General features: G+C 72.6%; 50 protein-coding genes and 2 pseudogenes (1 of these 52 only partly in view). 27 read left to right on the forward strand and 25 right to left on the reverse strand.

Annotated features, from left to right (window positions below; translation table 11 throughout):
* Window positions 1-109 precede the first annotated feature (109 nt).
* From ABZ471_RS26770 to ABZ471_RS26785, 4 genes are all read right to left on the reverse strand, one after another.
* A complete protein-coding gene (locus ABZ471_RS26770; protein ID WP_359069659.1) occupies window positions 110-1,072 on the reverse strand; it encodes an electron transfer flavoprotein subunit alpha/FixB family protein in 963 nt (320 codons plus the stop codon).
* A 54-nt stretch (window positions 1,073-1,126) separates the two neighbouring features.
* Window positions 1,127-1,912: an electron transfer flavoprotein subunit beta/FixA family protein gene (locus tag ABZ471_RS26775; protein ID WP_359069661.1), complete on the reverse strand. Its 786-nt coding sequence runs from the start codon at window positions 1,910-1,912 to the stop codon at window positions 1,127-1,129.
* 217 nt (window positions 1,913-2,129) lie between these two features.
* On the reverse strand, window positions 2,130-2,639 hold the full coding sequence (locus ABZ471_RS26780) for a flavin reductase family protein (RefSeq protein WP_359069663.1): 510 nt from the start codon (window positions 2,637-2,639) through the stop codon (window positions 2,130-2,132).
* 208 nt (window positions 2,640-2,847) lie between these two features.
* Window positions 2,848-3,174, reverse strand: coding sequence for a thioredoxin family protein (locus ABZ471_RS26785; RefSeq protein ID WP_359069665.1), 327 nt, complete (start codon window positions 3,172-3,174; stop codon window positions 2,848-2,850).
* 255 nt (window positions 3,175-3,429) lie between these two features.
* Between ABZ471_RS26785 and ABZ471_RS26790 the strand changes: the two genes are divergently transcribed.
* A complete protein-coding gene (locus ABZ471_RS26790; RefSeq protein ID WP_359069667.1) occupies window positions 3,430-4,158 on the forward strand; it encodes a lysophospholipid acyltransferase family protein in 729 nt (242 codons plus the stop codon).
* 596 nt (window positions 4,159-4,754) lie between these two features.
* Here ABZ471_RS26790 and ABZ471_RS26795 read toward each other — a convergent pair.
* The 5 genes from ABZ471_RS26795 to ABZ471_RS26815 all read right to left on the reverse strand — a co-directional run bounded on the left by ABZ471_RS26795 (window position 4,755) and on the right by ABZ471_RS26815 (window position 9,394).
* Window positions 4,755-5,465, reverse strand: coding sequence for a phenylalanine--tRNA ligase beta subunit-related protein (locus ABZ471_RS26795; protein WP_359069669.1), 711 nt, complete (start codon window positions 5,463-5,465; stop codon window positions 4,755-4,757).
* Window positions 5,466-5,475: 10 nt separating this feature from the next.
* Window positions 5,476-6,066, reverse strand: a complete 591-nt coding sequence (locus tag ABZ471_RS26800; protein WP_359069671.1) for a transglutaminase family protein — start codon at window positions 6,064-6,066, stop codon at window positions 5,476-5,478.
* A 78-nt stretch (window positions 6,067-6,144) separates the two neighbouring features.
* A complete protein-coding gene (locus ABZ471_RS26805) occupies window positions 6,145-7,215 on the reverse strand; it encodes a low specificity L-threonine aldolase (protein ID WP_359069672.1) in 1,071 nt (356 codons plus the stop codon).
* Complete coding sequence (locus tag ABZ471_RS26810; RefSeq protein ID WP_359069674.1) at window positions 7,212-7,958, reverse strand: SDR family oxidoreductase; 747 nt, start codon at window positions 7,956-7,958, stop codon at window positions 7,212-7,214. Before ABZ471_RS26810 ends, ABZ471_RS26805 begins: the two co-directional genes overlap by 4 nt.
* A gap of 38 nt (window positions 7,959-7,996) precedes the next feature.
* On the reverse strand, window positions 7,997-9,394 hold the full coding sequence (locus tag ABZ471_RS26815; RefSeq protein ID WP_359069676.1) for a DUF6421 family protein: 1,398 nt from the start codon (window positions 9,392-9,394) through the stop codon (window positions 7,997-7,999).
* 405 nt (window positions 9,395-9,799) lie between these two features.
* Here ABZ471_RS26815 and ABZ471_RS26820 point away from each other — a divergent pair, with 405 nt between their 5' ends.
* Window positions 9,800-10,483, forward strand: coding sequence for a glycerophosphodiester phosphodiesterase family protein (locus ABZ471_RS26820; protein WP_359069678.1), 684 nt, complete (start codon window positions 9,800-9,802; stop codon window positions 10,481-10,483).
* Window positions 10,484-10,525: 42 nt separating this feature from the next.
* On the opposite strand, the gene ABZ471_RS26825 is transcribed toward ABZ471_RS26820, so the two are convergent.
* Window positions 10,526-11,065 carry a GNAT family N-acetyltransferase gene (locus ABZ471_RS26825; RefSeq protein ID WP_359069680.1) on the reverse strand — a complete coding sequence of 180 codons (540 nt, stop codon included), beginning with the start codon at window positions 11,063-11,065 and terminating at the stop codon, window positions 10,526-10,528.
* Between the two features lie 69 nt (window positions 11,066-11,134).
* Between ABZ471_RS26825 and ABZ471_RS26830 the strand changes: the two genes are divergently transcribed.
* The 3 genes and pseudogenes from ABZ471_RS26830 (at window position 11,135) to ABZ471_RS26840 (ending at window position 14,141) form a co-directional block, all read left to right on the forward strand.
* On the forward strand, window positions 11,135-11,527 hold the full coding sequence (locus ABZ471_RS26830) for a VOC family protein (RefSeq protein WP_359069682.1): 393 nt from the start codon (window positions 11,135-11,137) through the stop codon (window positions 11,525-11,527).
* Window positions 11,528-11,555: 28 nt separating this feature from the next.
* Window positions 11,556-12,997, forward strand: a pseudogene (locus ABZ471_RS26835) (FG-GAP repeat protein); the annotation flags it as partial.
* Between the two features lie 379 nt (window positions 12,998-13,376).
* Window positions 13,377-14,141 (forward strand): VOC family protein, encoded by a 765-nt coding sequence (locus ABZ471_RS26840; RefSeq protein WP_359069684.1) that lies wholly within the window; start codon window positions 13,377-13,379, stop codon window positions 14,139-14,141.
* 63 nt (window positions 14,142-14,204) lie between these two features.
* Here ABZ471_RS26840 and ABZ471_RS26845 read toward each other — a convergent pair whose 3' ends face one another.
* Both ABZ471_RS26845 and ABZ471_RS26850 read right to left on the reverse strand, forming a co-directional pair.
* Window positions 14,205-14,855, reverse strand: a complete 651-nt coding sequence (locus ABZ471_RS26845) for a MarR family transcriptional regulator (protein ID WP_359069685.1) — start codon at window positions 14,853-14,855, stop codon at window positions 14,205-14,207.
* Window positions 14,852-16,516, reverse strand: coding sequence for an FUSC family protein (locus ABZ471_RS26850; protein ID WP_359069687.1), 1,665 nt, complete (start codon window positions 16,514-16,516; stop codon window positions 14,852-14,854). The genes ABZ471_RS26845 and ABZ471_RS26850 overlap by 4 nt, the downstream gene beginning before the upstream one ends.
* A 163-nt stretch (window positions 16,517-16,679) precedes the next feature.
* Here ABZ471_RS26850 and ABZ471_RS26855 point away from each other — a divergent pair, with 163 nt between their 5' ends.
* The 5 genes from ABZ471_RS26855 (at window position 16,680) to ABZ471_RS26875 (ending at window position 20,538) form a co-directional block, all read left to right on the forward strand.
* The gene (locus tag ABZ471_RS26855; RefSeq protein ID WP_359069689.1) at window positions 16,680-17,231 is read left to right on the forward strand and encodes a DUF5134 domain-containing protein; all 552 of its coding nucleotides are present in this window, start codon (window positions 16,680-16,682) and stop codon (window positions 17,229-17,231) included.
* A 96-nt stretch (window positions 17,232-17,327) separates the two neighbouring features.
* The gene (locus ABZ471_RS26860; RefSeq protein WP_359069764.1) at window positions 17,328-18,263 is read left to right on the forward strand and encodes a M56 family metallopeptidase; all 936 of its coding nucleotides are present in this window, start codon (window positions 17,328-17,330) and stop codon (window positions 18,261-18,263) included.
* Between the two features lie 63 nt (window positions 18,264-18,326).
* Window positions 18,327-19,022: a phosphatase PAP2 family protein gene (locus ABZ471_RS26865; RefSeq protein WP_359069691.1), complete on the forward strand. Its 696-nt coding sequence runs from the start codon at window positions 18,327-18,329 to the stop codon at window positions 19,020-19,022.
* 10 nt (window positions 19,023-19,032) lie between these two features.
* Complete coding sequence (locus ABZ471_RS26870; protein ID WP_359069693.1) at window positions 19,033-19,722, forward strand: HAD-IA family hydrolase; 690 nt, start codon at window positions 19,033-19,035, stop codon at window positions 19,720-19,722.
* Window positions 19,723-19,872: 150 nt separating this feature from the next.
* Window positions 19,873-20,538 (forward strand): helix-turn-helix domain-containing protein, encoded by a 666-nt coding sequence (locus tag ABZ471_RS26875; RefSeq protein WP_359069695.1) that lies wholly within the window; start codon window positions 19,873-19,875, stop codon window positions 20,536-20,538.
* A gap of 33 nt (window positions 20,539-20,571) precedes the next feature.
* Here ABZ471_RS26875 and ABZ471_RS26880 read toward each other — a convergent pair whose 3' ends face one another.
* Window positions 20,572-21,075, reverse strand: a complete 504-nt coding sequence (locus tag ABZ471_RS26880) for a DUF6214 family protein (RefSeq protein ID WP_359069697.1) — start codon at window positions 21,073-21,075, stop codon at window positions 20,572-20,574.
* A gap of 195 nt (window positions 21,076-21,270) precedes the next feature.
* Here ABZ471_RS26880 and ABZ471_RS26885 point away from each other — a divergent pair, with 195 nt between their 5' ends.
* Both ABZ471_RS26885 and ABZ471_RS26890 read left to right on the forward strand, forming a co-directional pair.
* Complete coding sequence (locus ABZ471_RS26885; RefSeq protein WP_359069699.1) at window positions 21,271-22,611, forward strand: FAD-dependent oxidoreductase; 1,341 nt, start codon at window positions 21,271-21,273, stop codon at window positions 22,609-22,611.
* Window positions 22,612-22,739: 128 nt separating this feature from the next.
* Window positions 22,740-24,131, forward strand: coding sequence for a nucleobase:cation symporter-2 family protein (locus tag ABZ471_RS26890; protein WP_359069701.1), 1,392 nt, complete (start codon window positions 22,740-22,742; stop codon window positions 24,129-24,131).
* Between the two features lie 40 nt (window positions 24,132-24,171).
* Here the strand turns inward: ABZ471_RS26890 and ABZ471_RS26895 are convergent, their stop codons facing one another.
* A complete protein-coding gene (locus ABZ471_RS26895) occupies window positions 24,172-27,000 on the reverse strand; it encodes a hypothetical protein (RefSeq protein WP_359069703.1) in 2,829 nt (942 codons plus the stop codon).
* A 138-nt stretch (window positions 27,001-27,138) separates the two neighbouring features.
* Here ABZ471_RS26895 and ABZ471_RS26900 point away from each other — a divergent pair, with 138 nt between their 5' ends.
* A complete protein-coding gene (locus ABZ471_RS26900; protein WP_097256155.1) occupies window positions 27,139-27,324 on the forward strand; it encodes a hypothetical protein in 186 nt (61 codons plus the stop codon).
* Window positions 27,325-27,348: 24 nt separating this feature from the next.
* Entirely contained in the window at window positions 27,349-27,756 is a 408-nt protein-coding gene (locus tag ABZ471_RS26905) for an STAS domain-containing protein (protein ID WP_359069766.1), read from the forward strand.
* Between the two features lie 10 nt (window positions 27,757-27,766).
* Here the strand turns inward: ABZ471_RS26905 and ABZ471_RS26910 are convergent.
* A pseudogene (locus tag ABZ471_RS26910) lies at window positions 27,767-27,994 on the reverse strand (SGNH/GDSL hydrolase family protein); the annotation flags it as partial.
* A gap of 285 nt (window positions 27,995-28,279) precedes the next feature.
* Here ABZ471_RS26910 and ABZ471_RS26915 point away from each other — a divergent pair.
* Complete coding sequence (locus ABZ471_RS26915; protein WP_359069705.1) at window positions 28,280-29,236, forward strand: polysaccharide lyase family 1 protein; 957 nt, start codon at window positions 28,280-28,282, stop codon at window positions 29,234-29,236.
* A gap of 31 nt (window positions 29,237-29,267) precedes the next feature.
* Window positions 29,268-30,071 carry a pectate lyase gene (locus ABZ471_RS26920; RefSeq protein ID WP_359069706.1) on the forward strand — a complete coding sequence of 268 codons (804 nt, stop codon included), beginning with the start codon at window positions 29,268-29,270 and terminating at the stop codon, window positions 30,069-30,071.
* A gap of 60 nt (window positions 30,072-30,131) precedes the next feature.
* On the opposite strand, the gene ABZ471_RS26925 is transcribed toward ABZ471_RS26920, so the two are convergent.
* Together ABZ471_RS26925 and ABZ471_RS26930 are read right to left on the reverse strand one after the other, a co-directional pair.
* Entirely contained in the window at window positions 30,132-30,626 is a 495-nt protein-coding gene (locus ABZ471_RS26925) for a hypothetical protein (RefSeq protein WP_359069708.1), read from the reverse strand.
* Window positions 30,627-30,725: 99 nt separating this feature from the next.
* Window positions 30,726-31,478: a PaaX family transcriptional regulator C-terminal domain-containing protein gene (locus ABZ471_RS26930; protein ID WP_359069709.1), complete on the reverse strand. Its 753-nt coding sequence runs from the start codon at window positions 31,476-31,478 to the stop codon at window positions 30,726-30,728.
* A 71-nt stretch (window positions 31,479-31,549) separates the two neighbouring features.
* On the opposite strand from ABZ471_RS26930, the gene ABZ471_RS26935 reads away from it, so the two are divergent.
* Together ABZ471_RS26935 and ABZ471_RS26940 are read left to right on the forward strand one after the other, a co-directional pair.
* Window positions 31,550-33,217, forward strand: coding sequence for an acyl-CoA dehydrogenase family protein (locus ABZ471_RS26935; RefSeq protein ID WP_359069711.1), 1,668 nt, complete (start codon window positions 31,550-31,552; stop codon window positions 33,215-33,217).
* Between the two features lie 145 nt (window positions 33,218-33,362).
* Entirely contained in the window at window positions 33,363-35,339 is a 1,977-nt protein-coding gene (locus ABZ471_RS26940) for a HEAT repeat domain-containing protein (RefSeq protein ID WP_359069713.1), read from the forward strand.
* Window positions 35,340-35,363: 24 nt separating this feature from the next.
* Here ABZ471_RS26940 and ABZ471_RS26945 read toward each other — a convergent pair whose 3' ends face one another.
* The gene (locus ABZ471_RS26945; protein ID WP_359069715.1) at window positions 35,364-35,951 is read right to left on the reverse strand and encodes a hypothetical protein; all 588 of its coding nucleotides are present in this window, start codon (window positions 35,949-35,951) and stop codon (window positions 35,364-35,366) included.
* 272 nt (window positions 35,952-36,223) lie between these two features.
* Here ABZ471_RS26945 and ABZ471_RS26950 point away from each other — a divergent pair, with 272 nt between their 5' ends.
* From ABZ471_RS26950 to ABZ471_RS26965, 4 genes are all read left to right on the forward strand, one after another.
* Entirely contained in the window at window positions 36,224-37,309 is a 1,086-nt protein-coding gene (locus ABZ471_RS26950) for an exo-alpha-sialidase (RefSeq protein WP_359069717.1), read from the forward strand.
* Window positions 37,310-37,447: 138 nt separating this feature from the next.
* Entirely contained in the window at window positions 37,448-38,125 is a 678-nt protein-coding gene (locus tag ABZ471_RS26955; protein WP_359069719.1) for a uracil-DNA glycosylase, read from the forward strand.
* On the forward strand, window positions 38,122-39,096 hold the full coding sequence (locus ABZ471_RS26960) for a BadF/BadG/BcrA/BcrD ATPase family protein (protein ID WP_359069721.1): 975 nt from the start codon (window positions 38,122-38,124) through the stop codon (window positions 39,094-39,096). The genes ABZ471_RS26955 and ABZ471_RS26960 overlap by 4 nt, the downstream gene beginning before the upstream one ends.
* Before the next feature lie 142 nt (window positions 39,097-39,238).
* Window positions 39,239-40,162: a hypothetical protein gene (locus ABZ471_RS26965; RefSeq protein ID WP_359069723.1), complete on the forward strand. Its 924-nt coding sequence runs from the start codon at window positions 39,239-39,241 to the stop codon at window positions 40,160-40,162.
* 78 nt (window positions 40,163-40,240) lie between these two features.
* On the opposite strand, the gene ABZ471_RS26970 is transcribed toward ABZ471_RS26965, so the two are convergent.
* Entirely contained in the window at window positions 40,241-41,272 is a 1,032-nt protein-coding gene (locus tag ABZ471_RS26970) for a lactonase family protein (protein ID WP_359069725.1), read from the reverse strand.
* 97 nt (window positions 41,273-41,369) lie between these two features.
* Window positions 41,370-42,860, reverse strand: a complete 1,491-nt coding sequence (locus tag ABZ471_RS26975; RefSeq protein ID WP_359069726.1) for an FUSC family protein — start codon at window positions 42,858-42,860, stop codon at window positions 41,370-41,372.
* A gap of 225 nt (window positions 42,861-43,085) precedes the next feature.
* Between ABZ471_RS26975 and ABZ471_RS26980 the strand changes: the two genes are divergently transcribed.
* The 4 genes from ABZ471_RS26980 (at window position 43,086) to ABZ471_RS26995 (ending at window position 48,762) form a co-directional block, all read left to right on the forward strand.
* Window positions 43,086-43,562: an Lrp/AsnC family transcriptional regulator gene (locus ABZ471_RS26980; RefSeq protein WP_359069728.1), complete on the forward strand. Its 477-nt coding sequence runs from the start codon at window positions 43,086-43,088 to the stop codon at window positions 43,560-43,562.
* Window positions 43,563-43,582: 20 nt separating this feature from the next.
* Window positions 43,583-44,278 (forward strand): HAD family phosphatase, encoded by a 696-nt coding sequence (locus tag ABZ471_RS26985; RefSeq protein ID WP_359069730.1) that lies wholly within the window; start codon window positions 43,583-43,585, stop codon window positions 44,276-44,278.
* Between the two features lie 107 nt (window positions 44,279-44,385).
* Complete coding sequence (locus tag ABZ471_RS26990; RefSeq protein ID WP_359069731.1) at window positions 44,386-47,193, forward strand: beta-L-arabinofuranosidase domain-containing protein; 2,808 nt, start codon at window positions 44,386-44,388, stop codon at window positions 47,191-47,193.
* A 66-nt stretch (window positions 47,194-47,259) separates the two neighbouring features.
* Window positions 47,260-48,762, forward strand: a complete 1,503-nt coding sequence (locus ABZ471_RS26995; RefSeq protein ID WP_359069733.1) for an MFS transporter — start codon at window positions 47,260-47,262, stop codon at window positions 48,760-48,762.
* Window positions 48,763-48,765: 3 nt separating this feature from the next.
* On the opposite strand, the gene ABZ471_RS27000 is transcribed toward ABZ471_RS26995, so the two are convergent.
* Window positions 48,766-49,569 (reverse strand): LysR family substrate-binding domain-containing protein, encoded by an 804-nt coding sequence (locus tag ABZ471_RS27000; protein ID WP_359069735.1) that lies wholly within the window; start codon window positions 49,567-49,569, stop codon window positions 48,766-48,768.
* A gap of 58 nt (window positions 49,570-49,627) precedes the next feature.
* Between ABZ471_RS27000 and ABZ471_RS27005 the strand changes: the two genes are divergently transcribed.
* A complete protein-coding gene (locus ABZ471_RS27005) occupies window positions 49,628-50,029 on the forward strand; it encodes a DUF5997 family protein (protein WP_359069737.1) in 402 nt (133 codons plus the stop codon).
* Between the two features lie 15 nt (window positions 50,030-50,044).
* Here the strand turns inward: ABZ471_RS27005 and ABZ471_RS27010 are convergent, their stop codons facing one another.
* The 4 genes in view from ABZ471_RS27010 to ABZ471_RS27025 are tightly spaced (at most 54 nt apart) and all read right to left on the reverse strand, a layout consistent with a single transcriptional unit that may run on beyond the window.
* Entirely contained in the window at window positions 50,045-50,941 is an 897-nt protein-coding gene (locus ABZ471_RS27010; RefSeq protein ID WP_359069740.1) for a peptidoglycan-binding protein, read from the reverse strand.
* On the reverse strand, window positions 50,941-52,500 hold the full coding sequence (locus ABZ471_RS27015; RefSeq protein WP_359069742.1) for a DUF6519 domain-containing protein: 1,560 nt from the start codon (window positions 52,498-52,500) through the stop codon (window positions 50,941-50,943). Before ABZ471_RS27015 ends, ABZ471_RS27010 begins: the two co-directional genes overlap by 1 nt.
* 54 nt (window positions 52,501-52,554) lie before the next feature.
* Complete coding sequence (locus ABZ471_RS27020) at window positions 52,555-54,732, reverse strand: hypothetical protein (protein ID WP_359069744.1); 2,178 nt, start codon at window positions 54,730-54,732, stop codon at window positions 52,555-52,557.
* Window positions 54,732-56,262: the 3' portion of a putative baseplate assembly protein gene (locus tag ABZ471_RS27025; RefSeq protein WP_359069746.1), read on the reverse strand. The gene runs 2,216 nt beyond the window's last position; only the last 1,531 of its 3,747 coding nucleotides appear in the window; the start codon falls outside the window, past its right edge; the stop codon is at window positions 54,732-54,734. The genes ABZ471_RS27020 and ABZ471_RS27025 overlap by 1 nt, the downstream gene beginning before the upstream one ends.

Consider the following 56,262-nt stretch of genomic DNA (forward strand, 5'->3'; position numbering starts at 1 on the left):
GGAGATGGACGAAGGTCTCCTCGGGCGGGACGGCACCGGACAGAGCCCGGATCCCGGTGATCCACGGGCGCCGGCGCGGTCACGGGGGCCTCGTACAACCTGGCGGCGATCAGCCCTTGCGGGTCTTGATCTCCTCGGTCAGCTGCGGGACGACGTCGAAGAGGTCGCCGACCACGCCGTAGTCGACCAGGTCGAAGATCGGGGCCTCGGGGTCCTTGTTGACGGCCACGATGGTCTTCGAGGTCTGCATGCCGGCGCGGTGCTGGATGGCGCCGGAGATGCCGTTGGCGATGTACAGCTGCGGGGAGACGCTCTTGCCGGTCTGGCCGACCTGGTTGGTGTGCGGGTACCAGCCCGCGTCCACCGCGGCGCGCGAGGCACCGACGGCCGCACCGAGCTGGTCGGCGAGCGCCTCGATGATCGAGAAGTTCTCGGCCCCGTTCACGCCACGGCCGCCGGAGACGACGATCGCGGCCTCGGTCAGCTCCGGACGCCCGGTCGACTCACGCGGCGTACGGCCGGTGACCTTGGTGCCCGTGGCCTTCTCGGAGAAGGAGACGGACAGGGCCTCGACCGCACCGGCGGCCGGGGCGGCCTCGACGGCGGCCGAGTTCGGCTTGACCGTGATGACCGGGGTGCCCTTGGTGACACGGGACTTGGTGGTGAAGGACGCGGCGAACACCGACTGAGTGGCCACCGGACCCTCGTCGCCGGCCTCCAGGTCGATGGCGTCGGTGATGATGCCGGAGCCGATGCGCAGCGCCAGGCGGGCGGCGATCTCCTTGCCCTCGGCGGAGGACGGGACCAGCACGGCGGCCGGGGAGACGGCCTCGTGGGCGGCCTGCAGGGCGTCCACCTTCGGCACGACCAGGTAGTCGGCGTACTCGGCGGCGTCGTGGGTGAGGACCTTCACCGCGCCGTGCTCGGCGAGCGCGGCGGCGGTGTCGGCGGCGCCGTTGCCCAGCGCGACCGCGACGGGCTCGCCGATACGGCGGGCCAGGGTCAGCAGCTCCAGGGTGGGCTTGCGGACGGCACCGTCCACGTGGTCGACGTAGACGAGGACTTCAGCCATGGGATTGCTCTCCTGCGTAACGAAGTTGAGGGGCGGTCAGCGGGGGGCGAGCCCTTAGATGAACTTCTGGCTCGCGAGGAACTCAGCGAGCTGCTTGCCGCCCTCGCCCTCGTCCTTGACGATGGTGCCGGCCGTGCGGGCCGGACGCTCGGCCACGGCCTCGACCTTGGTGAACGCGCCGTCGAGACCGACCTCCTCGGCCTCGATGTCCAGGTCGGACAGGTCCCAGGACTCCACCGGCTTCTTCTTGGCCGCCATGATGCCCTTGAAGGACGGGTAGCGCGCCTCGCCCGACTGGTCGGTGACGGAGACGACGGCCGGCAGCGAGGCCTCCAGCTGCTCGCTGGCGGCGTCGCCGTCGCGGCGGCCCTTGACCGTGCCGTCCTCGACCGAGACCTCGGACAGCAGGGTGACCTGCGGGACACCGAGGCGCTCGGCGACCAGCGCGGGCACGACACCCATGGTGCCGTCGGTGGAGGCCATGCCGGAGATGACCAGGTCGTAACCGGCCTTCTCGATCGCCTTGGCCAGCACCAGGGAGGTGCCGATGGCGTCGGTGCCGTGCAGGTCGTCGTCCTCGACGTGAATGGCCTTGTCGGCACCCATGGACAGCGCCTTGCGGAGCGCGTCCTTGGCGTCCTCGGGGCCGATGGTCAGGACGGTGACCTCGGCGTCGTCCGCGTCCTCCGAGATCTGCAGCGCCTGCTCGACCGCGTACTCGTCCAGTTCGGAGAGCAGACCGTCCACGTCGTCGCGGTCGACGGTCAGGTCATCGGCGAAGTGCCGGTCGCCAGTGGCGTCGGGCACGTACTTCACAGTGACAACGATCCTCAAGCTCACGCCGGCTCTCCTACTGCATCGTCATTTCCGGGCTGCCTCTTGCAGGCAGCATAGGCGCCTCAAGCGGCCGATCCCGGTCGGGGCGTCCGCGCGCTCCGACCGAAATATTACTCGTCAGTACACCCAATTCGTGCCCGCTAAGCAAGCGCTTTGAACTGTGACCTTCGCAACGCAGCGTAACCGGAACTCGACGGCTTCGCAGGAGAGCCGGGCGTGATCAATCCCGCAGGCCGCTGAAGCGGCCCTGGTGGTAGAGGAGGGGGCGTCCGGCCCCCGCGGAGTCACCGAGGACGACCTCGGCGAGCACGATGCGGTGATCACCGGCCGGGACGCGGCCGACGATCCGGCAGACGAGCCAGGCCAGCACATCGTCGAGGACGGGTACGCCGTCCGGGCCCTCCCGCCAGGCCGTGGGCGCGCCGAAGCGGTCGGCGCCGCTGCGCGCGAAGGTGGCGGCCAGGTCGCTCTGGTGCTCCCCGAGTATGTGAATGCCGACGTGCTCGGTCTCGGCGATGGCGGGCCAGCTGGAAGCGCCCGTGCCGATACCGAAGGAGACGAGCGGGGGCTCGGCGGACACGGAGGTGAGGGAGGTGGCGGTGAAGCCGACCGGGCCCGAGGTCCCACGCGCGGTGATCACCGCTACACCGGCGGCATGCCGGCGGAAGGTGGCGCGCAGCAGGTCGGGAGAGGCGGTCCGGAAGGTACCGAGGTCGGGCGTGGCCGTCATGGAGTTGTCCTTCTGCCGGGGCTGACGAGCGGGTCCGTGGATGTTCAACGGCCCGGACAGCGCGCGCTCGCGGTACGGGCCAGATCCACGTGGACCCGCCCGACGAGAAGGAGTTCGGTCGGCATGGGGTCAGGCTGACGATAGGTGGTACGGACAGTCAAGTTGGTTCCGGGATCTGGGAGATGCCTCACCGTGCGCCCGAGGCCCCTCACACCGCCTCCCCCAGTGCCGCGATCACGTCGGCCTTGCGGGGCTGTCCGGTGGCGCGCCGCACCACGCGGCCTGCCGCGTCGAGGACCAGCACGGTGGGCGTCTTCAGGATCTCCAGCTCGCGTACGAGGTCCAGGTGGGCCTCGGCGTCGATCTCGACGTGGGTGACGCCCGGCACCAGGGCGGCGACCTCGCCGAGGACACGCCGGGTGGCCCGGCAGGGCGCGCAGAAGGCGCTGGAGAACTGCACGAGCGTTGCCCGTGCTCCCAGTTCGCCGCCCAGCTCGGCCGCTTCGAGTCGCTTACCGTCGTCCCGCCCGCGCACCCGTGCTCTCCCGCTCCGCCGATCCGGTCATCTCCTGCACCAGCATCCAGGGGACCACGAAGATTCCCGTGCCCCGAAGAACCGAGGTGGGGCACTAGGCCGACGTGACGAGGATCTCGCCGCCGCGGGGCACCAGGACTGGCTACCCGTCCGTTCTTCGGGCACGATCTGCGAGACGCCGTAAACCTACGGCTGCGTAACTTTCCCGCCGGGAGCCCCCTTTCCCGAGCAGAGCAGAAAGGGCCCACCCCGCCCATGGCAGAGCTGGTCTACCGTCCCGTCATCGGTTTCGCCAAGACACTGTTCAAGGCCTGGGACCTCAAGATCGACTGCCAGGGGTCGGAGAACATCCCGCGCTCGGGCGGCGCCGTCCTGGTGAGCAATCACATCAGCTACCTGGACTTCATCTTCAACGGCCTGGCGGCCCTGCCGCAGAAGCGTCTGGTGCGCTTCATGGCGAAGGAGTCCGTCTTCCGGCACAAGGTGTCCGGGCCGCTGATGCGCGGGATGAAGCACATCCCGGTGGACCGCAGGCAGGGCGAGGCGGCCTACGCGCACGCGCTGGACTCGCTGCGCTCCGGCGAGGTCATCGGGGTGTTCCCGGAAGCCACGATCTCGGAGTCCTTCACGCTGAAGGGGTTCAAGTCGGGGGCGGCCCGCCTCGCGCAGGAGGCGGGCGTCCCGCTCGTCCCGATGGCAGTGTGGGGCACGCAGCGGCTGTGGACCAAGGGGCACCCGCGCAACTTCAAGCGCAGCCACACCCCGATCACCATCCGGGTCGGTGAGCCGGTCGAGGCCCCGCGCGACCAGTACGCGGGCGCCATCACCCGACGCCTGCGCGAGCGCGTCCAGGAGCTGCTGGATGCCGCCCAGCGCACCTACCCCGCACGCCCCAAGGGCGCGGAGGACTCCTGGTGGATGCCGGCCCACCTCGGCGGCACGGCACCCACGGCGGAGCAGCTGCGCGCGGCCGAGGCGCACTGACACCCGGCGCCGGACGAGGGCTGCGCCGGCTGTCGTGACCGCCCAGGCTCCGGACCACTGACTCACAGGGCCGACCCGGTCGGGCCTCCACCCCGTCGCGTCAGGGGCAGCCGTCCCCGCGGTGACCGCAGGGGTGTTGGTGCCGTCGGAGGAGGTGCGCAACCGGATGCCGGCGACGACGTGGCCGGCGTGCACGCGGGCCGCTCCGGGCGCCATGCCCGAGGACATGTCGGCCTGATGGACGGTGGCGACCACCGCGTAGGCGGCGGGGACCCACCGCATCGAACCCGGGACAGGTCGTGGCCGGAGTCGAGGGCACGAGTGGCCGCTGCCGGGTCGTGGGCGAGCGGACCGGTCGAGGTGGAAAGCACCGTGCAGAACTCGCCCATGAAGACCGGTGGGGCGACCGTGCCGGCCGCGACCAGGGCCGACGCCACGGCCGAGGCGAGCAAGCCAGTGCTGCCGCAGCCGGGCGAACCGGCCGGGAGGGGTTGCCATGCCCTGCTGGTCGGATCGTTCCGCGTCCACCGGACCGGCGTCAGCCCTTGCCCCCGTCACTCATGGCCGGGAGATCAGCGAGTGCGGTGGGACGCCGGTCAGGCCGGCGTTCCGGCCGAGACGGGGGCGTGTACCTCGATCCGCGCCCCGGGACTGAACTTCTCCAGCAGCTCGGCGAGTTCGGTGGCCGCCGCCTGCGCCTGCACGACCGGCAGCGGGGCGAGGGTCTCCAGCAGGAAGATGCCGGAGACCGTCTCCTCGGTGAGGCGGGTGCGCGGCCCCTGGCGCCAGTTCCAGCGGCGGCAGGTCACGCCGGCCTCGTCGCGCCACACGACCTCGCCGGCGTCCGGGTGTTCGACCGCCTCCTCACCGCCCGCGACCGTCACGAAGTCCTCCTCACCCGTGGCGCGGACGAGCCGCATTCCGCCCTGGACGCGGTCGAGATCCTCGCCGCCGACGGGGATCAGGTGGGCGACGCTGACGGCGTTGTAGAGGTCCACCAGCAGGTTGATCCGGGGCAGGCCGGCGTCGGTGAGGGCACGTTTGGCCAGCGCCTCGGCCGAGTTGCGGGTGCGTGACGGCTTGGAGCCGAAGGCGGTGTACGTCTCGCGCCAGGCGGCCATGTGCGGGTCCTCGTGCGGCGCCCGTCCGTCCAGGCGTGCGGCCAGTCGGCGGGCCGCTTCGTCCAGCAGTGCCGAACTCGCCTCGGTGCTGGGCCCGTTGGCGAGGCCGTACGCCTCGATCGCGACGTGGGTGAAGCCGGGCGCGAGGGCGCGGACCTCGTCGGACACGGTGAGGGTGAACGTCATCTGCCTGGCCTCAGAGTGCGGTGGGGAGTGTCTTCCACAGGTACGGGCGGTCCGGGGCCGCCTTCAGGGAACCCAGGACGACAGGATGAGGTTCAGCATACAGGACCGGATAGTCCATCTCATTGGACGCCGGATCGGGGATCCACGCCAGACGTTCGCCGCGCAGGGAGAACTGGGCATCGACGCCCGGCTTGTTGCCGCGCGGGTCCTGCCGATGCCAGGCCCCGCCGAAACGCACGGCGACCAGCCCGTGCACGGCATGGCCGCCTACGTCGTCCGTGAGGCGCTGGTAGCACAGGGCGGCGGGGATGTCCTCGGCCCGCAGCAGCGCGGCGAGGGCATGGGACTTGGCGTAGCAGATGCCCGTGCCCAGTTTCAGGACGTCGGAAGCGCGCCAGGTGACGCGGAGGTCGCCGGAGTCCTGTGAGTGCGGGATCGTGTCACGTACGAATTCGTACGCGGCCCGCGCATACTCATACGAGTCGGCCGCACCCGAGGCCAGCCGGGCGGCCGTCTCCCGCACAAGGGGATGGCGATGGTCGATGACTTCGTCGTCGGCCAAGTAGGCGGACAGATCAGCGGTGTTCTGGATCAGCTCCATGGCCGCAGAGCATAGGAATGCGATCACCCGATCGTCAATGACTTTTCAGGTGACCGCATATCTATGCAATCTCGAGGGCTAGCGCGCCATTTCCTCCTTGAGGGCCGACACGAAGGTGTCGACGTCCTCCTCCGTGGTGTCGAAGGCGCACATCCAGCGCACGACACCGGCGGCCTCGTCCCAGAAGTAGAAGCGGAACCGCTCCTGGAGCCGCACGCTCACGTCGTGCGGGAGCTTGGCGAAGACGCCGTTGGCCTGCACCGGGTAGAGAATCTCCACGCCGTGCACCGCGCGCACACCCTCGGCCAGCCGCTGGGCCATCTCGTTGGCGTGCCGGGCGTTGCGCAGCCACAGGTCCCTGGCGAGCAGCGCCTCCAGCTGCACCGACACGAAGCGCATCTTGGAGGCGAGCTGCATGGACAGCTTGCGCAGGTGCTTCATGTGGCTGACGGCGTCCTGGTTGAGGACCACCACCGCCTCGCCGAACAGGGCGCCGTTCTTCGTCCCGCCGAGCGAGAGGATGTCGACGCCGACGGCGTTGGTGAACGTCCGCATGGGCACGTTCAGCGAAGCCGCGGCGTTGGCTATCCGGGAGCCGTCCAGATGCACCTTCATCCCGTGCGCGTGGGCGTGCTCGCAGATCGCCCGGATCTCGTCGGGCGTGTAGAGCGTGCCCAGCTCCGTGCTCTGGGTGATCGAGACGACCTGCGGCATCGCGCGGTGCTCGTCCTCCCAGCCCCAGGCCTGCTTGTCGATCAGCTCGGGCGTGAGCTTGCCGTCGGGCGTGGGCACGGTGAGCAGCTTCAGGCCGCCCATGCGCTCGGGCGCACCGCCCTCGTCCACGTTGATGTGCGCGCTCTCGGCGCAGATCACCGCGCCCCAGCGGTCGGTGACCGCCTGGAGCGCGACGACGTTCGCGCCGGTGCCGTTGAAGACCGGGAAGGCCTCCGCCGTGGAGCCGAAGTGGCTGCGGATGATCCGCTGGAGGTTCTCCGTGTAGTCGTCCTCGCCGTAGGCCACCTGGTGGCCGCCGTTGGCCAGGGCCAGGGCGGCCATCACCTCGGGATGCGCCCCGGCGTAGTTGTCGCTGGCGAAACCGCGGACCTCCGGGTCGTGATGGCGACGCGCGTCGGTCTTCGGAGGGTTCACGGCTTCTCGGTCAGCCACAGACGGTTTCCGTTCACTTCGGCGGCGGACTTGCTCCAGACGCCCTCGATGGCCTCGGCGAGGTCCTTGACGTCCGTGAAGCCCGCGAACTTCGCGTTGGGGCGTTCGGCGCGCATCGCGTCGTGCACCAGCGCCTTCACCACCAGGATGGCAGCAGCCGAGCGGGGCCCGCCCTCGCCCCCGGCCTTGCGGAAGCCGTCGGCCATGGCGAGCGTCCACGCCTCGGCGGCGGCCTTGGCGGCGGAGTACGCGGCGTTGCCCGCGGTGGGCGTCGACGCGCCGGCGGCACTGATCAGCAGGTACCGGCCGCGGTCGCTGCGCTGCAGGCCGTCGTAGAAGGCCAGGGAGGTGTGCTGGACGGTGCGGATCAGCAGTTTCTCCAGCAGGTCCCAGTCCGCGAGGTCGGTCTCGGCGAAGGTGGCGCTGCCGCGCCAGCCGCCGACGAGGTGGACCAGGCCGTCGATACGGCCGTGGTCCTTCTCGATGCGCGCGGCCCAGTGACGGGTCGAGTCGAGGTCGAGCAGGTCGACCGTCTCGCCGGTGACCGTGGCACCGCCGCCCGCGTAACGGGCCGCGTCCACGGCCTCCGCCAGGCGCTCGGGGTTGTTGTCGGCACCGACGACGACCGCGCCCGCCTCGGCGAGCCTGACCAGCGCCGCGTGCCCCGCCGGTCCGCCCGCGCCGGCGACCGCGATCACCGCACCACTGAGAGCCCCGTTCCGCATGTTGTTCCCCTCTTGAGCTGTGTTCTGGACGCGGTCGCTCACGCGGCGACCGGCTCGGCGCTGTCCGCCGTGATGCCCTTGGTGGAGGCGATCACATTCTTCAGCTTCTTGGACAGGGCCTCAAAGAACATGCTCAGCGGAAACTCGTCCGGAAGCACGTCGTCCACGAGCTTGCGCGGCGGCTGGGTCAGGTCCAGGGCGTCCGGACCCTTGGCCCACTTGGAGCCGGGGTGCGGGGCGAGGTAGGTGGAGACCAGCTCGTAGCCCGCGAACCAGTGCACGAGCTTGGGGCGGTCGATGCCGTCCCGGTACAGCTTCTCGATCTCGGCGCACAGCTGGTTGGTGACCTGCGGGGCACGCTCCCAGTCGATGGAGAGCTTGTTGTCGGTCCAGCGGATGACGTCGTGCTTGTGCAGGTAGGCGAAGAGCAGCTGGCCACCGACGCCGTCGTAGTTGCGCACGCGGTCACCGGTGAGCGGGAAGCGGAACATGCGGTCGAAGAGCACCGCGTACTGCACGTCACGGGCCTGCGAGACGCCGTCCGCCTGGAGCTTCACGGCCTCCTTGAAGGCGGTGAGGTCGCAGCGCAGCTCCTCCAGGCCGTACATCCAGAACGGCTGGCGCTGCTTGATCATGAACGGGTCGAACGGCAGGTCGCCGTGGCTGTGGGTGCGGTCGTGGACCATGTCCCACAGCACGAAGGCCTCCTCGCAGCGCTTCTGGTCGTGGACCATCGCGGCGATGTCCTCGGGCAGCTCCAGGCCCAGGATGTCCACCGCCGCGTCGGTGACCCGGCGGAAGCGGGCGGCCTCGCGGTCGCAGAAGATGCCACCCCAGGTGAAGCGTTCCGGCGCCTCGCGCACGGCGATGGTCTCCGGGAAGAGGACGGCCGAGTTCGTGTCGTACCCGGCCGTGAAGTCCTCGAACTTGATGCCGCAGAACAGCGGGTTGTCGTAGCGGGTGCGCTCCAGCTCGGCCAGCCAGTCCGGCCACACCATGCGCAGCACGACCGCCTCCAGATTGCGGTCCGGGTTGCCGTTCTGCGTGTACATCGGGAAGACGACCAGGTGCTGCAGCCCGTCCGCGCGGCCCGCCGCGGGCTGGAACGCCAGGAGGGAGTCGAGGAAGTCCGGCACCTGGAAGCCGCCCTCGGCCCAGCGGCGCAGGTCCTTGACGAGGGCCTCGTGGTAGGCGACGTCGTGCGGGAGAAGCCCGGAGAGCTGCTCGACCGACTCGACGACCCGGCCCACGGCCGCCTCGGCATCGCCGCGACCCGGGGCACCCTCGGCGTCGAAGTCGATCGACCCGTCCGCGGACTGCCATGGCCGGATCTGTTCCACCGCATCCTTGAGCACGGGCCAGGCCGGGTGCTCAACCACCCTGGTCAGCGAAGGAACCTGTCCCTCGGTACCCACCTGCACAAGAATTTCCGTCATGCCCCATCCTCCACGGGAGAACCTCGCGTATGGACACCGTATGCATACCCTCTTTCTCCCAGCAAGACCCTACTCGGGAAATTATTCTGCCGACTCCCATGAACACCGCTGTTTTTCCTGCGGCAAACCGTGACAACGGTCACTTTCGCCGTGGCGGCGGAGGTCGCGCGGCGCGAGGCGGGCACCGATCGGATCCGGCCGGTCAATGTCGCGGGGACTCGCCCACCTCAGGGTGACCACGGGGCGGATACGAGCCAGGCGCCACAGGCGCCGCGCGCCGATCCCCCGCGCAGGTTCGGGTTCATCGCGGGACCCGGCCATTAGGCTGCGACTCTGCCGCGCGGACGATGAGGTCCCGTCGCATCCGCGGGCACCGAGCCGCCGTCGACGGAAGCGAGTTGAACCTTGAACTTCCTTACCATCGGTCACCGCGGGGTCATGGGTGTCGAGCCCGAGAACACCCTCCGTTCCTTCGCCGCCGCGCAACAGGCGGGCCTCGATCTGATCGAACTCGATCTCCATCTGAGCAAGGACGGCGCGCTGGTCGTCATGCACGACGCGGAGGTGGACCGCACGACCGACGGAACCGGCCCGATCGCCGAGAAGACCCTCGCGGAACTGCGCGCCCTGGACGCGGGCCGTGGGGAACGGGTGCCGGTCTTCGAGGAGGTCCTGGACGCGGTGAAGACGCCCTTGCAGGCGGAGATCAAGGATGTGGCGGCCGCCCGGGCGCTGGCCGAGGTCATGCACCGGCGGGACCTGGTCTCCCGGGTGGAGGTGCTCTCGTTCCACGACGAGGCGGTCGCCGAGATCGCCCGGCTGGTGCCGGGCGTGCGCACCGCGCTGGTCGCGAGCCGCTACGGCACGGACGTGGTGGAGCGCGCCACCGAGGTGGGCGCAACGACCCTCGTGCTCAACATCCGCCGGCTGACCCTGGAGGTCGTCGAGCAGGCGCGCGCGGCCGACCTGAGGATCATCGGCTGGGTGGTCAACACGCAGGACCACCTGCGGCTGGTGCGCGCACTGCAGCTGGACGGCGCGACGACCGACTACCCGGAGATCAAGCGCACCGGCCGCTTCACGGCCTGAGCCGGCGCGGGATCCGCAGGTATCGCGGGTCCCGCGGGAATGTCACACCAGCGGCTTGACCAGCAGCTCGAACTGGAGGTCGTCGCGCTGCGGGATCCCGAAGCGCTCGTCGCCGTACGGGAACGGAGTCATCCTTCCCGTACGGCGGTAGCCGCGGCGCTCGTACCAGGCGATCAGGTCGTCGCGGACCGAGATCACGGTCATGTGCATCTCGCTGACGCCCCAGGTCGCACGGGCCAGCTGCTCGGCCCCCGCGATGACGACCTTGCCCAGGCCCCCACCCTGCAGGGTGGGGCTGACCGCGAACATACCGAAGTAGGCGTGGTCGCCGCGGTGTTCGAGCTGGCAGCACGCGACGATACGGCCGTCCTGCTCGACGGTCAGCAGTCGGCTGTCCGACGACTTGATGACCTGGCGCACGCCCTCCGGGTCGGTCCGCTGCCCCTCGATGATGTCCGCCTCGGTGGTCCACCCGACCCGGCTGGCGTCGCCCCGGTACGCCGACTCGATCAGCGCGACCAGCGCGACCACATCGGCGTCGGTGGCGTCGCGGAACGTCGGTCCGGTGGCGGTGGTGTCCATGGGGCGGTCTCCGATCTCGGGGCGGCTGAGCCAGGGACGAGCGTAACTCTGCCACTAGGGTCGGGATGCATGGTGCACGTACTGAGCAGCCGGATCCTGCTCCACCCCACCGACCCCGAGCGTTCCCGCGCCTTCTACGGCGAGCAGTTGGGCCTGGCCGTCTACCGCGAGTTCGGCACGGGCCCCGAGCGCGGGACCGTCTACTTCCTCGGCGGGGGCTTCCTGGAGGTCTCCGGCCGCGCGCAGACCCCGCCGGGGCCGGCGGCACAGTTGTGGCTACAGGTCGCGGACGTGGCTGCCGCACACGAGGAGCTGGTGACCGAGGGCGTCGAGATCGTACGGCCGCCGGTGCGGGAGCCGTGGGGTCTGGTCGAGATGTGGATCGCCGACCCCGACGGCACCCGGATCGTCCTGGTGGAGGTCCCGTCGGACCATCCGCTGCGGTACCGGCCGGGCATCTAGGGGGTGTCTTACGCTCGGTGGCGCCGTTAACAGCAACGGCGACGGCGTCGAGGACATCGCGATCGCCGACCCGAAGGCGGCCGTCGGCGGCGACGCCGGGGCGGGTCCGGTGCGGGTCGTGCTCGGCGGCGACAAGGGCACCGCCGAGATCAACCAGGACCTCGACTGGGTGTCCGGCGGCGCCGAGGCGAACGACGGCTTCGGCGAGGCCATCACACCGTCGACTACAACGAGGACGGCTACACCGACCTCGTCGTCGGCACCCCGGGCGAGGACCTCGGCGCCGCCACCGCCGCGGGCATGGTCGACGTGCTCTACGGCGGCCCCGGCGGCCTGGGCACGGGCGCCACGAAGGACACCCACTTCGAGCAGGGCGCCGGTACGGGCGCTGTCGCCGCGTCGGCGTCCGAGACGGACGACCGCATGGGCCAGGCGATCGCCGCCCGCACCACCCGGTCCGGCGAGCCCTACCTGCTGATCGGCGTGCCCGGCGAGGCCATCGGCACGCTCAAGAAGGCGGGCAACGCCTTCTACGTGCACGGCACCACCAGCGTCTCCGTCAACCAGGACAAGACCGATGTCCCGGGCACCGCGGAGGCCGGTGACCGCTTCGGCGCGGCCGTCGCGGGCGACGCAAGCCACATCGCCATCGGCGGCCCCAACGAGAAGATCGGGTCCAAGACGGACGCCGGCGGTCTGGTGCTCTTCGACCCCAACAAGCTGAACACCGACAACATCCCGACCCCGCTCAGCGGCATCGACCAGGACATGGACACCATCTCCGGCGGCGCCGAGGAGGGCGACGAGTTCGGTGCGGCGCTGTCGTTGACCGAGTACCGCCCCTCGGGTGCGGCGGCCGCGACCGAGTCGATCCTCGCGATCGGCTCACCCGGCGAGGGCGTCGTCGTGGGAACCGAGAACCGGCTCGACGCGGGCCGTGTGGTCCTCGTCCGTGTCAAGGCCGACGGCACCTGGAGCGAGCTGCGCGAGCTCAAGCAGGGCACCGCGGACGACGACGTCTCCGGCACCTCCGAGACCGGCGACCGCATGGGCGAGACGCTCACCGCCGTCAACACCGCCCCCCCCCGAGCCGTCAGCACCGAGGCGACGATGAAGCTCGCGGTCGGCGTCCCCGGCGAGGCGATCGGCACGGCCACCAAGGCCGGCGCCGTCCACACCTTCTCACTGCTCGGCTCGGCCGGTGCCAACGACCGCTGGATCGAGGCCGGCGACGGCGACGGCATCCCCGGCCCGGCCGGTGCGAACCAGGCCCTGGGCAAGGGCATCCACTTCACCGGAAGCAGGCTCTACGTCGGCATGCCCTACGGCCCGTCCGCCCACGGCACTCTGTACGCGCTGCCGCTGTCCAACGTGACGGCGGGCGGCACTGTCGCCGCGGTGACCACGTACCAGCCCGGCTCGAACGGCCTGCCGAACGCCGGCGTCGACTTCGGCCACGCGGCCCGCTGATCGAGCGCAACAGGTAGCGGACACAGGTCGGTTGACACTCGGGATTCCCCGAGGCCCCGCCGGGCCTCGGGGAATTTCGTCGTACCTCAGGATCAAGTCACCTCACCCGGCAGCCGGGGTCGTCGAGCCGTCGGAGACGTCGCCCATCAGCCGTGCGGCACCCTCCAGGCCGTACCGGCCGCAGGCCCGGGCAAGCGATCGCCGCGCCGGAGCCCCGCGAGCGGCACGGCGAAGAGGCCTGGGGGCCGCCCGGAGAGACACCACCCTGCGACGCACCTGTCTCCGGATGGCCGGGTTCCACGGCGGGGACTAGCGTGCAAGAAGGGGGCTCCTCGGGCTCTTCCCGCACAGCAGGCCGCAGCGGCCGAAAGGAGCGGTCATGAAGTTCGACAAGCCGGTGATCGGCGGCCCCTGCTGGACCGAGTTGGGGACCTCCGATCTGGAGGGTGCCAAGCGGTTCTACACGGACCTGTTCGGCTGGCGGCCGGAGACGGATCCGCGACCGGAGGCGGGCGGTTACACCATGGCACATGTCGGGGACGCGGCGGTCGCCGCGCTCAGCCCGCTGTACCAGGAGTCCCAACCGGTCGCCTGGAACGTGTCGTTCGCGGTGGCGGACGCGGACGATGCGGTGCGGCGCGTCGAGGAGGCCGGCGGCACGGTGATCCTCGGCCCCATGGACGTCTTCGACGTGGGCCGCTTCGCGGTGACCCGCGACCCGGCGGGCGCGGCGTTCCAGTTGTGGCAGGCGCGGGCCTTCCCGGGCGCCGGACTGTTCAACGCGCCCGGCACGCTCGGCTGGGTGGAGCTGGCGACCCGGGACACCGACCGGGCCCGGGACTTCTACACCACGGTCTTCGGCTGGAGCGTCAACTCCTCTCAGTGGTACACGCAGTGGGGTATCGACGGAGAGGACTTCGGCGGCATGGCCGACATGGGCGACCGGTTCCCGCCCGAGGTACCCCCGCACTGGCTGCCGTACTTCGCGGCGGACGACGTGGACGCCACGGCCGCGGTGGCCCAGCAGGCCGGCGGAGCCGTCGTCCTGCCGCCCACGTCCGTGCCGGACGGCCCCCGCATCTCGGTGTTGCGGGACCCGCAGGGGGCGGCGTTCGGCGTGTACGCGGCGGGCCAGGAGGGCTGACCGGCCGACCTCGGGCGCGCTCCAGCGCGATCTCGCCGTACGGTGCACGACGTGCTCCGGGGCTCACGCCCGCAGCGCGCCCATCCGGCCTTCCAGGCGGCTGAGCAGGTCGGCGAGGAGTGCGGCGAGTTCGCCCTGGCCCTCGGGGGCGAGGACGGACAGCACGGCGGTCTCGTAGGCGAGTTGTTCGGGCAGGATGCCGTCCACGAGGTCGCGGCCGGTGTCGGTGAGGCGGACGTGGGCGACCCTGCGGTCCCGGGTGTCGCCGCGCCGCTCGACGAGTCCGCGTTCGGTCAGCTGCTTGAGCCGCTTGGTGACGGCGGCCCCGGAGGAGAAGGTCTCCCGGGACAGCTCACTCGGGGTCAGCTCGTGGCCGGTGCGGCGCAGGGCGCCGAGCAGGTCGAACTCCGGGCGGCTGAGCCCGGCCCGGCGCAGCGGAGCGTCCTCGGCCTGCTGGAGGAGGGCGGCACAGCGATTGATCCGGCCGATGACCTCCATGGGTCCGGTGTCCAGCTCGGGGTGCACGGCCCGCCACTGCTGGACGACTCCGGCGACGGTGTCATCCCTGGCCGCGCCGCTCCCACCGGCTCCACGGCCGTGCCCGGCGTCGCTCCCGTCCCGCTCCGGTCGTCCGTTCGTCGCGGTGTCCCCGGCCCCCGCCTGCCCGCCGGCCGCACTGTTCCGGGCCGTCGGTCGTCCGTTCGTCGGCGTCATGGCCGTACATCCTCCGTCGTCCTGCCCGTGTCCTGGTCCAGGGGCGCGAGCCCCTGGCGTCGTACCGTCGCGGCGAGCGTACGGTGTCCGGACTGTTCGGCGAGCACGACCCGCTCCTCGGGCAGGGCGCGCTGCCACCACTCGCCCAACGCGGCGTCGGCCGTGGCGCGCAGATCGACGAGAGCGGCGGCGAGGGTGCGGCGGGCTGCCTCCAGGGCGCGGGGCTCCGGGCGGGGCTCGGCGAGCAGGCGGGCGGCGTGTTCACGGGCGCGTTCCACCGTGGTGAGCGCGTGCTCGATGCGGTCTCCGGCGCGCCGGTTGGTGACGGCCACCGCCGCGGCGAAGCCGACCAGCGCGCCGACGAGGGTGTCCGCGACCCGCTCGGAGACGAGCCGGCCGGAGTCCTGGCTGCGGGCGAACTCGGTGACGAGCAGGGCCATCGGCGTGACGCACACGCTCCCGAGCCAGTAGTTGCGGCCGATCAGCGCCTCGGCGCCGAAGTTGAAGGCGAGGCAGAGCAGGACCAGGGCCGCCGGGTGGAGATGGGCGAGCGGGGCGACCGCGGCGAAGACGAGGACGCCGACGAGGTTGCCGACCACGCGCTGGATGCCCCGGCTCCAGGTCAGGGTGACGTTGATCTGGTAGAGGGAGGCCGCGGTGACGAGGGCCCAGTAGGGGCGGCCGACGCCGAGGGCCAGGGAGGCGTACCCGGCGAGGGCGCAGCCGAGCGCGGTGCGGACGGCGAGGGGCGCGAGCGGGGCGAGCCGGTGCCGCAACGGGAGGCGCGGGAGCGCGAGTTCGGTGTCGGCACCGAGCAGTTCGTCCGCCGCCTCGCGTGTGGACCCGACCCGCGGGATGCAGCCGGTGCCGCGCAGGTCGCGGGCCCAGGCACGCAGCCTTTCGGGGTCGGTGTCGGCGGGTGCGGCGAGGGCGACCTCGGCGTGGACCAGGAGCCGTTCGAGGGCCCGCCGGGTGTGGTCGGCGCGGGCGCCTGTGACCAGCAGGGACTGCCAGGCGGCGTGGATGGCGACGGCGCTCGCGGCACGGGCCCCGGCGTGGCCCTCGGCGGTGCCGCGGGTGGCGGCGTACGCGGCGGCCGCGTTCAGGGCCTGCGCGGTGGCGCGACGCTCGGGGCCGTGCGGGCGCAGCAGTCCGGGTGCCATGCCCACCAGCCAGGCCCAGGCGCCCGCCGCCAGAGCCAGCCCGACATGGCCGGGGATCTGCCCGGGGCTCTGTGGGGCGAACAGGGAGGCGGAGCTGATGAAGGTGAGGACGACGTGGCCGGGCGGGCCGATGCGGGTGGCGTCGCACACCGTCTTCTGCACGGCTGCCATGAGGGCACCGACGGTGACCAGGACGACCGCGTCGGTGGTGAGCGAAGCCGCGACCAGGGCGACGGCGAGCCCGCCGACCATGCCGAGCACCACCCAGGCGAGGGCCCCGGCCCGGGCGGCGTAGGGCCGGTTGTGGCCGTAGAGCGCGCACAGGGCTCCCGCCATCGTGTACATGGCGAGGTCGAGCCGGCCGAGCGCCAGCAGGGTCAGGTTGGGCGGGGCGACCGCGGCGACCGCACTGAGTGCGGGCTTGAACCAGATGTCGGAGGGACGCCCGAGGCGGAGCACACCGGCGAGGGGGAGACGGAGAGGGGGCGCACTGCTCATGCCATTAATTTAGCATGTGTTTTACTAGTAAATCATAAACAGGACCTCACCCCTCACCTGCTGCGTTCCGGCGAATGCTCCCCGTGTACCTCCTTGCGCTTGTATGCGCCCCGCCCGCCGCGGGCATCGCAACCTCGACCGACCGTCGAGCGTGGAGGTGCGCGTGCACGGACCGGTGTCGGCCGCCTGGCTGCTGGTCGCGCTGTGCGCGGCGACCGGGGGCTACTGCCTGCTGCGGTTGCGCAGCGCTGTCGAGGAGCAGCGCCATGCCGCGGGCGGCGAGGCGCTCATGGGGTTCGGCATGGCCGCGATGGCCGTGCCCGCCGCGGTGTTCACCCCGCCGGCGTGGGCATGGCCGGGGTACGCGGCCGTGTTCGGCGCGGCGGCGCTGCACGCCGTGTGGTCCGCGCGCAGCGGCCCGCACCATCTGCACCATCTGGTGGGTACGGCGGCGATGGTCTACATGTCCCTCGTCATGGCGTCCTCCCCCGCCTCCCACCACCACCCGCACCCCGGCGCCGGAGTGCCCCTGGTGACGGGTGCGCTTCTGCTCTACTTCACCGGCTATGTGCTGCTGTCCGGCGCCCGTCTGGTGCCCGCGTCCGCCGCGGCGGGCGGGTCGGCGGCCCTGCCCTGGGGCGACCGTCCGGAGCTGGCGCGTGCGTGCCGGCTGTCGATGGGGATCGGGATGGTCGCCATGCTGCTCACGTTGTGAGTCACCGGGCCGGCGAGGAGGCGCAGGCGTTGCCTGCGTCACTTCGGCGCCATGGACCGTACCCGTGAGCGGCTCCGCGCTCATAGGGTGCTGCTCATGATGGTCCCCGTGGCACTGTTGCTGCTCGGCGCCCTGACCGCCGTCGTCGCCCCGCGGCTGCTCGCCCGGGCCGACTGGCCGGACCGTGAGCCGGTGGTCGCCCTGTGGGTGTGGCAGTGCGTGGTGGCGGCCGTACTGCTGTGCTGCGCGCTGTCGATGACGCTCAGCGCGGCGGCGGCCTGGCAGGCGGTGCGCGGGCATGTGTTCGGTACGGCCCCGCGCGCGGTGGCGGACGCCTACGCCCTGGGCACGGCCGAGCCGTGGGCCGCGCCGACCGCGGTGGCGCTCGCCTGCGGAGGGCTGTGGAGCCTGGCGATGCTGGTGCGCCAGGTGGTACGGGCCCGGGTGCGACGACGCCTGCGGCGCACCGAACTCCTGGTGCGGGCCCCGCAGTTGCCGGGCGAGAAGCCGGCCGCCGACCGGCTGGTGGTGCTGGAGGGCGAGCGTCCCGACGCCTGGTGGCTGCCCGGTTCGGCGCCCCGGCTCGTCATCACCACGGCCGCCCTGCAGCGACTGAAGGGCCGTCAGCTGGACGCTCTGCTCGCCCACGAGCACGGGCACGACCGGGCCCGCCACGACTGGCTGCTGCACTGCTCGACCGCGCTGGCCGACGGCTTTCCGCAGGTACCGGTGTTCGCGGCGTTCCGCGACGAGATGCACCGGCTGGTCGAGTTGGCCGCGGACGACATGGCCTCGCGGCGCTTCGGCCGACTGACGACCGCGCTGGCACTGGTCGGACTCAACGAGGACCGGGGCGTGTTCGGGCCCTGCCCCACCCCGCAGGCGCATGTCCCGCAGCGCGTGCACCGGCTGCTGACTCCCCCGGACCGTCTCCCGGCGCTGCACCGGCTGCGCCTGACGGCGGCGGCCGCACTGGTGCCGGTGATCCCGGTGCTGGTGGCGCTCGTGCCGGGACTCCGGGCCCTGGGCTAGATCGTGCCCGAGCCGCCGGCCCCGATGCGGCCCGCGGACCGTCTCGTCGACGAAGATCGCCGCATGCACCACCAGCCCCCCGGCCCGCCGCCCCGCCCGCCGGTCCACCGCACCGCGGCCGCCGTGGTCGGCGTACTCGCCGTCTGTACCGCGCTGCTGCTGACGCTCGTCGCGACCCGGTGGCACCCGCTGACCGCTCTGGACGGCGACGTCGCCCGCACCACGCACCGCTGGGCGGTCCGCGAACACGGCCTCACGCACGCGTTCCGCATCCTGACGGACTGGGCCTGGGACCCGCTGACCATGCGCCTGCTGTGCGCGGCCGCCGCGCTGTGGCTGGTGTGGCGGCGGGCGGCCTGGTGGACGGCCCTGTGGCTGGCGGTGACCGTCGCCCTGGCCACGATCGTGCAGCAGTCGGTGAAGTCCGCGGTCGGCAGGCCCCGCCCGATCTGGCCGGATCCCGTCGACAGTGCGCACTACGCGGCCTTCCCCTCGGGGCACGCCATGACGGCCACCGTGGTCTGCGGACTGCTGCTGCGGCTACTCCACCGCTTCGGCGCGGGCCGCGCCCTGTGGCGTACGGCCGTCTCCGTGGCCGCCGTGTCGGTGGCCGGCGTGGGCCTGACCCGGGTGTGGCTGGGCGTCCACTGGCTCTCGGACGTCGTGGGCGGCTGGGTGTTCGGGGCGCTGGTGGTGGCGGTGGCCGTGGCGGTGTACGAGTGGCCGCGGGGCGGCCGGACGCACGGCGTACGCCGGTAGAGTCCGGCGCATGGCTGCCGTGCTCTTCGATTTCTCGGGAACCCTGTTCCGCGTCGAGTCCACCGAGTCCTGGCTGCGTGCCGTGCTGAAGGAGGCCGGCCTGACGCTGTCCGACCCCGAACTGACCGACACCGCACAGGCCTTGGAGGCGGCCGGTGCACTGCCGGGCGGGTCTGATCCGGTCGAGCTGCCGGCGGACCTCGCCGGACTCTGGGCGGTCCGGGACAGCAGCGCCGAGCTGCACCGGGCCGCCTACACCGGGCTGTCGCGACGGGTGCCGCTGCCCGCCCCGGGCCTGCACGACGCGCTGTACGAGCGGCACATGACGCCCGCCGCCTGGTCGCCGTACCCGGACACCGCCGAGGTGCTGCGCACGCTGCACGAGCGCGGGACCGGCGTCGGGGTGGTCAGCAACATCGGCTGGGACCTGCGCCCGGTCTTCCACGAGCACGGTGTCGACGCGTACGTGGACACCTATGTGCTGTCGTACGAACACGGTGCGCAGAAGCCTGACCCGCGGCTGTTCGCGGCCGCCTGTGCGGACCTGGGCGTCGATCCGCGGCAGGTGCTGATGGTCGGCGACAGCAGGGCGGCCGACGGCGGCGCGGCCGCACTGGGCTGCCGTGTGCACTTCGTGGACCATCTGCCGGTGGCGCAGCGCCCCGGTGCGCTGCTGCCGGTGCTGGACCTGGTGGGCTGAAGGAAGAAGCGCCGAAGTCACGCGCCGTCCGTCTGAGACGATCCCCCGTGTCGCCCCAGACGGACGGCAGCTCCGAACAGGCCCCGCGCACAGCGGTGCCCCTGCGGTGAGTATAGTTGGCTGGCAGCCAGTCAACGCAGGAGTTACAGGATGTCCCCGCGCAGCGCCTCGGTCAATGAAGAGTTGCGCCGTCGTTCCCGGGAGCGGCTGCTACAGGCCGCGGTGGAACTGGTGGACGAGCACGGATTCGAGGCCACCACGCTGGCCGACATCGCGGACCGGGCGGGCTCGGCGCGCGGACTTGTGTCGTACTACTTCCCCGGCAAGCGCCAGTTGGTGCAGTCCGCCGTGCACCGGCTGATGCACCGCACGCTGGAGGAGGCGCTGGAGCACGAGCCGCACACCGAGGACGGCCGGGAGCGGCTGGCCCGCACCATCGACGCCATCCTGGGCCTCGCCCACGACCGTCCGGTGCTCATGCGGCAGCACATGGCGGGGCTGCTCCAGGCCGAGGGCTTCGTGCAGTGCCCGGAGCAGCGACGTCTGTCGGAGCTGCTCAGCGACACGGTCGCCCGGTACGGCTCCCAGAACGTGACGGCCGACTACCCCCTGCTGCGGGCCCTGCTGATGGGGGCGGTGTACGCGGCACTGGTGCCGGGGGTGCCGATGCCCGTCCCGGCGCTGCGGGCCGAACTGTTCCAGCGGTACGGACTCGACTGGGAGCTGGGCATGCCGCCGGGCAGCACCACGAACGAGGAGGCGGGCCGGGGGCAGGACCTGTCACGGTTCTTCGCGACGGAGGAGCGGGACGAGTAGCGGGTACCGGGCCGGCCACCGCTCAACTCCCTTTCACCGTCTGGCATGACGAGGCGCCAGGAATCCGGCGTCCCGCGCCTGCGCGATCAGCCAGAGGGAGCGCCGGCGGCTGTGCCCCGTCGCGCACATCACGGCGAGGACCGGGTCGGCACCCTCCTCCTGTGCGGCACGGTATTCCCGGGCGGCCTGCCGGCACCCCTCGATGCCCCGCGGCCAGGCGGGGCGGGCGCGGCGCCCTCCCGCGTACACGACGTCCTGCCGCGCCCCGTCACCTCCGTGCTCCCCGGCGCCCTCGTACGGCCCCTCGGCCGCCACCCCGCACGCCTCCAACAGCGGATCCTCGATCCAGTCGGCGAGCACGGTCAGGTCGGCGAGGGTCAGGGCCGGCTGCGCCTTGACGTCCTCGATGGAGACGTATCCCCCGGTCACCACGGCCACGGCGTCGACGCGCGCCCCGTCGGGGAAGGCCAGCCGGACGTGGACCAAGGACGTGGCGCCCCCATGCCCCTGCACCTTCCAGGCGGGCCACACGGACACCGTGCCGTCCTGCACACGCCGATCGGAAAGATGAAGAAAGGATGCTTCTAGCACACACGCAACGTAACCTCATGATCACACTCCATACGGGCGGACACGCGTCCGGGTCACCCCGCCGGCCCCTGCCGTTGCCGGCCCGGCGGTGCCATGCTGGAGCCGTCCGCACACCCTCTCCTTCGGGCAAGGAGTACCGCCGTGCTGCGTGTCGCCGTCGTCGGATCCGGGCCGAGCGGTTGCTACACCGCCCAGACCCTGGTCCAGCTCGATCCCGAAGTGCGGGTGGACGTGCTGGACCGGCTGCCGTGCCCGTACGGCCTGGTGCGCTACGGCGTCGCCCCGGACCACGAGAAGATCAAGTCCCTGCAGGGCAACCTGCGCACGGTGCTGGAGCACGACCGGGTGCGCTTCCTCGGCGGGATCCGGGTGGGCGGGCCCGGCGGGCTGTCCGTGGCGCGGCTGCGGACCATGTACCACGCGGTCGTGTACTGCGTGGGCGCCGCCACCGACCGCCACCTCGGGATCCCCGGCGAGGAGCTGCCGGGCAGCTGGTCGGCGACCGAGTTCGTGTCCTGGTACAGCGCGCATCCGGACGCGGCGGACGCGGGGTTCGTGCGCGGGGTCCGGTCGGCGGTGGTCATCGGCGTGGGCAATGTGGCCGTGGACGTCACACGGATGCTGGTGCGGGGCGCCGGTGAACTGCGTCCGACGGACATGCCGCAGGCGGCGCTGGACACGCTGGCGGCGAGCGGGGTCGCCGAGGTCCACATGGCCGGTCGGCGCGGCCCCTCGCAGGCCCGCTTCACGACCAAGGAGCTACGCGAGCTGGGCGGCCTGCCCGACACCGAAGTGACCGTGGATCCGGCCGAGTTGGCACTGGATCCGGGGTATGCCGATCCGTCCGCGCTGCCCGCCGTGCAGCGCCGCAACGTGGAGGCGCTGCGCGGGTGGGCGGCCGCTCCGTCCCGGCAGACGGCCCGCCGGATCCGGCTCCGGTTCTTCCTGCGACCGGTGGAACTGCTCGCGGACGGCGGCCGGGTGGGCGCCGTGCGCTTCGAGCGGACGGCGCCGGACGGCCACGGCGGCGTGACAGGCACCGGCCGGTACGAGGACGTGGCGGCGCAGTTGGTGCTGCGCTCGGTGGGCTATCGCGGAGTTCCGCTGGAGGGGCTGCCGTTCGACGCGGCGACCGGCACCGTGCCGCACCGGGAGGGCCGCGTCCTGCGCGATGACATCACCTCGCCGGGCGAGTACGTCGCCGGATGGATCAAGCGCGGCCCGACGGGGGTCATCGGCACCAACCGGCCGTGCGCCAAGGAGACCGCGACCTCCCTGCTGGCGGACGCGCCCCTGCTCCTGCGCGCGGAGGTGCCGGAGAACCCGCTCGCGGCACTGCGCGCGGCGGGCATCGAACCGGTGCCGTGGACGGGCTGGCTGGCTATCGAGCGCGCCGAGGCCGCACTGGGGGCGCAACTCGGGCGGGGCGTGGTCAAACTCGACGACTGGGACGCGCTGTTCGGGGCGGCGCGGTCGGCGTAGCGGAGTGGACCGCTGCCGGGCGGGCTCGACACGTACCGGCAACACCACCGAAATCAACAAACTGTTCAAGAACCCTACGGTCTCGTGCTGTTCGGATGCCCCTCCCCACCCGCCGCTCTGGAGTCCCCATGGCCACGACCACAGAAGTGCACCCCGTCGACGAGATACCACCGGTACGGCAGCTGGCGGCCTTCGGCCTGCAGCACGTGCTCGCGATGTACGCGGGCGCTGTCGCGGTGCCGCTGATCGTGGGCGGTGCGATGAAGCTGTCGCCAGCCGACCTGGCGTACCTGATCACCGCCGATCTGCTGGTGTGCGGCCTCGCCACGCTGATCCAGTGCATCGGGTTCTGGCGGTTCGGCGTCCGGCTGCCGATCATGCAGGGCTGCACGTTCGCGGCCGTGTCGCCCATGGTGCTCATCGGGACGACGGGCGGCGGACTGCCCGCGATCTACGGCTCGGTGATCGTCGCGGGCCTCGCGATCGTGCTGCTCGCACCGGTCTTCGGCCGGCTGCTGCGCTTCTTCCCACCGCTGGTCACCGGCACGGTCATCCTGATCATCGGTGTCTCGCTGCTGCCGGTCGCGGGCAACTGGGCAGCGGGCGGTGCCGGCGCGAAGGACTTCGGGGAGCCGAAGAACCTGGCGCTGGCGGCCTTCGTGCTGGCGGTCGTGCTCGGCGTGCAGCGGTTCGCGCCGGTCTTCCTCAGCCAGGTCGCAGTGCTGACCGGTATCGCGGTGGGCCTGGCGGTCGCCGTGCCCTTCGGGTTCACCGACTTCGGCGGGGTCGGGGACGCGGACTGGGTGGGGATCAGCACGCCGTTCCACTTCGGTGTGCCGGAGTTCAGGGCGTCCGCGATCGTGTCCATGCTCGTGGTGGCGCTGGTGACGATGACGGAGACGACCGGTGACCTGATCGCGGTCGGCGAGATGACCGGGCGGCGGGTCGAGCCGCGCTCGCTGGCCGACGGGCTGCGCGCGGACGGCCTGGCGACGGTCCTGGGCGGGGTGTTCAACACCTTCCCGTACACGGCGTACGCGCAGAACGTGGGACTGGTGGGGATGACCCGGGTGCGCAGCCGCTGGGTGGTCGCGACGGCCGGCGGCATGCTAGTCCTGCTCGGTCTGCTGCCCAAGCTGGGCGCAGTGGTCGCGGCGATCCCCGCGCCGGTGCTCGGCGGGGCCGGTCTGGTGATGTTCGGGACGGTCGCGGCGAGCGGGCTCAGGACACTGGCCCGCGTCGACTTCAAGGGCAACAACAACCTGACGGTGGTGGCCGTTTCGGTGGCGGTCGGCATGCTGCCGGTGGGCGTGCCCACGGTGTACGCGAAGTTCCCGGACTGGTTCCAGACGGTGATGAACAGCGGTATCAGCGCGGGCTGCCTGACGGCGATCGCCCTGAACCTGCTGTTCAACCATCTGCCGGGGAAGGCCGGTTCGGCCGCCTTCGCCGAGACGGACGGCCTGTCCGTCACCGGCGGCGAGGAGACCGTCGAGAAGCCGCGGCGCGAGATCGTCTAGCCGGAGCAGTCGTCACCGGTCGGTAGGAGCCCACAGGGGATCACAGCGACTCGGCGAAGCCGCCCGCCGCATCCAGCCCGAACCGGCCGTGAAGTGGCGGCGGTGGGTCGCCGCCGGTGACGCGCAACAGGCCCTCCCAGGCCTCGTAGTCGCCGGCGTCGACGCCCGTGCGATAGCACCGCTCTGCGCGCCGCCGGTCACCGGCCTCTTCGTGAAGGCGGCCCAGCGCGGTCCACGCGGCCGTGTCGCCCGCGTCGGTCGCCGCGCGGTAGGCCACCTCGGCGCCCTGCCCGTCGCCGCGGTCCTCCCTGACCTGCCCCAGTGCGGACCAGACTCCCGCGCCGCCCGCGGCGACGGCCGCCCGGGCGGCACGCAGGGAGCCCTCCCGGTCGCCCGCACGCTCCCGGATCCGGGCGAGCGTGGCCCAGGTGTCCGCGGAACCGTGCTCGGCGGCCTCGTCGGCGGCGTGTTCGGCCCCTTCGGTGTCGCCGGTCCGCTCCCGGATCCGGGCGAGCGCCGTCCACGCCTCGGTGTCCCCGGCCCGGGCGGCCCGGGCCGCCGCGAGGTCGGCCGACGCGCTGCGGCCCGCTTCCTCCCGTACCCGGGCCAGGGTCCACCAGGCCTCGGCGTGGCCGAACCGCGCGGCCCGTGCGGCGGCCTCCTCGGCGCCCTCGGTGTCCCCGCTCTCCTCCCTGAGCAGCGCCAGATCGGCGAGCGCGCCGGTCGACCCGGCCGTGGCGGCCAGCCGACAGGCGTGCTCGGCCGCGGCGGTCTCCCCCCGCTGCCGGTGGTACCGCAGCAGTGCGCTCCACCCCTCCGCGTTCCCGAGTTCGGCAGCCCGGGTGGCCGCCGCTTCCGCGCCTTTCTGGTCCCCGGCCCGCCACCGGAGGTGCACCAGGGAGGACCAGGCCGTGAGGACACCCGCGTCGGCGGCCTCCAGATAGGCGGTCTCGGCTTCGGCGTCGCGTCCCGTCCTGTTGTCGTACAACCGCGCCCTGCCCATCCAGCCCCAGGGGTCCCCGGCCGCCACCGCACGGGTGTACGCCGCGAGCGCGCCGGCCTCGTCGCCCGCCCGCTCACGCCGCCGGGCCAGCGCCAGCCACGGCCGGGTATGCCCCTGCTCCGCCGCGGCCACGGCGGCTTCCTCGGCTCCCGCGCGGTCACCGACGTACTCGCGCAGCCGAGCGAGGAAGTCCCACGCCGAGGGCTCGCCCTCCAGCGCGGCCCGTTCATGGGCCCGCAGTGCTCCGGCGCCGTCGTCATTTCCCTCGCGCACCCCGGCCAGCACGGCCCAGGCCCACCCGCTGTCCGCGGCCACCGACTCCGCCGCCGCCCGGTCGCCGGCCTCCTCCCACAGCAGCGCCAGCGCGGGCCGTGCATCAGCTCCCCGGTCGAGGGCACGCCGGTAGAGCCGTAGCGCGTGTCCGTGGCGGCAGCGCACAGACGCCTCCCCGCCCATGGCGTACAGGTCGTCCGCGGTACGGCCGTGCGCCTCGGCCGCCTCCCACAGTTCGGCGGGCGGTGCGAGATGGGCGCGGGCGCGGCGCACGCTCTGGTCGAGGTAGTCGGCGGGGTGGTAGCCGTCGGCTGCGCCCACGCCCGGTGCGACCCGGTCGGGGACCAGGGCGGGCAGCCGGCCGCTGTCGGCGGAGCTCAGCGCCTGGACGGCGGCCGCGAACCACTCACTGTCCCCGGTGACGCGGGCCGTGGACGGGAGGTACCCGACGACGGCCGCCGCGAGCAGTTCGGGCGACAGCGCGGCCGCGTGGCCGAGGCGCCGCGCGTCGACGGCCGCCGTGACGATCGCGTGCTCGATCTCGGAGAAGGCGTTGCCCGGTCCCATCTCGTACCGCCGTACCAGCTCCGGACCACCGGTCAACTGCTGGATGACCCGCGCCGGTTCACCGGCCGCCGCCAGCGCCGCCCGCAGCCGCGGGTCGTGCGCGGCCGCCTTCCTGGCCCGGCCCAGGCTGCCACCGAGACGGTCCGGGACGAGGATCTCGGCGTGGTGGGCACGCAGCAGGGCACGGGCATGGAAGTGGTCGTCGCCGCCCTGGGCCCCGATACGGCGCGCGTACTCGGGCCACATGCTGCCGAGCACGGCGAGTGGGGCCGTCCGACCGAGGAGACCGGCCAGGGACTCGGCCACGTCCTCGCCGGCGGGTCCCGTCAGGTAGCGCTGTGTCTCGTTCAGCCAGATCACCGATCCGGCGTCCACCGCATCGCCCTCGATCCAGTCGAGGAGTTCGCGTGGACCGGACGGGAACAGGACGGGCCAGTCCGGCAGTTCGATGCGCACAGCCTCGAAGGCCGACCGGGTCTTGCCGGTCGACGACTGTCCGACGAGCACGGCCAGCACCGCCTCGCCGCCCCTGGCACCCCGCAGGCGCCCGCGCACCGTCTCGTCGTGGGTCCGCTCGATGTACGGGGTGAGCCGGTCGAAGCCGGCGCCGTCCACGTCCACCGCGTGGTGCACGCCGAGCCGGGCGGCGCCCCACGCCTCGGCGGTGCGCGGGGGCGGCCCGGGGTGCTCCTTCGCCTCGATCCACAACTCCCGTATCCGTACGACGGTTTCGGCCGGGTCGCGGTCCATGAGGCGGGCCAGCACCGCGGCGACCGACTCGGCGTCGTGCAGGCCGGGGAGTTTCGCACCGGTGAGGAGCCGTCCCACGGTGTCCCGGCTCGGGGCGCCGGGCAGGGAGTCGTCGAGAACGGCCGCCTCCGCGATCCGGTCCAGGCTGGGCGTGCCGGCGGACAGGTACAGCCGGTACAAACACCGCTTGAACTCCCTCAGCGGTCCCGGCGGCAGCCGCGGCGGCGTCACCGGGCGGGGTTTGCGTCCTGCGCCGCCGCTCTCGTCGCTACTCATCGCCCCGTTCCCCGTCCGGGCGGCGCCCCGGCGGCCTCTCGTCGCCACCGGTCGTCGACCGCTCGCAGGCAGCCATCCTCTGATCGACGACGGCGCCCCGTCCAGTCGGCGCCGCGATTCCCGCTCGTGGAGGCTCGGTTGATCCCTTTTCCCGTCCCGTCGGCTGCCCTGCGCGCCCTGCTGGTGCTGCCCCTGCTGCTGGCCACACTCGCCTGTCTGCCGGCGCTCGTCGTGCTGCCGTTCCTGCGGAACGGAGGCGCGCGGACCGAGCGAATCGTGCGCCAGCTCATCGCCTGGACACGTACGTTGGTCATGTCGCTGTGAGACAGGGAGTAGCCCGTGGAACCGATCGTCGACCGCTCCGGGAACCTGAGCATCGTCTACGAGCACGTCTCCGCTTCGGTCACCGTGGTGACGCTTGCGGGCGAACTGGACGGGTACAACTGCACGACCCTGCGGGAGGTCCTGGTCGGCCTGATCAACGATGGGCACTTCCTGCTGGCCATCGACATGCGGGAGCTCGACTTCATCGACAGCACCGGGAGCGGGGTCCTCGTCGGCGCTCTCAAGCGACTGCACCCGCACGGCGGCCGCCTGGCCCTGAGCGGAGTCCAGGGGCAGGCCCGCAGGCACCTCCGCATCACGAGGCTGGACAGGATCTTCCCGATCCACCCGGCGGCCCTGGAGGCGGAGGAGTCCCTGTCCGGACCGGCCCTGGACCACAGCACTGCCAGGACCGCCACCCCGACCCGCTGAGCCGCTCACCTCACCGCCGGAACAACCTCTCGGGAACCGCGCCCGCGAGCACCCCATAGCCCTTCGGGTCGAGGTGAAGGCCGTCCCCGACCTGGAGGTCGGAGAGCAGTCGGCTCGGCCGGGCCGGGTCCCGTACCGCTCGGTCGACGTCGATCACCGTGTCGAAGTGGCCGGGGGTACGGATCCAGGCGTTCACGCGGTGCCGGGACGCCTCCCGCTCCCCCGCCGCGTCGTCGTAGGGGGTGACTGATCGCGGCTCGTGCGGCGTCGTGCGGGGGAACTCCGGCGTCGCGTCTTGGAACATGCACACCATGGAAGCGCTCCCACGCCACTTCCCGGCCGACCGAAAACAGCCGCACGCGAGGCGTTGACTAGAAAGCGCTTACCCTCTACGGTCCGTTCATCAGCGTGACCGGGAGGCTCGGAAATCGACCTCAACTGGTACACGTGACCCCCCAAGCGTTCCGCATGGCGTACGTCAGTCACGTACATAACCAACCCCCACTGGAAGGGACGCACCCGCATGCGAACACAACAACTCATCGGGCCGGCGGCCGCCGCCGTGGTCCTCGGGGCCGCCGCCGCACTCGCGTCACCCCAGGCGGCCGGGGCGGCCGACGCCTCGCCCGTCGGCTTCGGCGCCGGGACGACCGGCGGCGGCAGCGCCACGGCGGTGACCGTCTCCACCCTGGCCGCCTTCAAGGCGGCCGTGGCCGGCAGTTCGGCAAAGGTGGTGAAGGTCAACGGCCTGATCTCGCTGAGCGGTCAGGTCGACGTCGGCTCCAACACCACGGTCCTGGGCGTCGGTTCGTCCTCCGGCTTCACCGGCGGCGGACTGCGCCTGAAGAAAGTCACCAACGTCGTCGTCCGCAACCTGAACATCAGCAAGGCCGTCAAGACCGACGCGATCACCGTGCAGGGCTCGACGCAGGTGTGGATCGACCACAACTCCCTGTCCTCGGACCGCGATCACGGCAAGGACCACTACGACGGCCTGGTCGACATCACGCACGCCTCCGACTACGTGACCGTCTCCTGGAACACCTTCAAGGACCACTACAAGGGCTCGCTCGTCGGCCACAGCGACAACAACGCGAGCGAGGACACCGGGCATCTGCGGGTGACGTACCACCACAACTGGTTCGACAACGTCAACTCCCGCATCCCGAGCCTGCGCTTCGGCACCGGGCACTTCTACGACAACTACGTCGTCGGCGCCGAGACCGCCGTGCACTCGCGGATGGGCGCGCAGATGCTGGTCGAGAACAACGTCTTCCGCGACACCCAGGTCGCCGTCACCACCAGCCGGGACAGCGACGTGGACGGCTACGCCAACCTGCGCGGCAACGACCTCGGCGGAGCCGCGACCGAGGTCTCGCGCACCGGCACCTTCACCAGCCCGCCCTACGGCTACACCGCCGAGTCCGCGTCCACCGTCGTGACCTCGGTGACGACCGGCGCGGGCGCCGGACGGATCTGACCACCCCCACTCGGAGGAAGGCATTCGGGACATGGCTTCACAGGCACCCTCGCGCACCCGATCGGGACGCGCCCTGCTGGGCGGATTCGCCGCCCTCGGACTCTCTGTTGGCATGATCATGACTGACGGAGCCACGGCGAACGCGGCGACCTGGCCCACGGCCAACGGCAGCCAGGCGGTCACGGCCACCATCCCGGTCTCCGGCACCAAGGACTACGGGATGAAACGCCTCTACGGCTCCGGCGACCTGGGCACCGGCGGCCAGAACGAGGACCAGGACCCGCTCCTCGAACTCGCCCCCGGCGCGGTCCTGAAGAACGTCATCATCGGCGCCCCCGCCGCGGACGGGATCCACTGCCTCGGCAGCTGCACGCTGCAGAACGTCTGGTGGGAGGACGTCGGCGAGGACGCGGCCACCTTCCTCGGCTCCTCGTCCTCCAACGTCTACACCGTCAGCGGCGGCGGGGCGAAGGAGGCCAGCGACAAGGTGTTCCAGTTCAACGGCGCCGGAACGCTGAACGTCTCCGACTTCGCGGTGCAGAACTTCGGCACCTTCGCCCGCTCGTGCGGCAACTGCAAGACGCAGTACAAGCGCACGATCAACCTCAACTCCATCGAGGCGACCTACAAGGGCGGCAGGCTCGTCGGCATCAACACCAACTACGGCGACAGCGCGACGCTGAAGAACATCACCATCGTGGGCGACTCCAGCAAGAAGATCATTCCGTGCCAGAAGTACATCGGCAACAACACCGGCAAGGAGCCGACCACGAACGGCTCGGGCCCTGACGGGACCTACTGCAAGTACGCGAGTTCGGACATCACCTACAAGTGAGCCCGGGCGGTGGGGCCGCCGGCCGCGGCTGAGGAATGTGGCGGCCCCAGCGAGCGTCGGTCACGCATAGCTCCAGCGCCATGCGTTCGACCTGTAGACGCACTTGATGCGATCGCCGCCGGCGTCGGTGGTGACGGCTCCGTGGTCGCCGTTACGGCAGAACTGGCCTGCCTCGTAGCAGTTGCCGGCGTTGGAGACGATCGAGCATGTGCCGGTGTCCGAACTCCCGCTGTCGTCCGAACCGGCGGCCGCCTGCGCAGCTTCGGTGACTCTGACCGTGACGGTCGGGCCGGGCTTCTTCACCGTCCTCGTCTTCGTGACGGTGGGCGCGGGCGCCGCCTTCGGAACGGCGGTCACGGTCGCGGTGGCCGTGGCCGTGACTGTCGCCCGCGGAGCCGCCCCGACATCGGCCGAGGCCCCGCCGTTGCCCGTCGTGGCGATCACCGCGCCCAGCGTGAAGAGCGTGAAGCCGCCGAACCAGATTCTCTTGCGTCTGTGCAACGGACGGTCGTCCGGCTGTCCCGGTCCGGGACGCATCGCCGACGGCTGGTTCATCTGCCACCCCCCAAGGTGTTTCTGGCGGAGTGACGGTAGCGCCCGGACGAGGGGATGTGAAAGCAGTGTGAAGGCTACGCAATGATGACGTGACCTCGGTCAGCCTGCCGGCCCCGGCTCCCCGGTGAACTGCGCCTGATAGTCCGCGTACGCGGTGCGCAGCAGGTCACCCGGCCAGTCGGCGGGCAGCAGCCCGGAGGGCAGGACCGGGTCGGTGAGCAGGTGGCGTACGACCGCGGCGAACGCGGTGAGACGGTCGGCCGGGTGGCGGGCGTCCGCCGCGTGGGCGAGCAGGGTCCGCGCGGTGGCGGCCCAGGCGTCCAACGGCCACAGGCGAGCGGCCAGGTCGTGCGGGGAGCCGTCGGGGCGGGCCGTGTACGACTGCGCCACGCGCGCGAGGTCGGCGGGCAGGGGCCGGTCGAGGTTGGCCGGGCGCAGCCACACGCCCTCGCGGAGTTCGGCCAGCCGCAGGGAGGCCAGCCGGGCACGCAGCTCCGCACGTTCGGCGGGGCCGCGGCCGGTCGCCGTGATCACGACCATCTCCCAGTCCCCGTCCCACGCGCGCGTGCGCGCACGCAGCGCCTCGTCCTGGCGGCGCTGGCGGGCCAGCAGCCGGCCACTGAGCCCGTACACGGCGTCCGTGCGACGGAGGTCCCCGGCGGCCACCATCCGGCTCAGCGCGGCGCGGAGCGTGGAACCGCCGACACCGAACGGCTCCACCAGCCGGACCAGGTCCTTCACCGGAAGCTCGGGCGGATGCGCACCGAGGAGCACGCTCAGCACGACCGACCGCGCGGACAGCGGCCGCAGGCCGGCGGCCTCGCCCGCCTCTGCTGACACGTTCATGCGCATGGGCACGTACTGTACGTGCGCCTCCTTGTTGCAGTATTGCTACGGCCGCATGGAGAGTGCAACATGGCCGTATGGTCTCGATACCCGCGCAGTCGCCGCCGCAGCCGCAGTACGCCACCCACGACGTCACCAACCAGGCCCCGCCTCTGGCCCCGTACGACGCCTCCGACGACCGAGCCCTGCTCGAAGGGCTGCGCCGGGAGGGTGCCGGGTGGGCCGAGGACGGCATCCGGCAGCTGGGGCTGCGGGCCGGCAGCGCGGAGGCCCAGGAGTGGGGCGAGCAGGCGAACCGGCACGAGCCGGAGCTGCGCACCCACGACCGCTACGGCCACCGGATCGACGAGGTCGACTTCCACCCCAGCTGGCACCATCTGATGCGGACCGCGGTCGCCGAGGGCCTCGCCGGTGCCCCGTGGGCCGACGACCGGCCCGGCGCCCATGTGGCCCGCACCGCCGGCGGACTGGTATGGGGCCATACGGAGGCAGGGCACGGCTGTCCGACGTCGATGACGTACGCCGCCGTCCCCGCGCTGCGCGCCCAGCCGGACCTGGCCAAGATCTACGAACCGCTGCTCACCAGCCGCGTGTACGACCCCCAGCTGCGCATCCCCACGGAGAAGCCCGGGCTGCTCGCCGGGATGGGCATGACGGAGAAGCAGGGTGGCTCGGACGTCCGCACCAACACCACCACGGCCACGCCCACCGGTGAGCCGGGCGTCTACACGCTGCGGGGCCACAAGTGGTTCACGTCGGCGCCGATGTGTGACGTGTTCCTGGTGCTGGCGCAGGCACCGGGCGGTCTGTCCTGTTTCCTGGTGCCGCGGATCCTTCCGGACGGCAGCCGCAACACCTTCCGCATCCAGCGACTGAAGGACAAACTCGGCAACCGGTCCAACGCCTCCTCCGAGCCGGAGTTCGACCGGACGGTGGCCTGGCTGGTCGGACCGGAGGGGCGGGGTGTGAAGACCATCATCGAGATGGTCAACTGCACCCGTCTGGACTGCGTGATGTCCTCGGCGACCCTGATGCGCAAGACACTCGTCGAGGCGGGCCACCACGCCCGCCACCGCAGCGCGTTCGGCGCCCGGCTGTTCGACCAGCCCTTGATGCGCAACGTCCTGGCCGACCTGGCGCTGGAGTCGGAGGCCGCCACGACCCTCGCGCTGCGGCTGGCCGGGGCGGCGGACCGGGCGGTGCGCGGGGACGACGGGGAGCGGGCGTTCCGGCGGATCGCCACTGCCGTCGGCAAGTACTGGGTCACCAAGCGGGGCCCGGCGTTCACCGCGGAGGCCCTGGAATGCCTGGGCGGCAACGGGTACGTCGAGGAGTCCGGCATGCCCCGCCACTACCGGGAGGCTCCCCTGCTGTCCATCTGGGAGGGCTCGGGCAACGTCAACGCCCTCGACGTGCTGCGGGCCCTGGGCCGCGAACCGGACACCGCCGAGGCCCTGTTCGCCGAACTCGCCCTCGCGCGCGGGGCCGACGCACGTCTGGACGCGACCGTGACCGGACTGAAGGCGCAGTTGGCCGGGACCGACCAGGTGGGCGCCCGCCGGCTGGTGGAGCGGATGGCCCTCGCCCTCCAGGCGTCGCTGCTGGTCCGGCACGCGCCACACCCGGTCGCGGACGCGTTCTGCGCGACCCGGCTGGGCGGCGACTGGGGACACGCGTTCGGCACGCTGCCCACCGGGACCGGCCTGGACCCGATCCTGGAGCGGTCCCTGCCCGGCCGGAACTGATCCCCGCACCGGCCACCGGGCCGGATCCCCGCCCGGTGGCCGGTGACAGCCGACGGATCGCACACAGTCAGCGCCCGGTTCCGCTTCGTTGTCAGTGCCGTGGTGCAGACTCGCGATCAGGTGGCACTCGTCTGGGGAGGACAACGTGTTCACGGGGATCGACGAGGTCGACTGGGCCTCGCTGCAACACGCGTACGGCAGCGCGGAGGAAGTACCCGGGTGGCTCCGGGGACTTGCCTCCACCGACGCCGCCGAGCGACAGACCGCGCTCGACGGCATGTACGGCACGGTGCACCACCAGGGGAACGTGTACGACTCGACGCTGGCCTGCGTTCCCTTCCTGTGCACGCTCGCGGCCCGCGAGGCGGTGCCGGACCGGGGCTGCATAGTCGAACTGCTGGTCAGCATCGGGGCGGAGAGCGGGGACGCCCGCGCGCGTGAGGCGGTGCGCGCGGACTCCGAGGTGTTCGTGTCCCTCCTCGGGGATCCGGACGCGGGAGTGCGCCGTGCGGCGGCCGGCGCCGCCGTCCGGTTCCTCGACGGCCCGGCCCGCGTCCTGGACCTGTTACGGCGGCGGATCCCGGTCGAGCGTGACGGCCGGGTCCTGCTCGCCCTCACGGAGGCCCTCGGCCTGTTCGTACGCGGGCATCCGGCGCACGCGGCGGCCGCGGTGGGCCTGTTGACCGCACAGAGCGCCCCGCCCTACGACCCGGGGCTGCGGCTGGCCGCGCTCGGCCAGCTCGCGCTCGCCGCCCCCGACCGGCTCCCGGCCGACCTGGTACCGACTGCTGTCCGGCTGCTGCGGGACAGGTCCGCGCGCCGCACCGGCATCCCGGAGCAGTCGGGGAACGACACCCTGGTGGGGCGGATACGACGGCTGCGCCCCTCCGACGAGGAGGGCGCCCAGCTGCTGCGCACCCTGCACACCGCGCTCGGCGACCGGAGCGGGGAGCGGATCGCCCTGCTCACCGGGCAGTTGACCAGCCCCGACCCGATGGACCGGTGCAATGCCGTGTGCATGGCGGCGGCACTGTTCCGCGGCTGGCGCGCCGACTGTGCCGGACCCGTGGCCCTGATCGGCGCCCAACTGGGCACGGATCAGGACCGGTTGCGGGACGTGGCGGTCTCGGTCCTGGCGGAACTGTTCGGGCTGGCGGCGCCCGCCGTGGACGACCTCCACGCCCTGGTCACCGCCCGGCCCGATCTGTGGACCCACCGCTGGGAGCGCGGCTCGGCGAGCCTGGGCGGCCCGCTGAAGGCTCTGGCCAGGAGCGGGGATCCGCGGGCGGTCCCGGTCCTGGCCCAGGTCCTGGTGAGCCCGGTACTGCCCGGCGGCCTCGGGCAGGAGATCGCACGCCTGGGCCCGGCCGCGGCTCCCCTCGCCCCCGCGTTGCGGCACCGGCTGGCCAGGATCCCACTGGACTCCCCTGCCGCCGACACCCTGGCCGCCCCCCTGCTGACGGCACTCGGGGCCATCGGCGACCGGGAGGCGGTACCGGAGATACTGCGCCTGCTGTCCGGTGCACCGGACGGCCTCGGAGCACGGGAGAGACTCACCGGTCAGATCGTCCGGGCCCTGGACGACCTCGGGGCGGCCGCGCAGGCGGCCCCGGTGCTCAGAGAACTGCTGCACACCCGCCACGCGGCCGCGGCGGCGGGCGCCCTGTGGTCGGCGGACGGTGCGGCCAGGGCCGTACTGCCCGTCCTTCTGCGGGAGTTGACGCAGGGAGAGCCGGGCAGCCGCCGGCTGGCCGCGCGCCAGCTGGGCAGGCTGGGCCCGGCCGCCCGCACGGCCCTGCCCGAGCTGCGCAGGACGGCCGCTGCCGGGCAGTTCTGGGAGCGGTTATCGGCCGCGTGCGCGCTGTGGCACATCGGCCGGGACCCGGAACCCGTGCTGCCGGTGTTCCGGGCCGCCTGGTCGGAGAACCCCTACGCCCGCGGCCCCATCGCACAGTGCCTCGCCGTCATGGGCCCGGCGGCCGCACCGCTACGGGACCTGGTGGCGGCGGAACTGGCCGCCCCCCGGCGCCACACGGCCCGCGAGGGCGCGTGCGGCAGCCATGACATCGCCGAGGACGAGGCGCTGCTCAGCACCTGCAGGGAGGTGCTGGCGGGGCTGTAGACGCGCGCCGGGACGCAGGGCCCGTCACCACCTCATCCGGCCCCACTGCGGCCCCAGTCGGGCCCACTCCGCGTCCCAGCGCTCCATACGGCGGCGCTCCAGGCGGCCGCGGAGGACGTGGCCTCCGACGAAGGGGACGGCGGCGGCGCTCACTCCGACCAGCACTCCTATCAAGGTGGCGCGGAAGGCGGCCTCGGAGGCGGTGGTGGGGCGGGTGACCAGCTGGCCCTGCGGATCGGTCCAGACGGTGACCGGGGTCCCGGCCTTGCTGCCCGGCGCGACCCGGGCCTGGCCGGTGTGGGCCGAGCCGTCGGCGACGGTCCAGCGGACCTCGGCCCAGACCCGCACACCGCCGGCACCTGCCGCGGTGGACCTTCCGGGTGCCTGCGCGACGACACGGGCGACGGCGGGATGCCAGGCGGCGCGTTCCCGGGCCAGTCCGTGCTCCACCGACCGGGCTGCCGCGAGGCCGGCCAGCACCCCGGCCAGGACGGTCAGCAGCCAGACGGCGAGGACCACCCAGGCCTCCACCACGTCGGCCCGGCGTCTGAGCGGGTTGCGCCGCCAGCGCCACAGCCACACCTTGGGACCACGGAACGCCTTCAAAGGCATCCTCCTCACGAGCGCACCGACAGGCCGGACCGCCCTCCCATACGGGCAGGGCCGCCCCCTTGCTCACGACGAGTCGTCTTCTCGACGGTCGCACGAGACACCCCCTTCGCGCAGGCGCATGCCGCAACGGACCCTGCCGATCTCCACGACAGGCCGACGGCACCGCCATGACCTGCGACGACACGGTTTCCGGAGCTGACTGTCAGTGGCGGGGTGCAGACTGGCCGGTATCTGACGACTACCTGGACAAAGACGTCCCGGAGGTGATCGGCATGACCGAGGTTCTGCTCGCCGTGGGTACCCGCAAGGGCCTGTTCATCGGGCGGCGGCGGGGTGCCGCCTGGGAGTTCGACGGCAGTCCCTACTTCAACGCCCAGGCCGTCTACTCGGTCGCCATCGACACCCGCGGCGACACCCCGCGGCTGCTCGCCGGCGGCGACAGCGCGCACTGGGGTCCGTCGGTGTTCCACTCCGACGACCTGGGCCGCACATGGACCGAACCGGCCCGGCCCGCCGTGAAGTTCCCCAAGGACACCGGGGCTTCGCTGGAGCGGGTCTGGCAGCTGCACCCGTCCGCCGCCGAGCCGGACGTGGTGTACGCGGGCACGGAACCGGCCGCGCTGTACCGCTCGGTGGACCGCGGGGAGAGCTTCGAGCTGGTGCGTCCCCTGTGGGAGCACCCGACCCGCTCCCAGTGGGTGCCGGGCGGCGGCGGTGAGGGCCTGCACACGGTACTCACCGACGAGCGCGACCCGCGGGCGGTGACCGTGGCCGTCTCCACCGCCGGGGTGTTCCGCACCACGGACGGCGGGGCGAGCTGGGAGCCGTCCAACTCCGGCGTCTCCGCGGTGTTCCTGCCGGATCCGAACCCGGAGTTCGGGCAGTGCGTGCACAAGATCGCCAGGGACGCGGTCGACCCGGGCCGGCTGTACCTGCAGAACCACTGGGGTGTGTACCGCAGCGACGACGCGGGCAGGCACTGGACCGACATCGGCGCCGGCCTGCCGTCGACGTTCGGCTTCGCGGTCGCCGCCCATCCGCACCGCGGTGACACGGCGTACGTCTTCCCGATCAACGCCGACGCCGACCGGGTGCCCGCCGACCACCGCTGCCGGGTCTTCCGCACGGCCGACGCGGGCAGGAGCTGGGAGCCGCTGTCGAGAGGGCTGCCCGGGGAGGACCACTACGGCACCGTGCTGCGCGACGCGCTGCGTACGGACGACGCGGACCCGGCCGGGGTCTACTTCGGCAACCGCAACGGCGAGGTGTTCGCCTCGGCCGACGACGGCGACAGCTGGCAGCAGCTGGGCTCCCATCTGCCGGACGTGCTGTGCGTGCGGGCCGCGGTGATCGGCTGACGCGGCCGGTCGTCCCCGAGGTCCACGGAAAGGAGGAGAGGGCGGCAACGGTCATACGAGTCGACGGTCCGGTCATCCTCGGTCGGCCCGCGATCGCGGCTTGATCGCCGACGGGTGTACGGCAGTAGGGTGACGCCCGTGGCACCACGACCCTTGCATGAAATCGTCGAACCGAGCTGGGCGAAGGCCCTGGAACCCGTCGCCGGAAGGATCGCCGCGATGGGCGACTTCCTGCGTACGGAGATCGCCTCGGGACGCACCTACCTCCCGGCCGGACCGAACGTCCTGCGCGCCTTCCAGCAGCCCTTCGACGAGGTACGCGTCCTGATCGTCGGTCAGGACCCGTACCCGACCCCTGGGCACGCGGTCGGCCTGTCGTTCTCGGTCGCGCCCGAGGTGCGCCCGCTGCCGCCGAGCCTGATCAACATCTTCCGCGAGCTGAACACCGATCTGGGGCTGCCCCAGCCGTCCACCGGCGACCTCACTCCGTGGACGCAGCAGGGCGTGCTGCTGCTCAACAGGGCGCTGACCACGGCACCGCGCAGTCCGGCCGCGCACCGCGGCAAGGGCTGGGAAGAGGTCACCGAGCAGGCGATCCGGGCGCTGGCCGCGCGGGGCAAACCGCTGGTGTCCGTCCTGTGGGGCCGTGACGCCCGTAACCTGCGTCCGCTGCTCGGCAGTCTGCCGGCCGTCGAGTCCGCACACCCCTCCCCCATGTCCGCCGACCGCGGGTTCTTCGGCTCGCGCCCGTTCAGCCGGGCCAACGACCTGCTGATCCAGCAGGGCGGACAGCCGGTGGACTGGCGTCTGCCGTGACTGTCCCCGGTTATCTGGCCGTGGACTCGGGAGGCTCCGGCCTCCGGGTCGCCGTCGGTGTTCCGGGGCAGGCGCCGTCGGCCCGGGGTGAGTCCGGGGAGCCGGTCCGCACCGGTGCGCGGGGCATCGATCCCGCCCATCTGATGGCGCAACTCGCGCCCCTGGCCCGTAGATTGGCGGCGGATGCCCAGGTGGACGAGCTGGGCACGGCCGTCGTCGGTGCCGCGGGGTTCGCCACCCTGGGGGACGCCCTGCGCGCCGAACTGCCCGGCGCGCTCGTCCGGGAGCTGGGCGTACGCACCGTGGCGCTCGCCGCCGACGCCGTGACGGCCTATGTGGGCGCCCTCGGGCCGCGTCCTGGTGCCGTGGTCGCCGCGGGCACCGGCCTGATCGCGATCGGCACCGACCTGACCGGCTGGCGCCGAGCGGACGGCTGGGGCCATCTGCTGGGCGACTGCGGGAGCGGGGCCTGGATCGGGCGGGCCGGGCTGGAGGCGGCCCTGCGCGCCCACGACGGCCGCGACGGCGGCTCCGCCGCGCTGCTGGCCAGCGCCGAGGAGCAGTTCGGTCCGGTGCGGGCGCTGCCCGGCCTGCTCTACCCGCGCACCGACCGCCCCGCGATGCTGGCCTCCTTCGCACCTCGGGTGGCCGACTGCGCCCCGCACGACCCGGTCGCCGCCGGGATCCTGCGCGCGGCCGCCCGGAGCATGGCCGAGTCCGCCGCGGCGGTCTGCCCGGCCTCCGGCGTGCCCGAAGTGGCGTTCACCGGCGGCCTCTTCAAGATGGGCGACCCGCTGCTCGTGCCCCTGCGCGAGGAGCTGGCCCAGCGGCTTCCGCACGCCCGGCAGGTGCCGGCCGAGGGCGACCCGCTGCACGGCTGCGTGCGCATCGCGACCGAGCTGGTGGGCGGGCGGCTCACCCTGCCGGATGAACCGTCCATGTTCTGCGTGGTCCCCGCAAAAGGGGATTGAACCCCTTCGGCGCACATGTGTCCGGCAAGTGCCCGGAACGCATGCCAAACGGACGTAACTCATCAGACAAAATGGGACGGAAACCGCTCACCTGCACCCTCCCCGAACAGGGGAGCCCAAGAAGCCAGTAACATGCGGCGCCATGAGCTCCCCCACTGGGCCCGTGGCCGGCCTGCCAGTACGAATGCCGCGACCCCGCCAGCCCGGACGGCACCGCCGACCGGAACCGCTGGTGGCTCCCGAGGACGCGCCCGCGCTCGTCCTCGCGGTGCCCGGCGCGCCCAGCGCCGCCGCGCGCAGCCTCGCCGAGGAGGTCGTGAGCATCGCCCGCTCCGAGCTGCCCGGCCTGGATGCCCGCATCGGATACCTGGACGGGGACGACGCCGAGTTCCCGAGCCTCCGGTTCGTGCTGTCGCACGCCGCCGAGGAGCGCGCCGCCCGTTACGAGCAGGCCGTCGCCGCCGGTCTCGAGGTCAAGGAGCCCGACGGCCCGGTCGCTGTCGTCGTCCCGCTGCTGGCCGGTCCGGACAGCGCGCTGCTGCGCCAGGTCCGCCAGTCCGTGATGGACAGCCGGGTCGCCGCCGACCTGACCGATGTGCTCGGCCCGCACCCGCTGCTCGCCGAGGCGCTGCACGTGCGCCTGTCCGAGGCCGGCCTGGCCCGCGCGGACCGCGCGCGTCTGTTCACCGTGGCCACCGCCGCCGACGGCATCATCCTGGCCTCGGTGGGCGGCGAGGAGGCCGTGCAGGCGGCCGGGATCACCGGCATGCTGCTCGCCGCGCGCCTGGCCGTGCCGGTGATGGCGGCCGCCCTGGACCAGGAGGGCTCGATCAGCTCCGTCGCCGAGCAGCTGCGCTCCTCGGGCTCACAGCAGCTGGCCCTCGCGCCGTACCTGATCGGCCCGGAGATCGACCCGGCGCTGCTGGCGGCGGCCGCCGAGGAGGCGGGCTGCGCCACGGCCGAGGCGCTCGGCGCCTACCCGGCGATCGGCAAGCTCGCCCTCGCCAAGTACACGACGGCGCTGGGCATCGCCCCGCAGCAGCCGCAGGGCGCGCCGGTCCGCTGACCCGGCACCCCGCACCCGAACGCCACAGGGCCCGCTCCAGCGACTGGAGCGGGCCCTTTCGGGTCCGGGCGGGCCGGCTCAGCCGAAGACGACGCAGGAGGCCGCGGCGACCTCGACGGAGCCGTCGTAGCAGGGCAGCCCCGTCTTCTCGTCGACGGCGAACCAGGTCACGTCGCCGGAGCGTTCGTTGGCCGAGTAGAGGAAGCCGTCGTGCTCGGCCAGCGCGCGCGGCCAGTGCCCGCCGCACGGCACCGTGGCGGTCAGCCGGAGTCCGTCCGCCTGGACGGCGAACACGGACAGGACGTCCTCGCCGCGGGTCGCGGTCCACACGAAGCGGCCGTCGGGCGAGACCACGATGCCCGAGGCGTAGGCATCGCCGGCCGGGGCGCCCGGCAGGACCGGGACCTCGGTCAGCGGCTTCAGGGAGCCTCGGTCGGCCTCCCAGAGACAGACGGTGACGGTCGGGGTGAGTTCGTTGACCACGTAGGCGTGCTCACCGTCCGGGTGGAAGGCCAGGTGGCGGGGGCCCGAGCCGGGGCGCAGCGCGATCTCGCGGTACAGGGCCGGGGTGCCGCCGTCCAGGGTGCACACCCGCACCGAGTCGGTGCCGAGGTCGACGCTGACCGCCCACCGGCCGCTGGGATCGGGCTGCACCTGGTGGGCGTGCGGGCCGCGCTGGCGCCGGTCGTGCGGGCCGGAACCGGTGTGCTGGAGCAGTCCCGAGGGCGCGGGGGCCAGGGTGCCGTCCGGGCGCACCGGTACGGCGGTGATGCTGCCGGAGCCGTAGTTGGCGGTCAGGACGTGCCCGGCGTGCAGGCTGAGGTGGGTGGGGCCGCTGCCGTCGACCGGCACGGCCGGCCCGGCGGGCTCCGGCTTGTCACCGCCGACCCGGAACGCGGCGACGGCGCCGTCGGCCGTCTCGCTGACCGCGTAGAGCATGGCTCCGTCCGGCGACAGGGCCAGGTAGGAGGGGTCGGGCAGGGTGCCGAGTCCGCCGACGAGGGTCAGCGCACCGCTGCCCGGGCGGACCTCCGCGACGACCAGCCCCGGGCCGCCCGCCGCCGTGAACGACCCGATGAACGCCCTGTGCCGCCGGCCGTCTTCTGCCACCGTTGTCCCCTCTCGGTCCGAGCCAGTGCCGACGGTAGCAGTCGATCACCTCAGGTCTAGACCAAAAGGGTGACGGGAGGCGTTTCGCCGGCTGACCTCAGGCGCCGACCAGCGGTGACCCCGACGGGGCCCGCAGGGGCTCGGCCAGGTCGGCGAGGGCGCGTTCCAGGCCGTGGAGATGGGCCAGGGCGGGCTCGGCCGGGGCCTCGACGGGCCGGTGGACCTGCCCGGCGCCGCCCTCGGTGAGCGCCTCGACCGCGGACTCCACCCGCCAGCAGGCGGCGGCCAGGCGTGCGTCATGAGAGGCCTCGGGGTCGGCGGCGACGGCGACGAGGCCGCGGATCTCGCGGGCGCAGTCGTCGAGGAGGGCGAGGACCCGGCGTGCGCGCCGCTTGCGGCCGAGCATCGGGTTCAGCGGGTGCACCAGCGGGGCGACCGAGAGCCGGACCCGGCCGAGCAGCTGCTCCAGTTCGGCCACGCGCGGTGCCGGGTCGGCGGCGGCCGAGCCGGCGAGCCGGGCGGCGGCCTCGGCGGTGCAGGCGTGGACGCAGCGCAGGGCACGCTGGATCCAGGCGTCGGTGGTGGCGTGGGTGGTGACGGGCAGCACGAACAGCACGGCGAGCACCGCGCCGAGGGCGCCGACGGCGGTCTCGGCCAGACGCAGGGCGAGCAGGGCCGGGCTGAGGACGCCGAGCAGGCCGTAGAGCAGCTCGGCGAGCAGGGTCACCCAAAGCATCATCCAGGTGTAGGAGACGGCGGCGGTGTAGAAGATGCCGAAGACGGCGACGGCCACGAGGACGGCGGTGGGGACGGGTGCGCCGTGCACGGGGACGGCCACCAGCAGGCCGAGGCCGATGCCGATCACGGTTCCGAGGACCCGCCGGAAGCCGCGCACCAGCGTCTCGCCGCGCGAGGCGGTGTTGACGAAGACCCACCAGGTGGCACCCACGGCCCAGTACCAGCGCTGCCCGGACACCAGCTGCCCCACGACCAGCGCGAACCCCGCGCCGGCGACCGCCTGGACCGCCTGCCGGGTGGTCAGCCGGGCCAGCCCGGCCCCGGCGGGCGATGGGGGTGCGGATGGCGGCGACAGCCTGCGCTCGTAGCACCACAGGCCGAAGCGCACCGCGGCCGCGCTGAGCACGGACAGCAGGACGGCGGCGTACAGCTCGGGCAGCTGTCCGGGCGTGGCGTGCAGGAACTGGGCCACGAAGAAGGTCATGAAGGCGAACACGCCGAGGCTGTGGCCGCGCGGGCCCCAGCGGCGCGCGTACACGCCGGCGCCGACGACGGCGAGGAAGGCCAGGTCCCGGGTCACGGGGTGGTCGTGCAGCTCGGCCGCGGCGGCGAGTACCGGCACGCCGACGACGGGCAGCAGCGCGGTGGTGACCGCCTGCCCCCGCACGGTCGGGTCGGCGACGGTGAACAGGGCGAGCAGCGCGGCGAGACCGCCGGTGACCGCACCCGCGAGCGAATGCCCCGCGAACCCGCTCACGACGACGGCAAGACCGATGCCGAGGACGGCCCGCGCGGCGAAACGCAACCGCGTCCGCCCCGGGTCCGGAGCCACGAACACCCTCTTCAGCACTGAGTCCCCCTTGGAGCACGGCACACAAAAGGCGCCGCGGGGATCCGCAGCGCCATCGACGTGTCCATGAGAGCATCACATGGGTCGATGGCTCAAGTGTGGATTGAATCACTGGGCCATTGGTCCAGAACGGGACGAGGTCACTGGTCCGACTCAGGGCCAACGGACCAGGTGGGGCGGACATCGACTCGGCAGCCTCCTGAGCCATTGGTACAGTCGTAGATCATGAGCGTGGACGAACTCGACACCCGCATCCTGCGACTGCTGCTGGAGCAGCCGCGCACCAGCGTGCGCGAGTACGCCCGCATCCTCGGCGTCGCCCGCGGCACGCTCCAGGCCCGCCTGGACCGCCTGGAACGGGACGGCGTGATCACCGGTACGGGCCCCTCGCTCTCACCCGCCGCCCTCGGCCACCCGGTGCTGGCGTTCGTGCACATCGAGGTCACGCAGGGCCATCTGGACGACGTCGGGGACGCGCTGGCCGCCGTACCGGAGATCGTGGAGGCGTTCTCGATCACCGGCGGCGGGGATCTGCTCGCCCGCGTGGTGGGGCGGGACAACGCCCACCTGGAGGACGTGATCCAGAAGCTGATCAGCCTGCCGGGCGTGGTGCGCACCCGTACCGAGGTGGCGCTGCGCGAGCGCGTGCCGTACCGGCTGCTGCCGCTGGTGGAGTCGGTCGGACGGGCGGCCCGCACCTGACCCCGGGCATGCTGGACGGCATGAGCAAGCTCGGCACCCTTGCGGTCATCTTCGATCTCGACGGAACGCTGGTGGACAGCGAGCCGAACTACTACGAGGCCGGCCGGCAGACGCTGGCCGAGCACGGCGTCCCCGACTTCACCTGGGCGGAGCACGAGAGCTACGTCGGGATCAGCACCCTGGAGACCGTCGCGATCTGGCGGGAGCGCTACGGCCTCAGCGCCCCGGTGGACGAGCTGTTCGACGCGACGAACCGGCGTTATCTGGAGCTGGCCCGCACCCACACGCAGACCTACCCCGAGATGCAGAAGTTCGTGGAGCTGCTGGCCGCCGAGGACGTACCGCTGGCGGTGGCCTCCGGCTCCTCTCCCGAGGCCATCGAAGCCATCCTCGCCGGGACGGGCCTGGACACCTTCCTGCGCACAGCCGTCTCGGCCGACGAGGTGGCCCACGGCAAGCCCGCCCCCGACGTCTTCCTGGAGGCGGCCCGGCGGCTCGGCGCGGACCCGGCCGACTGCGTGGTCCTGGAGGACTCGGCAGCGGGCGCCGCCGCCGCGCACGCGGCCGGAATGCGCTGCATCGCCGTCCCGTACGTGGCCGCGCAGGCCGGTGCACCCGAGTTCGCCACCTCCGCGCTGCTGCTGCGAGGCGGCCACACGGAGTTCACGGCACAGTCGGCGTACACGTGGCTGACCGATCGGGCCACATCCGCCTGAGCCCCTTACCCGCCAGTACCGTTGACGCTTCTCCGCCTCTTCCCTATCTTCTGGGCGACGTATCGAACGATGTTCGATATCACGAACACTAGGGAAATGAGGAGCACATGACCCCGCCCCTCTCGCGACGCACTCTCCTTCGGGCGACCACGCTCGCCGCCGCGGCAAGCGGCCTGAGCATGGCCCCCGCCGGGGCGGCCGGCGCCGCCGAACCCGCCGGGAGGACACGACCGTTCGGGCTGGGTGACGTGGCACTCGGCCGGGGGCTGTTCGCCGACAAGCGCGCGCTGATGCTCGACCACGCCCGCGGGTACGACGTGAACCGGCTGCTCCAGGTCTTCCGGGCCAACGCGGGCCTGCCCACCGGCGGAGCGGTCGCACCCGGCGGCTGGGAAGGGCTGGACGGCGAGGCCAACGGGAATCTGCGCGGGCACTACACCGGGCACTTCCTCACCATGCTGGCGCAGGCGAAAGCGAGCACGGGCGAGGAGGTGTTCGCGGAGAAGCTCCGCACGATGATCGACGCGCTGACCGAGGTCCGTGCGGCGCTGCGCCGGGAGCCCACCGTGCTCGGCACGGACGGCAGGTTCGGCTCCGCCGCGGAACAGGTCCGCGGCTCCTGCCGGTACGTCGACCTGCCGTCCGGGGTGCTCGGGGACGGGACCGCGATCACGCTGTCCGCCTGGGTGAAGCCGACCCACGACGCGAACTGGGCGCGCGTCCTCGACTTCGGCGACGGCACCGGCCGGTATCTGTATCTGGCCGTGCGCAACGCCGCCGGAGTGCCGCGTTTCGCCGTGACCGTCTCAGGTGCGGGCGGCGAGCAGGGAATCGACGGGACCGCCCCCCTGCCCCTGGGCGAGTGGAGCCACCTGGCCGTCACGATCGGCGGCGGCACCGGCACGCTCTACGTCAACGGCACCGCCGTGGCCCGCAACACCGGCCTGACGCTCACCCCGGCGGCGCTGGGCACCCTGTCCGACCACTGGCTGGGCCGCTCCCACTACGCCGCCGACCCGGTGTTCGCGGGCGCGTTCGAGGAGTTCAACATCTGGTCGCGGGCGCTCGGGGCCGGGGAGGTCGCCGAGTTGCAGGACCGGCGGGCGGCCGACGCCTCGGCAGGGCCCGGCGACCTGGTGTCGTACCGCTTCGAGGAGACGTCCGGCTCGCGCTTCGCGGACTCCTCCGGACACGGCCGGGACGCCACCCTGCGCCGCACCTGGGGCGGGCCCAGCCACCCCGGCTTCCTCGCGGCCTACCCGGAGACTCAGTTCATCCTGCTGGAGTCGATGACGAGCAGCGACTACACCCGGGTGTGGGCGCCGTACTACACCGCGCACAAGATCCTCCGCGGTCTGCTGGACGCTCACCTCGCGACCGGCGACGAGCGGGCGCTGGACCTCGCCTCGGGCATGGGCGACTGGATGTACGCACGGCTGTCCCGGCTGCCCGCGGACACCCTCCAGCGCATGTGGGGGCTCTTCTCCAGCGGTGAGTACGGCGGGATCGTCGAGGCGATCTGTGACCTGCACGAGCGCACCGGCAAGGCCGAACACCTCGCGCTGGCCCGCCTGTTCGACCTGGACCGGCTGATCGACGCGTGCGCGGCGGGCACCGACGTCCTCGACGGGCTCCACGCCAACCAGCACATACCGATCTTCACGGGCCTGGTCAGGCTGTACGACGCGACGGGCGAGCAGCGCTACCTCACCGCCGCGAAGAACTTCTGGCGGATGGTCGTACCCCACCGCATGTACGGCATCGGCGGCACCAGCACGGGGGAGTTCTGGAAGGCGCGGGACGTCATCGCGGGGACGATCGGCGCGACGAACGCGGAGACGTGCTGCGCGTACAACATGCTGAAGCTGAGCCGGTCGCTGTTCTTCCACGAGCAGGATCCGGCGTACATGGACTACTACGAGCGGGCCTTGTACAACCAGGTGCTCGGCAGCAAACAGGACCGGCCCGACGCAGAGAAGCCGCTGGTCACGTACTTCATCGGGCTGACGCCCGGGCATGTCCGGGACTACACGCCGAAGCAGGGCACGACCTGCTGCGAGGGCACCGGCATGGAGAGCGCCACCAAGTACCAGGACTCGGTGTACTTCGCGGCGACAGACAGTGGCTCGGACGTCAGCGCCCTGTACGTCAACCTGTACAGCCCCTCTACCCTGACCTGGGCCGAGAGGGGTCTCACGGTCACCCAGACCACCGCCTACCCGCGGGAGCAGGGCAGCACCCTCACCATCGGCGGCAGCGGCAGCGCGGACTTCGCGCTGCGGATGCGGGTGCCCGGGTGGGCGACCGCCGGATTCCGGGTGACGGTCAACGGGCGTGCGGTGGGGGGCACTCCGACGCCCGGCAGCTACTTCACGATCGCGCGGACCTGGCGACCCGGCGACACGGTGCGGGTGGGCATCCCGTTCCGGCTGCGGGTGGAGAAGGCCCTGGACGATCCCTCGCTGCAGGCCCTGTTCTACGGCCCGGTCAACCTGGTGGCCCGCAACTCCGCCACGGACCACCTGGAGTTGGGCCTGTACCGGAACGCGGCGCTCTCCGGCGACCTGCTGCCCTCGCTGACCCCGGTCGCCGGTGCCCCGCTGCACTACACCCTGGACGGCATCGAGTTCGCCCCGTTCTTCGAGGGGACCGAGAACCCGACCCATGCCTACATCCGCCGGTCCGAACCCCGGGTGGTCTTCGGCGGCCTCGACTCCGGCGTCGCGAACCCCGCCCGGTCCGACGCGACCACGCTCCTCGACGAGATCTGGGCGGGGGCGCCCTTCCGGCGCAAGGGCGCGCTGGTCGCGCGCGTGCGGGACGTCGTGGCGGCGTGGGTGGCGCAGGGGCTGCTCGGGCAGGCGGAGGGCGCGACGGTGGTGCGTACGGCGGAGAAGGCGTCCTACCAGGCCTGACGGCTACGACGCGCGCGGAAGTGCTCCTTCCGTGCGTTGGACGGGGCGGCTGCTTAGCGTGACCCCATGACCACAGTCCAGGCCCGGCCCACCCCCGACGACCGGCGGTGGAAGGCGCTCGGGGTCTGTCTGACAGCGGGCTTCATCTCGCTGCTCGACACCTCGATCGTGAACGTGGCACTGCCCTCGATGGAACACGGGCTGGGCGCCTCCGAGGCCGCCCAGTCCTGGGTGGTCTCCGGGTACGCCCTGACGTTCGGGCTGGCGCTCGTCCCGGCGGGCCGGCTGGGCGACATGCGCGGGCGGCGCCAGGCCTTCCTGTTCGGGCTCGCCCTGTTCACGGTGGCCTCGGCGGCCTGCGGGCTGGCGCCGAGCGCCTCCTGGCTGGTGGTCTTCCGGCTGATCCAGGGCATGGCGGCGGGCATGGTCGCACCGCAGACCTCGGGACTGATCCAGCAGATGTTCCAGGGTGCCGAGCGGGCAAAGGCCTTCGGACTGCTCGGCACGGTCATCGGGGTCTCCACGGCCACCGGCCCGCTGGCCGGCGGTCTGCTGATCAACGCCGCCGGCCTCGACCACGGCTGGCGCTGGGTGTTCTTCGTCAACCTGCCCATCGGGGTGGCCGCTCTCGCCGCGGGACTGCGGCTGCTGCCCCGGTTCCCCGCGTCGCCCGGAAAGCGCGAGGAGTTCGACCTGTTCGGGGTGCTGCTCCTCGGGTCCGGCGTGCTCGCGCTCATGCTGCCTCTGGTGCAGAAGGAGCAGTGGACCGGCCAGCAGAAGTGGGCGCTGCTGCCGGTGGGCGCACTGCTGCTGGCCTTGTTCTGGGCGTGGGAGCGGCGCCAGGGACGGCGCGGGCGGGCGCCCCTGGTCGACCTGGACCTGTTCTCCCTGCGGTCCTTCACGCTCGGCGCCCTGATCAGCCTGACCTACTTCGCGGGCTTCACCACGGTCTTCTTCGTCTACGCGCTGTTCCTGCAGAACACGGTCGGATACAGCGCGCTGGCGGCCGGTGTCACGGTGCTGCCCTTCGCGGCCGGCTCGGCGGCCGGCGCCGCCCTGGGTGGCCGGCTGGTGGTGCGCTACGGCCGCAAACTGGTCGTCATCGGTCTCAGCGGGGTGGTGGTGGGGCTGCTCGGGACGGTCGTGGCGGTGCAACTGGTGCCCTTGCAGGGCGTGGGGTGGGCCACGGCGCTGCCGATGCTCGTCGGGGGGCTCGGCTCCGGCCTCACCGTCTCCCCCAACACGACGCTCACCCTCACCCGGGTCCCCGTGGGCCGTGCCGGTGCGGCCGGCGGGGTGCTCCAGACGGGGCAGCGCGTCGGCTCGGCGGCCGGGATCGCTGTGGTCGGCGCGGTGTACTTCGCGCACCAGGCCGACCACGGGCGTCCCGTCACGGCCATTCAGCTGGGGCTGCTCGCAGCCGTGGGAATCAGCATGATCGCGCTGCTGCTGGCGGTCGCGGACCTGCGGGAACGCCAGGTGCGTCCCGAGCCGGAGAGGGCTGCGGAGACCGTCCGGCGGGGTTCTGAGGAGGGTGGCACGGAGGAGCCGGTCCGGCGCGGTACGTGAGGGTCAGGACCTCCGGCGGGGCTTCCCCCGCTTGGCCGGCTTGGCGCCGCCCGCCGAGCCGGCACGGCCCCGCGCGGTACGGCCCGCGGGCTTCCCGCCCGTGCCCTTCCCGCCCGCCGTCTTGCCGGCGGGCTTCTGCCGGGTGCTCCCCTGGTCCGGGCGCGTGCGCTGCAGCTCGGCCTCGCCCTTCGCCGCCGTACGCCCGCGCGTGCTGTTGACCGTGCGGCCGCGGACGATGCCGATGAAGTCCTCCACCAGCTCGGTGGTGGCCTCCTCCGGCCAGGACAGGGCGACACCGGACCGGGGCGCGTCGACGACCGGGCGGTAGGTGACGTCCCTGCGGTGGTACAGGCGGGCCAGGGACTGCGGCACGACGAGGAGGCCGACGCCCGCCGCCACCAGCTCGATGGCGTCCGGTGTCGTCGCGGGGCGCTCGAAGGCCGGCTCGCCGGGCGGGCTGTCCCAGTCGAAGACATCGTCGAGCGGGTGGAAGAGCACCTCGTCGGCGAGGTCGGCCAGGGTCACCTCGTCCGCCGCCGTGATCAGGTGGTCCTTGGGGACGACGACCACCGTGGTCTCGGTGTAGAGGGGGATCGCGCTGAAGAACGTACGGTCGACCGGCAGCCGTACGAGACCCGCGTCGGCCTCGCCCGCCCGCAGCACGTCCGCCGCCTCGGTGCTGGGCACCTGGACGAGGGTGAGCGGGATGTCCGGCAGGCGCTCGTTCCAGATCCGCACCCACTTGGCGGGCGTCGCTCCGGGGACGTACGCGAGCCGGAACGACGGTGTTTCCTGCGAGCCTGTCACCAGGCCAGGTTACCGGCCGTGGTCGGCCGTCCGGCACACGGCCGATACCCTTGACCCCATGAGTTCGCAGCAGAGCACCCAGACGATGAAGCCCGCGACCGCGGCGAAGAAGCTGGGTGTGTACCTCCCCGCCACCCCCGCCGAGTTCCAGGAGGGTGTGGTCTCGCGCGCCGAGCTGAACGAGCTGCAGGCCGATCCGCCCCAGTGGCTGCGCGAGCTGCGGGAGAACGGCCCCCACCCGCGCCCGGTGGTCGCCGCGAAGCTCGGCGTGTCCATCGCCGGTCTGGCCCGCGGCGGAGTCACCGAACCGCTGACCACCGAGCAGATCGAGGCGCTCAAGCAGGAGCAGCCCGAGTGGCTGGAGAAGGAGCGCGCCACCCAGGCGGAGGTCCGCAAGGAAGCGGTGCGGATCAAGAACCTGCAGAAGGAGAAGCAGGAGAAGGGCGCCGAGCGGCGCTGACGCCCTTCTGCCGGTTCAGCCGTCCGACGGCACCTTCAGCCGGTCCCAGCTGGCCTTGCCGGGGATGCCGTCCGCGTCCTTGCCCTTGAAGCCGAGCTTGTGCTGCCAGGCGGCGTAGGACCTGCGGTCGGCCTCGGTCCACTCGGGGCTCGGCCCCTCCTCGTAGTGCCCGCAGCCCTCGGCGACCAGCCTGCGGCCCATGGCGGTGATGACGGGCGACTTCTGTCCGATGTGGAAGAAGCCGCTGCCCGGGAACGGCGCGTACTTCGGCTTGGGCACGGGCTTGGGGTCCGGCTCCCCCGGGTCCTTGCCGCCGCCCTTCCCGGCCAGCCGGTCGGCTATGCGTTTGCGCATCCCGTCCATGGTGAAGCCGCGCGGGTCCTGCTTGCCCGGCTGCCACTCCTTGTGCCCGATGACGGAGCGCTCCGACCAGCCGTGGTGCCGGCAGATCGCGGCGGAGACCTTTTCGATGGCCTCCTTCTGCGCCTCGGGCCAGGGGTCCTTGCCGTCGCCGAGGTTGATGCACTCGAAGCCGTAGAAGTGCCGGTTGCCGTCGATGTCGGCCTGGTTGTCGGGCGGCAGCTTCGTCTCGTCGACCACCGCCCGCAGCACGTCGCTGTCGCCGAGGCCCGCGTGGTTGGCGCGGCCGTTGCCGACGAGGTGGATGTGGCCCTTCTTGTCGATCACGCCGTGGCACAGGGGGCCGGGCAGGCCGGAGTAGCCGTTGTAGCAGATGTTCACGGAGTTCTCGGTGCCCGAGGTGACGGTGTGGTGGATCATCACGCCGTTCACCGGGCCCCAGGGGCCCTTGGTGTTGCGGTTGTGGTGGCGCCAGTCGCGCACCTCGTGGACGGTCAGGCCCTCGGCGCGCAGAACCTCCAGCAGTTTCGCCCCGCTCATCGGCTGAGCCATCACGCGTCTCCTTCCGCGGCGGCCTCCGCCGCCGCCGTGGTCTGTGAGCGGCCGCCGGAGGGGTCGGCCTCCGCCGCCTGCTCCTCGCGCGCGGCCAGGGCCTCGGCGTCCAGGGCCGCCTGGTCCGCCGCGGGGATCTCCGCGCCGAGCGGGCCGAAGGCGAGGCGCAGGTCGACGGTGCTGCCCTCGCCCCTGACCAGGGCCAGCGGCGCGAAGTGCCGGACGATGCCGGCCGGGGTCCGCAGCAGGGGGCGGCGCGCCGGGTCGGCCGGCCACTCGACGCTGCCGGTGGCCGTGCGGGCAGGGATCAGCCAGTGGTCGCCGGTGCGGTAGCCGGCGCCCTTGGCGAAGTACACCTCGACGCCGTCCTCCAGCGGCAGCCACTCCCCCTCGGTGACGGGCACGGCACCGCCCTTCAGTGCCGCCGAGCGGCCCTTGCGCCGGGGCCCCTCACGGTGGTCCCAACGGCGCAGGAACGGGTGCAGGTGCGGCAGCCGTCCGACGCGAGGGTCCGGCTCGGCGGACAGCCGGACGCGGCGGCCGGGCAGGTCCAGTTCCTCGACCCGCAGCAGGGGCAGGGCCTCGAGGCGGGAGGCGTGGGCCGTATCGGTGAACTCGACGTGGTCGCCGACCTCCAGATCGAGCTTTCCGTCCAGCCCGAGGGTCGCCAACTGCACCCAGGTGCCGTCCAGTTCGTCCACCGGGAAGACCACGGAGCCGTTCTCCCGGGACCACTTGAAGGTGGCGTCCTTCGCCTCGCCGCCCGCGTGGATCTCCACCCGGTACAGCTGGTTCTCCGGGCCCCGGTAGCGGGCGTCGGGCCGGACCAGGCAGGGGTCCTCGTCGGCGTGCTCGGGCCGCTCGCTGCGGGCGGCTAGTCGGCCTGAGGGCGCCGCCTGAGCCTTCGCCCACTCCTCGAAGGCGTCCCGCACGACCTGCGCGGACGGTTCGGTCTCCTCGATGTCCAGCGCGGACAGGGTCAGCGGCAGCACCTGCCAGACGACCTTGGCGCGGGCGGCGGTGTCGGGCAGCGCGGCGCCGAGGGCGACCTCGCGCAGCGCCGGGTCCTCGGCCGCGGAGACCGCCCGCTCCCACACCTTGAGGTAGACGACGAAGGGCGACTGGGCGGGCGAGGGAAGCCGGTCGCCGGGCTTCTCCGGGTCGCGGAAGCCGTCGGGCTGGTTCCAGTAGTCCCAGTAGGCGTCGGTCTCGGGAGTCTGCTCCTCCTCGCCGTCCTCGTCGGGCACGGGTGTGCCGGGCGCAGGGCGGTCGGCGTCGCACAGGATGCCGTCGACGTAGTAACGGCCGCCGTGGATGTACAGCGTGTCGATGTCGTGCTTGCCGCCCACGTACTGGATGCGGAATCCGGTGACACGGCCGGGTCCGCCGGGTCCCCCGTGCCGGCCGATCAGGTCGGCGGCGAGGGTGCGGGCCTGGTGGAGCTGGATGGCGGCCTGTTCGTTGAGGTCCGCGTCCAGCTGGACGCGGCCCTGCTGGGCGATGACCGCGGAGTAGTGCCGCTCCGGGCGGAAGGTGGAGCGCGAGAGATCAGCGTGCATGAAGGGGGTCCCCCTGGTTCGGAAGTCTGCGGGCGGGTCGTACGGCGGCACTGCTCACGTCGCGAAGAAGATCCCGGCGTCCGCGCCCGCCGGCGTGTATTCCGCGAGGCGCGCCCGGAGGCCGTCCTCCCGCTGCGGCCGGTACAGATCGTGGAAGGCGCCGAGTTCGGCTCCGTCGTCGGCGCCGCGCCGGATCTCCTCGGCGCACCGGTCCGCCAACTGGCCGTACCAGGGTGTCCCGTAGCGCCCCGAGGCGAACAGCGGCCGTACGCGCCCCTCCTGTCCGGGGCCGACGAGGTCGGGCCGGCAGCGGTGGCGGCGCGGGGTGCGCGAGCCGGGCGGGACGTAGCAGTACCGCAGGCAGCCGATGCCGCGCCGGGCCACGTGGAGCCTGCCGGTGAAGACCGAGTTCTCGGCGATCTCCACCGCGTGCGTGTGCACTTCGCCGATGACTGTCGTGCGGTGCAGGTGCAGGACGGCGTGGGCGTGGCGGCAGTCCGGGGCGGAGAGGGCCTCACGGTCGTCGCCGGTGGCGTCCAGGACGCTGTCGCGCAGATGGATGTCGAGGGGGTCCTCCGAGACCTCGTCGCCGATGACCTCGATGGTGCCGAGGATGCTGTGCTCGATCTGGAGGCAGGCGGTGGTGCGGTCCAGGACGATGCTGGGCTCGTCGGGCGAGTGCGGTGCGCATTCGGGCTCCAGAGACCAGCCGGGCACGAGCGTGGAGTGCCGGAGGACGACGGCGCCCATCGGGCCGGTGACGTTGATGCCGCGGCCGGCGACGAGGAGTCCGTCCAGGACGACCCGCGGTCGTTCGTGGGGGGCGCAGTCGCCGTGCACCGCACGGATGTTGAGGGCGTCGGGGCGGTTGCTGTACCAGTCCAGCAGCCGGATGACCGGCCGGGTGCCCTCGGCCGCCCGCAGTTCGAGGCGGTCGCCGGGGTCGAGGTCGAAGTCCAGCTGCTCCTGGTAGGCGCCGCTGTGGGTGATCTCGATGATGCCGGTGCGCTCCGGGCTGCCCTCGTCCTGCCAGGCCCGGTAGGCGTCCATGATCCGTTGGTACGGCTGTCCCGGACCGACCCGGTAGAACTCGGCGTCGGGGCGGGGCTCACGGTCGGGGCGCTCGTACTCGCCGCCGCCCATGTCGGCGCCGAACGCGTGGTGGTAGTCGACCCACACACCCTGCCGGGGCGCGGAGCGCGAGCCGAAGGCGATCCGGCCCAGCTCAGGGTCGACGGCGACCTGTCCGCGCCTGGGCCGGTAGCGCCAGTCGGACAGGTCGGCGACGACGATGTCGGCGGGCGGTACGGGCCGGTCCTCGCCGTCACGCCGGATGACCAGGCTCTTGCCGGGGCCGTAGTAGTCGGCGAGCCGGTCGTGCAGCAGACGGCGGGTGATGAACGCCGGGACGTTGTCGACGGCGGCGAGGTGCGCGGGTGAGGACTCCGGGACCGGCCTGGTGACCAGGGGGGTGTCGTTGCCCAGGATGGAGAAGGTGTAGAGGTTGCGGGCGCGGTCGATGCAGTAGGCCGGGGACGAGGTCAGGGAGTACGGCTTCAGCCGCCAGACGAAGAGGCCGACTCCGGCCGGAGTCCAACCTCCCTGCTTTTTGGGCGAGTTGGCACGGCGGACGTCGACCGTCCTGGCCGACTCCTCGAAGGGGCCGCCCGCGAGGGCGAGCGCCGAGCCGTCCCGCAGGTCGAGCAGGCGTCCACGGTCCCCGCGCCGGCCGGAGCCGTACAGCTTGACCGGCTGGGTGTGGGCCACGTGCCGGGACAGCTCCACGGCGCGGGCGGGCCAGTCGGCCACCTGCTCGGCCAGCTCCTCCAGGAGGTGGAGCGTGCCCTTGCGGCGCCGGTTGGCGACGGTGGCCGCCACGTCCCGGCGTGGGGCGACGGCCTCGGCGAGCGCGTCCCGGCCGCCGCCGTGCAGGCCGGTGGTGAGGACCCGCTCGTAGCCCGGCAGGGTGCGGTAGCCGACCAGGTCGCCGAGGTAGGGCAGCACCCAGGGCGCGGCCGTCTCCACGAACAGGTCCTCGTAGCCCTGCTGGACGCCGTCGCGGACCCGGTCCAGCTGTTCGGCGATCACCGCGAGCAGGGCCCGCAGCGGTTCGCCCTCCTCGGCGTCGCGCAGCCGGTGCCAGCGGGGCAGCAGTTCGGCGAGCCCGTCGGGCTCCCGGGGCGACTCCGGGGCCGGCATCTCCGACTCGGCGTCCGTCGGCTTCGCGGACATCACTTGACCTCCGTCAGAATCAGGGTGTCCGTGGCCCGCGCCGACAGCATGGTGAGCTGGGCCGGGCGGATGCCGCGGAAGACGAACACCGTCCGGCCCTTCGCCAGGCGCCGGGTGTCGGTGATGTCGGGGTTGAGGCGCAGGAGTTCGGCGAGCGCGATGCCGTGGCGGGCACAGACGGACGACAGGGTCTCGCCGTGCCGGTCGCGGACCGTGTGGGTCTGCTCCTCGTAGGCCGCCGGGTGCGCCGGAACCGTCGGCCTCGGCGCGCCGGGTCCTGCGAGCAGGGCGGTGAGCCGGTCCGGGGTGGCGGAGGCGGGTACGCCGGTGAAGACGTCGACGTCCACGTAGTCGACGCCGGGCACGGTGTGCGCGGTGGCGAGGACCTCGGAGAGGCGGGCCGGACGGGCCAGCTCCCGTCCCTCGTAGCCGAGTCGGAGCAGCAGTGCCTGGCACAGCCGGGGCTCGACGGTCTCCCAGGCGTGGTCCGGGGCGAGCTTCACCCTGGCGGCGATCAGCAGCAGGACGAGTTCGCGCACGTCCACCCGGACCGGCAGGTCGGGGTCGCCGTACTCGGTCAGTGCCCCGCGCAGGGGCCGGAGGTTGTCCTCGGCGAGCGGCACGTCGTCGGTGCCGGCGACGGTCACGTGCAGTACGCGCCGCCGTCCGTCGAAGAGTTCACGGGCCGCCGCCCTGCCGATTCCGGCGCGGGAGCGGGCGAAGTCCTCGTAGTCGGGCTCGGATACCAGCCGGTCCAGGGCGGAGACGGCGAGCGGGATCGTACGGCGGGTGAGTCCGGGCCCGTCCGCGTCCGCGCCGCCGGTCGCCGGTCGCGGGTTGGTGACCGCGGTGACGCCGAGCGGGCGGGTGAGGGGCTGGGTGATCCGGTCGGCGGGAACGTTGGCGGCCCTGCCGGTGCCGAAGCGGTAGCGGGCCCTGACGTTCTCGTGGCCGCTGGGCAGCCGGGCGCCGTGGACGCCGTCTCCGAAGGTCACGGTCGTCCGGCCGTCGGAAGCGGTACCGGTGATGTAGACGCGCTCGGTCGGACCGCGCCCGGCGAGGCTGTCGACCTCGTGCCAGAGCACACCGTCGACGCGGATGTCCAGGACGGGGGTGGCCCCGAGGGGGTTGTCGGCGGCGAGCCAGGTCAGCGGCGACTGCCAGAGGGCGAAGGTCTGGTTGACACGGTCCGAGTCGCCGCTGCCGATGGCCTCCTCGCGGCTCTCGCCGTGGGTGGCCTCGACGACGTTGCCCAGGATGCGGACGCTCGCCCGGCGGTAGCGGTGGACCAGGTCCGTGGTGAGGACGAGCCGGGTGTGGACGTGGTCGCCGGGGAGCTGCGGGTCGACGGCCGGGTCTGCGGCGGCGACGGTGACCACCTCGGTGGCGGTGACGCCGGTCGCGCCCGGGACGTCGGTGCGTGCGCCGCTCACGATGAGCGTGCGGCCCGGGCGCAACCCGTCGTACAGCTCGGCGAGTTCGATCTCATTGCCGTGCACGTCCTCGCCGAGCGGCTCGTCGGCCGGGCGC

Origin of the sequence: Streptomyces sp. NPDC005728 (assembly GCF_040630895.1) — a bacterium.
Lineage (GTDB): Bacteria > Actinomycetota > Actinomycetes > Streptomycetales > Streptomycetaceae > Streptomyces.

Excerpts from the sequence above, each read along its gene's own strand:
- ABZ471_RS26950 (WP_359069717.1), top strand. The coding sequence starts at position 36,224 with ATGACCGAGGTTCTGCTCGCCGTGGGTACCCGCAAGGGCCTGTTCATC.
- ABZ471_RS26795 (WP_359069669.1), bottom strand. The coding sequence starts at position 5,465 with ATGACGTTCACCCTCACCGTGTCCGACGAGGTCCGCGCCCTCGCGCCC.
- ABZ471_RS26845 (WP_359069685.1), bottom strand. The coding sequence starts at position 14,855 with ATGACGCCGACGAACGGACGACCGACGGCCCGGAACAGTGCGGCCGGC.
- ABZ471_RS26840 (WP_359069684.1), top strand. The coding sequence starts at position 13,377 with ATGAAGTTCGACAAGCCGGTGATCGGCGGCCCCTGCTGGACCGAGTTG.
- ABZ471_RS26985 (WP_359069730.1), top strand. The coding sequence starts at position 43,583 with ATGAGCAAGCTCGGCACCCTTGCGGTCATCTTCGATCTCGACGGAACG.
- ABZ471_RS26780 (WP_359069663.1), bottom strand. The coding sequence starts at position 2,639 with ATGACGGCCACGCCCGACCTCGGTACCTTCCGGACCGCCTCTCCCGAC.
- ABZ471_RS26945 (WP_359069715.1), bottom strand. The coding sequence starts at position 35,951 with ATGCCTTTGAAGGCGTTCCGTGGTCCCAAGGTGTGGCTGTGGCGCTGG.
- ABZ471_RS26875 (WP_359069695.1), top strand. The coding sequence starts at position 19,873 with ATGTCCCCGCGCAGCGCCTCGGTCAATGAAGAGTTGCGCCGTCGTTCC.
- ABZ471_RS27005 (WP_359069737.1), top strand. The coding sequence starts at position 49,628 with ATGAGTTCGCAGCAGAGCACCCAGACGATGAAGCCCGCGACCGCGGCG.
- ABZ471_RS26790 (WP_359069667.1), top strand. The coding sequence starts at position 3,430 with ATGGCAGAGCTGGTCTACCGTCCCGTCATCGGTTTCGCCAAGACACTG.
- ABZ471_RS26920 (WP_359069706.1), top strand. The coding sequence starts at position 29,268 with ATGGCTTCACAGGCACCCTCGCGCACCCGATCGGGACGCGCCCTGCTG.
- ABZ471_RS26895 (WP_359069703.1), bottom strand. The coding sequence starts at position 27,000 with ATGAGTAGCGACGAGAGCGGCGGCGCAGGACGCAAACCCCGCCCGGTG.
- ABZ471_RS26965 (WP_359069723.1), top strand. The coding sequence starts at position 39,239 with ATGAGCTCCCCCACTGGGCCCGTGGCCGGCCTGCCAGTACGAATGCCG.
- ABZ471_RS26930 (WP_359069709.1), bottom strand. The coding sequence starts at position 31,478 with ATGCGCATGAACGTGTCAGCAGAGGCGGGCGAGGCCGCCGGCCTGCGG.
- ABZ471_RS26995 (WP_359069733.1), top strand. The coding sequence starts at position 47,260 with ATGACCACAGTCCAGGCCCGGCCCACCCCCGACGACCGGCGGTGGAAG.
- ABZ471_RS26915 (WP_359069705.1), top strand. The coding sequence starts at position 28,280 with ATGCGAACACAACAACTCATCGGGCCGGCGGCCGCCGCCGTGGTCCTC.
- ABZ471_RS26850 (WP_359069687.1), bottom strand. The coding sequence starts at position 16,516 with ATGAGCAGTGCGCCCCCTCTCCGTCTCCCCCTCGCCGGTGTGCTCCGC.
- ABZ471_RS27015 (WP_359069742.1), bottom strand. The coding sequence starts at position 52,500 with ATGCACGCTGATCTCTCGCGCTCCACCTTCCGCCCGGAGCGGCACTAC.
- ABZ471_RS26980 (WP_359069728.1), top strand. The coding sequence starts at position 43,086 with ATGAGCGTGGACGAACTCGACACCCGCATCCTGCGACTGCTGCTGGAG.
- ABZ471_RS26825 (WP_359069680.1), bottom strand. The coding sequence starts at position 11,065 with ATGGACACCACCGCCACCGGACCGACGTTCCGCGACGCCACCGACGCC.
- ABZ471_RS26925 (WP_359069708.1), bottom strand. The coding sequence starts at position 30,626 with ATGAACCAGCCGTCGGCGATGCGTCCCGGACCGGGACAGCCGGACGAC.
- ABZ471_RS26990 (WP_359069731.1), top strand. The coding sequence starts at position 44,386 with ATGACCCCGCCCCTCTCGCGACGCACTCTCCTTCGGGCGACCACGCTC.
- ABZ471_RS26870 (WP_359069693.1), top strand. The coding sequence starts at position 19,033 with ATGGCTGCCGTGCTCTTCGATTTCTCGGGAACCCTGTTCCGCGTCGAG.
- ABZ471_RS26890 (WP_359069701.1), top strand. The coding sequence starts at position 22,740 with ATGGCCACGACCACAGAAGTGCACCCCGTCGACGAGATACCACCGGTA.
- ABZ471_RS26815 (WP_359069676.1), bottom strand. The coding sequence starts at position 9,394 with ATGACGGAAATTCTTGTGCAGGTGGGTACCGAGGGACAGGTTCCTTCG.
- ABZ471_RS26830 (WP_359069682.1), top strand. The coding sequence starts at position 11,135 with ATGGTGCACGTACTGAGCAGCCGGATCCTGCTCCACCCCACCGACCCC.
- ABZ471_RS26935 (WP_359069711.1), top strand. The coding sequence starts at position 31,550 with ATGGTCTCGATACCCGCGCAGTCGCCGCCGCAGCCGCAGTACGCCACC.
- ABZ471_RS26865 (WP_359069691.1), top strand. The coding sequence starts at position 18,327 with ATGCACCACCAGCCCCCCGGCCCGCCGCCCCGCCCGCCGGTCCACCGC.
- ABZ471_RS26770 (WP_359069659.1), bottom strand. The coding sequence starts at position 1,072 with ATGGCTGAAGTCCTCGTCTACGTCGACCACGTGGACGGTGCCGTCCGC.
- ABZ471_RS26810 (WP_359069674.1), bottom strand. The coding sequence starts at position 7,958 with ATGCGGAACGGGGCTCTCAGTGGTGCGGTGATCGCGGTCGCCGGCGCG.
- ABZ471_RS26860 (WP_359069764.1), top strand. The coding sequence starts at position 17,328 with ATGATGGTCCCCGTGGCACTGTTGCTGCTCGGCGCCCTGACCGCCGTC.
- ABZ471_RS27020 (WP_359069744.1), bottom strand. The coding sequence starts at position 54,732 with ATGTCCGCGAAGCCGACGGACGCCGAGTCGGAGATGCCGGCCCCGGAG.
- ABZ471_RS26800 (WP_359069671.1), bottom strand. The coding sequence starts at position 6,066 with ATGGAGCTGATCCAGAACACCGCTGATCTGTCCGCCTACTTGGCCGAC.
- ABZ471_RS27010 (WP_359069740.1), bottom strand. The coding sequence starts at position 50,941 with ATGGCTCAGCCGATGAGCGGGGCGAAACTGCTGGAGGTTCTGCGCGCC.